Here is a 56,005-nt window from a genome sequence, read left to right as displayed (position 1 = left end):
GAGGTGCTCGGCCTGCTGCGGGAACGTGACGCCGCGGACATCGAGGTCTTCGGCGGCGGCATCATCCCCGAAGCGGACGTCGCACCGCTCAAGGAGCTCGGGGTCGCCGAGATCTTCACCCCGGGGACGCCGACGGGGAAGATCGTGGACTGGCTCCGCACCCGGGTCGACGGCATGGTCCGGTCCTGACCCCGCGCTGGATGCGTCCGGCCTCACGGGTATGGCCGATACCCGTGGGGCCTTCCGGTTCCGCGCAACTGCCGCCGCGCGCGGGGCAGTTCCGCCACGTATAGTCGTGGTCAGCCGCATTCGCCCCCTCGGCCGGAGGTTCCACGTGACCGCGTCGCCCCTCTCAGACCAGGTGCACGCAGGCCAGGCCATGTACCGGCCGTCGACGCTGGCCCTGTACGACCTCGTGGCCTTCAAGATCAACTGCCGGTTCCTCTTCCGGGTCCCGGTGTCCGAAGTGGTCGCCATGTTCGACCGCAACGTCTCCCCGGACCACCTGGACGTCGGCGTGGGCACCGGCTACTTCCTGGACAACTGCCGCACCGCACCGGGGCAGGCCATCACCCTGGCCGATCTGAACGAGCACTCGCTCCGCCACGCCGCCCGGCGCCTGGCCCGCTTCGAGGTCAGGACGGTCCGGGCCAACGCGCTGGAACCGCTCCCCCTTCCCGAGGCGGCCTTCGGCTCGGCGTCGACGAACTTCCTGCTGCACTGCGTGCCCGGCACCATTCGCCAGAAGGCCAAGGTGCTGGACCACGTCGCGGCCTGTGTACGGCCGGGCGGGCGCATCTTCGGCGCCACCGTCCTCACCCAAGGCGTCCCCGTGGGGGCGGCCGCCCGGGCCGCCTTCTCGGCGTGGAACTGGCGCGGCGTCATGCACAACTCCGAGGACAGCCTCGAGGACCTGCGCACGGAGCTGGCCGCCCGCTTCCCCACCCACCAGCTCTCCGTCCACGGCTGCACGGCCCTCTTCGAAGCCGAAGTGCCCTGACGCCCTGGCACCTGACGCCCTGGCGGGCGGTTGCCCTCGGCTGACCGTGCGCGTGCCGCGTACGCCGTGCGGGTGCGGCGGGTGCGGGAGCGGCGGGCATGGCGGGCGGCGGGCGCGGCGGGCACGGGAGCGGTGGGCACGGCGGGTGCGGGCGAGCCGGGTGCGGCGGGTGCGGGTGCGGGCTCACCGGGACCGGCGGGCGCGGACGCACCGGGTGCGGCGGAAGCGGCGGACGCAGACGCGCCGGGCGCGGCGGATGCAGGCGCACCGGAAGCGGCGGGCGCGGGCGCGCCGGGTGTGGGAGCGGTGCGCCCTGGGTGGGCGCATACCGCGGCCCGGCGCCCACCGTTCGGCGTCTCGGATCCGGCCGCCGGACCGGCGACTGCGCGGCGGGGCCGGGGCCGCGCCCGCGTCAGCTGCCGCCCGCTCCCAGTGCCGCGAGCAGCACCAGGATCAGGGTCGCGGCGCCGAGCAGGCCGTGGGCCGCGACGACCGGAACGGGCAGGTGCCGTTCCGCGGGCGTGGTCTCGTCCTGGGCGTTGGCCGGGACGGGTGTGCGCTGGACGGGGATCCAGCGGGCGAACATCGTGAAGCCGAGCAGCGCCACGGCGACGAGGATCGCGAAGGACGCCCACGCCAGGGCCGTACGGTCGGCGGCGAGGTAGACGATCCAGACGACGAGTCCGGCCGCCGCGAGCAGGAAGTGGCCGAAGACGAGGGGCGCCGGGAAGCGGGTCGTGCCGGTCTGCTGCTGCCGCAGTCCGCCGCGGGAGATCCAGCGGGCGAGGAGGACGAAACCGCCGAGGGCGGTGACCACCCAGGCGACGAGAGCGGCGATGTCCATGTCGTTCTCCAGTTGTTCGAGATGCGGGTGTGGTGAGAGCGGTGGCCGGCGGGTGCCGTCAGGAGGGATGCCGGGTGCGGTACCCCTCGGCCTGCACGGACTCCTCCGCCACGCGCACGCCGTAGCGGTAGGCGAGCTTGCCGCCCAGATGGCCGGACAGCGCGAGGACGGCGAGCGAGACGGCGGAGAGGGCCAACTGCCCGTATCCGACGCCTTGTCCCTCCGGGTATCCGCCGCCCTGCCGCCAGGCGAAGCCGGCCGCGTACGCGGCGGTCACGGCGAGGTTCAGGCCCATGTGGACCAGGCCCGTGCGGAAGGCCGGCGTGCCGGTGGGGATGGCGAACAGGTCGAGGAAGCCGACGCAGGCCGCCGCCAGCGCCCCCAGCACGCCGATCGCGATCAGCCAGGCCGAGCCGTGGGCCAGGAAGCCCGGCCGGTGCACGATCCGCGAGGCGATGTCGAAGACCAGGCCGGACACCCAGGCCCCGATCGGCACGGTCACCAGGACCGGATGGAACGGATGCCCGTACGGACCCGCCAAGGCGCCGCTGACCGGCTGCTTCGCCTGACGCAGATTCCTGAGATCGCTGTTCTCCGTCATACGGCACCCGCCCGTGAGCTGCCCTCCGGTAATTTCACCAACGATTGTTGGTCTTATTCGAAGCACGGGTCAAGTGGCGCGTCACTCCCTCGGGTGAGGCTCACCGGCCGGGCGCCCGATGTGCGAGGTCAGTGCTGTTGCGGAAGGATCGGCAGGGGCGGTGTGCCCCCGGTGTGCCCCCTGCGGCAGAGCCGTTTCGGCGTCCGTACCGGAGTGTTCACATGACGAAGCGCGCCTCGGGTTGGCTTTCGGCTTCCACGGAGCCGACGGCACGGCAGGGCCCGGAACGAGGGCTGTCTGCCGGCGACTGGGGTCTTCTGCTCCTCAGGCTGACCTTTGGACTGTTCATGGCCGGACACGGCTCCCAGAAGCTCTTCGGCCTGTTCGGGGGTCCGGGCCTGACGGCCACCGGCAAGGGGTTCGCCGACCTGGGCTACCGCCCGGGGAAGCTGTTCGCGGTGGTCGGCGGCCTGTCCGAGTTCCTCGGCGGCCTCGGCCTGGCCGTCGGTCTGTTCACGCCGCTGGCAGCCGCCGCGCTGATCGGCGTGATGATCAACGCCATGGCGACCGTCACCGGCGCCCATGGCCTGTGGGAGGCGAAGGGTGGCGTGGAGTACAGCGTGGGCATCGCCGTCGTCGCCCTGGCCGTCGCCGCGATCGGTCCGGGCCGGCTGGCCCTCGACCGGTTCTTCCGCTGGGGCAGCGGCGGCTGGCCCGAAGCCGCCTTCGCCCTGGGTGTGGGCGGTGTCGCCGCCGCGGTCACGCTGAGCCTGTGAGCGGCGCCGGGCGGGGGTCCGCGCGGCCCCGGCTCACACCCCGCAGGCGGGATCCGCCTGCGGACTGTCTCCGGTCGCGTCCCCGCCGCGCAGTTCGACGCAGCAGGAACCGGGCCGCGGTGCGAGTACGGCCGTGGTCCGGTCGCTTCCCAGGCCCTGCAGGTAGCCGGCCAGGAAGGCCTGGTTGACGGCGCAGACCAGGTCCGGGGCCTTGGCGGCCAGGGGGTGGAAGGGGCAGTTGCGCAGCCGCAGCAGGGTGGGCGCGGTGCGCTCCGGCTCGAAGCCGAACTCCTCGAGCGTCTCGGCGGCCACGGTCAGTCCGCGCTCGGCACCGAGGCGCCCGGGGCGTACCCGCTCGCGTTCGGTGCCGCCCAGGGTTTCCCCCCGCGCGTACGCCACGCGGAGCGCGGCGTCGCGGGCCGATTCCTCGCCGGTCTCGGTGAGGACGGCCTCGGTGAGGACGTCGGCCAGCATGCCGTAGCGGCGCTCGGGGATGCTCACCGCGATGGCCTCGCCCACCGGCTCGTACACCTTGGGTCTACGGCCCACCTTGCGGATGCCCGCGGATGATTCGTAGCGGGCCTGGAGCAGTCCGGCCGCCACCAGCTTGTCCAGGTGGAAGGCCGCCAGCTTGCGGGAGATACCGAGGCTGTCGGCCACCTCCTCACGCGTCACCGGCCGCCGCTCCTGCCGGATGAGCTCGAACATACGGCGGCGCGTGGCGTCGCCGAGGGCGGCCAAGCTGGTCAGCGAGGTGTGATCCAGTCCCACCGCTCCAGGATAACGTCCATGAAAGTGGGCGAAACGCGTCAGAGGTCGGTCCGCCGGTCCCCTGCCGATCGGGCCGAGGTGAGGGACGGGGTGGTCGCGGAGGCTTCCGTGGGTCGGGTGGGACGTGGGATCCGGTCTGTGACGAAGGCGGAGAGCGCCAGTGCGGAGGACGCCGAGATGACCCCGCCCAGGACCAGGGTGGAGCGGGCGCCGAGGGTGTCCGACACCAGGCCGACCAGGGGGGCGCCGACGGGGGTGCCGCCGAGGAGGACGAGGAAGTACACGGACATGACACGGCCCCGCAGGTGTGGGTGCGCGTGCAGCTGCGTCAGCGCGTTGGCGGTGGTGGTCACGGTCACCGCGGCGAAACCGGTGGCGATCAGCAGGGCCGTGAACGCGGCGTAGCCCGGCATCAGGCCCTGCGCTGCTTCCAGTGTCCCGAAGACGACCGTGGTGGTGACCAGTCGGCGTGCGGTGGGGGGCTTGCCGCGGCCCGCCCCGTGGATCGCGCCGACGAGGCCGCCCAGGGCGTATGCGGCGGAGAGCCAACCGAAGGCGGCGGCGCCCGTGTGGAAGACCGTGACGGCCATGAGCGAGAGGGTGACCTGGAAGTTGAGGCCGAAGGTGCCGACGAAGGCGATGAGACCGATCGGCAGGAGCAGGTCCGGGGTGGAGGCGAGGTGACGGAAGGCGTCGCGCAGCCGGGTACGGCCGGGTCGGGGCCGGCCGTGGTCGCCCGGGTCGTCCGGGTCGTCCGGGTCGTCCGTACGGATGGTGAGCAGGCCACGGAGGACGGCCAGATAGGAGGCCGCGTTCACGAGGAACACCGGGCCCGTGCCGAAGGCGGCGACCGTCAGTCCGGCGAGGGCGGGGCCGATGGTGCGGGCCACGTTGAACTGGGCGGAGTTCAGGCTGACCGCGGTGGCGACGCGCTCCTGGCCGACCAGTTCGCAGATGTAGGCGTTCCTGGCGGGGCTGTCCACGGCGGTGGCCGTGCCGAGGGCGAAGGCCAGCGCGTAGACGGACGGCAGGTTCACCGCCCCGGTGACGGTCAGCAGTCCGAGCAGCAGTGACTGCGCCCCCATGGCGGCCTGGGTCAGGAGCAGGAGCCGCCGCTTGGGGTACCGGTCGGCGAGGACGCCTCCGGCCAGGCCGAACAGGGTCTGCGGGAGGAACTGCAGCGCGGTCACGATGCCGACCGCGCCGCCGCTGTTGCCGGTGATGTGGAGGACGAGCAGGTCCTGCGCGGCACGCTGCATCCAGGTGCCGATGTTGGAGGTCAGCTGACCGAGCAGGTAGCGACGGAAGTTCCGGGCGGTGAGTACGGCCGTCACCGGAGTGCGGGAGCCCGCGCTCATGACGTCCGACGGGCGTACGTGTCGCCGGTGACGGACACCCCGGCATCGTCGACGTGCCGGAAGGCGGGGTGCGGGTGCATGAGGAACGCGTGGTGCGAGATGTTCCAGGCATAGGCACCGGCCATGGCGAAGGCGATGCGGTCACCGACGCGCAGCCGCCTCACCGTGACCCGGCGGGCCAGGACGTCCTTGGGTGTGCACAGCTGTCCGACCAGGGTCACCGGCTCGTCCCGGGCCTCCGGGCGGTCCCAGGGCAGGGGCCATACGTCGTCGGGGATCACCTCGAAGGGCTGGTCGTGCTGTTTCGCGGCGGGGGTGCGCAGATGGTGGGTTCCGCCGCGCAGCACGGCGAACGCCTCCCCGCGGCTGAACTTGATGTCCAGGACCCGGGTGACGTACCAGCCGCAGTACGCGGTGACCGAACGGCCGGGTTCGATCCGCAGGGTGAGGTGCGGGTGGCGGGCCAGGATACGGACCAGGCCCGCGCCGAAGGCCGGCCAGTCGAACCTCTCGTGCGGATGCGCGTAGTCGACGCCCATCCCGCCTCCGGCGTTGACCTCGGTCAGGTCGGTGCCGCGGCGGTGCGCCCAGTCCTCGGCCCAGGTCAGGGCCTCGTCGATCAGGGCCAGTTGGGCCGGCGCCGTAAGGCCGCTGGCCAGGTGCAGGTGCAGGCCGCGCAGTCGGATGCGGGGGTCGGAGGCGATCAGCTCCAGGCAGCCGTCCAGCTGCGCGGGATCCATGCCGAAGGGGCTGGGGTGTCCGCCCATCGCGAGTGCCGCCCGGCCGACGTCGACGGGCAGGTTGACGCGCAGCAGGGCGTCCGCGCTCCGGTCGCCCAGCAGGGTGGTGAGCAGACGTAGTTCGTGTGCGCTCTCGATGTGCAGGCGCTCCACGCCGGCATCCAGCGCGCAGGTCAGCTCGTCCGGGGTCTTGCCGGGTCCTCCGAAAGCGATCGGCGCGTCGGGAACGAGCCCGCGGACGTGGCCCAGTTCGCCGCCGGAGGCCACCTCGAACCCGTCGACGTGTCCGGCCAGGGTCCGCAGGATCCGGGGATCGGAGTTGGCCTTGGCCGCGTACAGCAGCTCGACGCGTTCCGGCAGTGCGGCCCGGATCGCCTGAACGTGCGCGCGCAGGTCCGGCAGGTCGTAGACATAGGCGGGCAGGTCGTCGTCGGTCATCCGGCGGACCTGATCGAGCAGGGCGGGCCTCACCGGATCACCTCGCGGGGGAAGTCGGCGCCGAGCGGGCTGGGCAGGGGGACGTAGGTGGCGTGCCGGTCGGCCTTGCGAGCCCAGCGCAGGAGCAGGTTGGCCTTGGCGGGCAGCGGCACGCCGGACAGCAGGGCGCGCAGGCGGGGCGGTTCCGCGGCGGTGCGGGCGTAGGCGTCGAGGTGGTCGCGGACCAGGCCCCACAGGGCGGGTTCCAGCGTCGGGGCGAGGTCGGCCAGGGCGCCGAGCACTTCGGCCGTGTGGTTGACCAGGAGGCAGTACGCGACCCGGTTCCAGCCGCGTTCGGGGTCGTAGGTGAGGGAGCCCCGGACGTCGTCCGGCAGGCCGTCGAGGGTGGGCCGGTGGTGCGCGGGCAGGAGCTTGGTGCCCTCCAGGTCGCGGAAGAGCATCTGTGCCGGGGTGCCGTCGGGACGCACGCCGACGACGACGTTCTGCAGGTGGGGTTCCAGGACGACGCCGTATTCGAAGTAGGCGGCCAAGACCGGTGGCAGCAGCAGCCGCAGGTAGGCGTCCCACCAGGCCAGGACGTCACCGTCGCCGCGGGCGAGCAGCCGGGAGACGTGGGCCGCGCTGGTCGGGTACTCGTCCGCGACCGCGGCGGCGAGCAGGGGCGTCACCCCGGGCCGCAGGTGGTGGCGCAGGCCGGAGCGGACGATGACGCCGAGGCCCTCCAGGAGGGCGGTGTCGCCGGTGGTGTCGAGGGTGCGGTAGCCGGGCTCGGCCATGAGCGCACATCCCGGGAAGCGGCCGGCCAGCTCGGCGAAGACGGGCTGGAGCAGCCGGTTGAGGGCGACGGCGCCGGGCAGTTCGTAACTGGCGTGCCTGCGGACGCAGTTGGTGAGGCGGACGTTCAGGCTGAACTTCAGGAACGTGTCGCTTTCGGGGTCGTACAGCGTGCGCACCGATGCGGTCGGCGCCAGCTGGGCTCCGCTCGTCCCGGTGTCGACGACATCGCCGGAAGTCATCGCCGCGCGCAGCCGGTCGTGCTCCTCGAGGAGCCGGAACTGCCAGGGGTGCACCGGCAGAATCGCGAATCCCGGGTCGGCCGCCGGGCACAACGCGTCCATCTCGCGCAGCTCGCCCTCCTCGCGCACGAGAGGGCGGCGCACGGCCAGGTAGCGCAGCCGGAAGCGCGCGCCGGTCTCCGGACCGTACGCCAGCCAGTCGGCCGGGTCGCCGGTGCGGGCCTTGGGAGCGGGGTGGAAGCGGTGGCCGAACACCAGGGACTGCTCCGACGCCACATACGGATCGGCGTGCGGCGTGGTGTGCGCCCGCTGTTCCAGCGCGGTGCGGATCGTGTCGCGACTGTCGGCGACCTGGCCCAGGAACTCTTCGTTGGCGACCCCCGTGCGCAGTTCCAGTTCGTCCCGGATGTGACCGGCCAGCTCGCGCCAGCCCACTGTCACCCAGGCGTCGTTGTCGAAACGCTGGACCGAGCCCTGGAAGCGGTGCGCTCCGGTCAGCGAGGCCCGGCGCAGCGGGGCACGCAGCAGCAGGCCCCGGCGCGGCAGCCGCAGCAGGAGGTGGCCGTCGTCGACCGTCACCTGGTGCTCGGGGGCGGACACCTCACGGATCAGGCAGTTGAGCAGCGTGTGGGCGGTGACGGTGTCGGCCGTGTACGACGGTTCGGCGGCCGCCGCGGCGAACGTCGTGTGGGGGACAGTGCCGGTGGTCATACGGTCGCTCCAGTGGGACAGCGGTCGGTGCCGGGGTTCAGCGGCGGTGCGCCAGGGGGTTGGGAACGGATGTCCATTGCGCCTTGCCGGGGTTCTCGGCCAGGCGCATGGCGACGGTCGCCTTCAGCGGCATCGTGGCGCCGAAGAACGCGGCCGCGTCCTCCTGGTCCGGCAGGCCGGCGTACACCCGGCGGCCCACCTCGGCCACCGCGCCCCACAGCGCCCGGGGATCGGCCGCCCGTGTCCGGCTGAGGACGTCGACCAGCTCGCTGAGGACTCCGCTGACGAGGCCGCCGAACAGCTTGGTGTGCAGCGCGCCCACGTCGTCGCCCGCGCGGGTGCCGAGCAGCGGCGGCAGCGTGACACCGCACCGGGCCAGGCGGTGCGGGCTGATCCGCACGCCGTCCAGATCCCGGTACAGCACCCGCACGGGCCGCCCGTCCCGCAGTACGACGAGGGTGTTCTGGCCGTGCGCCTCCAGCGCCACCCCCATGGACAGCAGCGTCAGCGCGGGCGGCAGCACGAGCCCGGCGAAGTCCGCCAGCCAGCGCACCGGGTCACCCGACACCACGGCGGCTCCGGTGGCGTGGACGGCGGTGAGCGGAACCGCGATCTCCCCCGCGTCGAGGTGGCACTCGGCCGACTCCCGGATCATCGCCGCCAGGCTCGCGCAGGGCCGTCCGTCCACCCGCACCGCCGCGCCGCCCAGCTCCCGCAGGATGCGCAGGCTGCCGCCGTACCCGGCCTTGTCGATGAGGGCCGCGACCAGGTCGGACAGCGGGGGCCCGTCGGCGACCTCGGCCGGGGAGATGGTGCGCCGGTAGTTGGTGACCTGGACGTCGAGGGCCGTCTTGATGTGGCAGCCCGGCAGGAGGCCGAGCGGTGCCAGGGTGCGCATCGACAGCAGGGGCCGGGCCGGGATCGTCTCCTCCACGACGGCCAGGTCCGGGTGGCGCGCGAGGACATGGTCCCGCTGCCAGGGGTGCAGCGGCACCAGGATCGTGTCGCCCGCACGCAGCGCCCGCGGCCAGGTGCCGGCGCCCTCCCAACGCCCGGCCGGAACGGGGAGCAGCGCCAAGCGGACCACTGGGTGGTGTTCGGGGGCGTAGGCGAGCACATCGGTGACCGACATGCCGGTGCGCGTCCGGCAGCAGGGATGCTGCGGGTGACCGTCGACCACCGCCTGCTCGGCGTCCGCCGAGTTCTTCGGCGGGACCCTTGCGCCCGGGTTCGCGGCCCGGGCCAGGGCCAGGTTGACCACGCTGTTGTCCAGCTCGGCCGCCAGTCGCCGCGCCGCGGGGGTGCGCAGGCCCAGCTGTGCCAGCAGCTCCACCGGCCCGTGGATCGGCCCCTGCGGCCCGGATACGGCGAAGTCGTCGGGCACCTCGGCGAACGGCCGCGCACCGGACTCGGCCGCCGAGAGCGAGCCGCCCCGCCGCAGTTCGACCACCAGCGCGTCGGACTGCCGGCGGTGCCCGGCAACGCCGGGCAGGGATTCTCGTACGAAGGCGCCCCACAGCCGGGCCAGTACGGTGGCTCGTGCACCCGGGAGCGCGGTCGTGAAGGGCTCCACCAGGTCCGGGCGCGTGCGGCGTAGTTCATCGAGGGGCATGGGGCATCCCAGGTGCTTGGGGGGGCTTGGCGCGCGGTGCGCTCGAATGGCACCGGCCGTGCGACCGAAGCTACGGGAAGGCGATCAAGCGCATTGCCAGAGCACATACAGCGGGGGATCCCGGATTCCTCCGATGAAGCGTTTTTCCTTCCTCGCCCCGCGCCGATTCCGCCGAGAAGACTTTCCTTCATGCGGTCTGGCCCCGGCTCGGCTCCCGGCCGCCACCTGGGGAGCTGAACACCTGCGCGCCCGGCGTTAACCCTCTGCTGACTCCACGCTGTCCCAGTCCTGGATGTCGTCATCGCGCCGCGCCCCGGCGGTTACGCCGTCCGTGGCGGATCACCGGCTCGGGGGAGGTTACGGCGTTTGCGCCACACCCTCGGGCCGGAGTCTGTGAGCCTTTCGGCATGCGTGTCTTGCTGATCGAGGACGACGACCGGGTGGCCGGACCGTTGATGGAGGGGCTGCGCCGTTTCGGGTTCACCGTCGAACACGCCAGAAACGGTGCCGACGGCCTCGCCGCGCCGGAGGCCGCCATGGTCCTGCTGGACCTGGGGCTGCCCGACATGGACGGCATCGACGTCTGCCGGACGCTCCGCTCCCGCTCGTCCGTGCCGATCATCATGATCACGGCCAGGGACGACGAGGTGGACCGGGTGCTCGGTCTGGAGCTCGGCGCGGACGACTACGTCTCGAAGCCGTTCGGCGTGCGGGAGCTCGTCGCCCGGATCCGTGCCGTCACCCGCCGTGCCGTGCCCCCGGTGCTCGACGGCCGGCATGAGGGAACGCGGCTCCCGGAGGACCCGGCACGACCCGGGCCGTCTCACGTCCAGCGGATCGGCCCGCTGACCATCGACCGCCGCACCCGGCAGGTACACCTGCACCAGTCGCCCGTCGCCCTCGCCCCCAAGGAGTTCGACCTGCTCGTGTGCCTCGCGGAGGACCCCGGTGCCGTCTGCTCCCGCCGGCAGATCCTCGACACGGCATGGGAACCGAACTACTTCGGCCCCACCAAGACCCTGGACGTCCACATCGCCGCGCTGCGCCGCAAGCTGGGTGACTCCTCCTGGATCGAGAACATCCGCGGCATCGGCTTCCGGCTGGTCCCCCCGGCACCCGCCGACGTCACGTCCGCCGAGGCGGCGGCGCGCGGCGGAGGGCCCCGGTGACGCGTCGCCTGCTGCTCAGCCATCTGAGCCTCATACTGCTCGTCCTGCTCGCGCTCGAAGTGCCGTTCGGCATCTTCTACGCCCGCAGCGAGCTGTCCCGCTTCTCCCATGCGGCGCAGCAGGGGGCGATGACGCTCGCCGAGGTCTGCGAGGACAAGATGGAGCACGGGCTGACGGCCGACCTGCCCGAACTGGCCCGCGCCTACGGGCGGCGAACCGGCAGCCGCGTGCTCGTCGCCGGCCACCAGGGCATCGTCCTGACCGACACCGCTGCCCGTGCCCCGGTCGGCAAGGACCTGTCCGCCGACCCGGACATCTCCACCGCACTGCGCGATCAGCCCGCCATCAGCACCCGAAGCGACCCGTCCACCGCCGGTAAGGCCCTCTTCGTCACCGTGCCGGGCGGCTCCGACGCCACCGTCCCCTGTGTGGTGCGGACCGTCTATCCCCTCGGGCCGCTGACCGCGAGGGTCCACGCCACCTGGCTGGCGCTCACCGTCGTCGGGCTGGGCGTGCTGGCCGCCGTCGCCCTGATCGGCTTCGTACTCGCCCGCTCGATCACCCGGCCCGTCCAGGCCCTGGAACGCGCCACCGCACAACTCGCCGAGGGCCGGATCACCGATCCGCCGGCCACCGACCACGGGCCGCCGGAACTGCGTCGCCTCGCCGCGTCGTTCACGAGGACCGCGACCCGGCTCCAACATGTGCTCCAGGCTCAGCAGGCATTCGCCTCCGAGGCGTCCCACCAGCTGAAGACTCCCCTGACCGCACTGCGCCTGCGCCTGGAGAACTTCGAGCCGCACCTCGCCCCCTGCGCCCAGGACAGCCTCGACAAGGCACTCGGGGAACTGGAGCGGCTCAGTCGTATGGTGCAGGGGCTGCTCGCGCTCGCCCGGCTGGAGAACTCCGCGATCAGGCCGGAGGCGGTCGATCTCCACGCCGTCGTCGCCGATCGCGCGGCCATCTGGACAGCCTTCGCCGATGAACAGCAAGTCGGCATCGTCGTCTCCGGGACTACGGACGTCAGGGTGTGGGCGGTGCCGGGCGCGCTGGAGCAGATCATCGACAACCTGCTCTCCAACGCACTGCGCGTGTCGCCGCCGGGAACCGCCGTCACGCTGGCGACCGTCACCGCCCGGGCGGAAGACGGCCGATTGCAAGACGGACGGGCGGATGGCGGGCGGGCGGATGGCGGGCGGGCGGAAGGCGGCCGGGCGGAAGGCGGGCGCACGCCGCCTGTGGCCGAGCTTCATGTGATCGACGAAGGACCCGGCATGACCGAGGACCAGCGGCGAAGGGCCTTCGACCGGTTCTGGCGGGCTCCCGATGCCGACCACGACGGAACGGGACTCGGCCTGCCGATGGTCCGGCAGCTCACCCGTGCCGGCGGCGGTGAGGTCACCCTGGAGGCGGCCCCGGGCGGCGGCCTGGACGCCGTGGTCCGGCTGCGGTGCGCCGGGGGCCACCCGCACCGGGAACGCCCGGGCACCTCGGCCGACGGGAACGGCGCGGGCCGGGCCGGGAGCGCGCGTTCGGCGGCCCGGGCAGGTCACGGCGGTTGAGACCGGCGGGGCGAGAGCCACGTACATCTACGGTGAGGGCCACGTCCACCTATGCAGGAGGGCCGCCGGGCGGCAGTCCTGCGAGGCGGCGCACGACGTTCAGACCGTCGGGGGTACCGGGCCAGTGCCGTTCGAGGGCGTCGGGGCCGGCCTGCCGGACGACGGTCCGCAGGACGAGTGCGATGGCGATGGCGTCGTCCGCGTAGCCGAGGACGGGGATGAAGTCGGGGACCAGGTCGATGGGCAGGGCCAGATAGCCGGCCAGGACCCACAGCAGTCGGCGTGCGCGGCGCGGGAGGGTGCGGTCGCGGGCGAGCCGGGAGACGAGGCGCAGTAGATCGGGCAGGAGCCGGACGGCCTCGGTGACCAGGTTGCCCTTGGGGCGGGCGAGCGCGAGGGCGGCCAGCAGCACGAGCCAGCACAGCAGCAGGCCGAGGGCGATCCCGAGGAGGATCTGCCCTACCTCGCTCATCGGATGCACTCCCGTGTGTCGGTGCCCGCTCGGTGCCCGTGGCCGGTCGGCCGTTCGGCGCGCGAGGGCAGTCCGACCTCGAAGACCGCGCCGCCACCCGGGCGCCCACGGCCAGTGTCCCCCCATGGGGCTGAACGACGTCACGCAAGCGGCGGCGGTGCGGCGGTTCCGGCTGCCCCTATGGCCAGGAACCGGTGAGAGCCCAGTAAGAGGGAGGCCCTGGCGGCCTTTGCGCCCTGCCCAGGGCGGCCGGCGCGGGGCACACTGGCGGCGCCGACCGCCCGGAGGAAGCCACGCCCATGGACAACACGCGACAGCCGCGCGCGATGCTGCACCCCCGCCGCAGCCTGGGCACGGTGTTCGCGCTCTCCTTCGCCTGCGTCACCGCCGCCGCCACCCTCCTCGGCGGCTTCCTCAGCTACAACGCGGCGGCACGGATGGTGCGCCTGGACCAGGACGACGTCTTCCGCGGAGTCGTCGGCGACCTCCAGCAGCAGGTCGACCGGCAGCGTCTGTCCCCCCGGGACTACTTCAGCGTCGACCCCGACCACGACGGCCCCCGCGACGACCTCGCCCGCCGTATCCGCACCGACGTCCAGGTCCTCGGCCCAGCGGGCCGCATCGAGGACACGGGCTACCCGGCGCTCCCGGTCCGTGCCGCCGACCGTACGGCCGCCTCGCACGCTACGGCCGGCCACACGATCCGCTACCGGACCGGGATCGACGGGGACCGCTACCGGGTGGCCACCGTCGCACTCGGCGGCGGCCGGGGCGCCGTACAGGTCGCCCAGCAGTACAGCGACACCGAGGACCTGCTGCGTGAGCTGCAGGAACGCACCGTCGAGGTGAGCGCAGCCGTCATCGCCGTGGCCGGTCTGGCGGGCTGGTGGCTGGCGCGCAGGATCGCCGGGCGGCTGGTCCGGCTGACCCGGGTCGCCGAGGACGTGGCCCGCACCGGCCGGCTGGACACGGCGGTTCCCGTCGCCGGGCAGGACGAGGTCGGGCGGCTGGGGCGGGCGTTCGACGGGATGCTGGGCCGGCTGGCCGCGTCCGAGGAGGACCAGCGCCGCCTCGTCCAGGACGCCGGTCACGAACTGCGCACCCCGCTGACCTCGCTGCAGACGAACGTCGCCCTGCTGGACCGGGTCGACCGGTTGTCGCCGCAGGTCAGGGCGGAGCTGATCGCGGACATGAAGAGCGAGACCAGGGAACTGGTCAACCTCGTCAACGAGCTGGTCGAGCTGGCCGCCGGGGACCGGGACGCCGAACAGCCCGTGGAACTGGCTCTGGGCGCCGTCGCCGAGGACGCGGCCGTCCTCGTCCGGCGTCGCACCGGCAGGGAGATACGGGTCGAGTCCGACGGCACCGTCGTACGGGCGCGCCCCGCCGCGATCCAGCGGGCGCTGACCAACCTCATGGAGAACGCGGCCAAGTTCGACCAGCGGGGAACGGAGCCGATCGACGTCGTGGTCGCGGGCACGTGCGTGGAGGTGCGCGACCGCGGGCCGGGCCTCGCCGAGGCCGATCTGCCCCGCGTCTTCGACCGCTTCTACCGCGCCGACTGTGCCCGCAGCCTGCCCGGTTCCGGGCTGGGCCTGGCGATCGTACGGGCCGTCGCCGTCGCCCACGGCGGCACGGCCTTCGCCCGCAACCGCCCGGGCGGCGGCGCGGCCATCGGCTTCACCCTCGCCCCCGCGGCCCGCGTCGAACGCCCGCACGCGGCCCATGCCCACGCAGCGTCCGTACACCCCTGACCGGGTGGCATGGTGGTGGAAGTCGCTGGTGAAGCGCCAGCGTTCGACGGTGCCCAGACGCGCCGACGGCCCACGGTGAGGGGCGGCCGCCGGGCCGACACAGGGGACCCCTTGGGCGATACAGAGGAAACCCCTGTGTTTTTACTGTGAGTTGACTGAATACCGTAAATTCTCGGTTGCCCGGCGCGATATCGCCACCGCCTCCCTTGTTGCATGTCATGTCCGGTGCAACCATCCCGGATTGCGAACACGCGCCACATCGGCGTGAACGTCCTTCCCTCCCCCGTGCCGGGCGATCTCCGGCTGCCCGAAAGGATGTTCCGTGTCCCGATCCAGACGTAGATCCATGGCGGCGACCGCCACCACCGCTCTGCTCTCCGTGGGCGGTCTACTCCTCGCCTCGCACCCGGCGCTGGCCGACGTTTCCAACGGCGGCTTCGAGTCGGGCAGCCTGACCGGCTGGACCTCCACCGGCACCACCGCCGCAGTCAACTCCGGTGCCCACAGCGGTGCGTACGCCGCCCGCGTCGGCGGCACCTCACCCACCAACGGCGACTCCTCGATCGCCCAGACCTTCACCGCGCCGACCGGCGCCAACCAGCTCTCCTTCTGGTACAGCGTCACCTGCCCCGACACCTTGACGTACGACTGGGCGACGGCCACCCTGGCCGACACCACGGCCGGCACGACGACGACCGTGCTGGCCAAGACCTGCACCAACGGCCAGGGCTGGAAGCAGGCCACCGCCTCCGTGACCGCCGGGCACAGCTACACGCTCACCCTCGTCAGCCACGACGACAACTACGCGGGTGACGCCACCTACACGCTTTACGACGACGTGGCATTCACCACTACGACTCCACCGCCCGGTCTGACCCAGGTCAGCACGGACCCGTTCACCAACACTTCCAGTCAGCACGCGACCGAACTCGAACCGGACACCTTCGCGTACGGCAACACGGTCGTCGCCTCCTCCCAGGTCGGCCGGTTCACCGACGGCGGCTCCTCCGACATCGGCTGGAACACCTCCACCGACGGCGGCACCACCTGGCAGCACGGCATGCTGCCCGGCATCACCACCTACCAGGGCGGCACCTGGGCCCGCGTGTCCGACCCGGCCGTGGCCTACGACGCCAAGCACGGCACCTGGATGGTGTCCGGCCTGGTCATCGACTCCAACGTCAACGGCGCGGGCGTCACCGTCAGCCGCTCGTCGAACGGCACGAGCTGGCAGAACCCCGTCATGGCGGTCGGCAACGACGGCCAGGGCTACGACAAGGAATGGATCGTCTGCGACAACACGGCCTCCAGCGCCTCCTACGGCACCTGCTACGTCGAGGTCGACGTCACCTCCTCCGGCAACCGCATCGTCATGAGCCGCTCCACCGACGGCGGCGCCACCTGGTCGAGCCCCGTCTCACCCTCCGGGAACCCCACCGGGCTCGGCGGACAGCCCCTCGTCCAGCCGAACGGCACTGTCGTGGTCCCCTACTCCGCCAACGGCAGCGCCGTCCGGGCCTTCAGCTCGACCAACGGCGGCTCCAGCTGGTCCTCCAGCACGCTGATCGCCAACGTCTCCAGCCATGGCGTGGCCGGCAACCTGCGCGACGGTGAGGGACTGCCGTCCGCCGAGATCGACGGATCCGGCAAGATCTACGTCGCCTGGCAGGACTGCCGCTTCCGCTCCGGCTGCCCGGCCAACGACATCGTCTACTCCACCTCGACCAACGGCACCAGCTGGTCGTCGGTGAGCCGCGTCCCGATCGACGGCACCAGCAGCGGCGTGGACCACTTCATCCCCGGCATCGGCATCGACCCAGCGACCTCGGGCACAACGGCGAAGATCGGCCTCTACTACTACTTCTACCCGAACGCCAACTGCACCGCTTCCACCTGCCAGTTGGAGGCCGGCTACATCTCCTCCGCCAACGGCGGCAGCACCTGGAGCAGCCCGACCACGGTTGCCGGTCCCATGTCCCTGTCGCAGATCGCGTCCACCACTCAGGGGAGCATGGTCGGCGACTACCTCTCCACCTCCGTCATCGCCGGCAAGGCGGTCTCCGCCTTCGCCGTCGGCAAGGCCCCGGCGGGCGGGCAGGCCTTCGACGAGGCCCTCTACACCGCCGGCCCGCTCGCCGTCACCGGAGGCAGCGCACGCTCCACCACCCACGGCGCGGCGACCGTCGCCGCACCACACGGGCCCACCGGACCCGGCCCCCTGCCCGTCCGGCACTGATCCCGCCACTGCCCGCGCCGAGGTGCGTTCCGGTCGGCTTGAGGGACTCCGCTTGTCCTCCGGCGCGGCGGGAACCGGATCGCGGCCGAGGACGTCACAGTGACGTCCGGTGGCACAAGGGAGTGGTCATGATGCTGGAGGACAGCAGACGCGGTCGAGGATCCCGGCCCTCGACCGCGGCCGCCCTGGTCGTCCTCTCCTGGCTTCTGACCGCCTGCGCGGGCAGTGCCGGCGGCTCGGAGGCGGACCCGGCACCGTCGCGTGCTTCCGCCGCTCCGCCTACCGGGACGTCCTCCGCGTCCCCCGGATGCGTCGCGGGCTCCACCACCCTCGCGCACGGCCCCCGGGACGCCTCCGTCCACCACCTGTGCGTGCGATCGGGTACGACGGTGACCGTGATCCTCAAACCCCGGGAACAGGGCCGCTGGCCGCTGCCGCGCAGCAGCAATCCGATGCTGGCGCTGGTGACCTCGTCCGCGACCGACAGCGAGGGCGTCACCCGGGTCACGGTGCGTGCCGCGCGCACCGGGGCGGTGACCGTGACGTGGGGTCCGCAGAGCGCGCCGCTGTTCACGCTGCGGCTGAGTGTGGCGGCGTATCCGGTGCAGTGAGCCGAATACGCGGCGGCCGGTGCGCCCCCAGGCTGGGTGCGCACCGGCCGCCGTATGACGGATGTCCGCCGTGATCAGTCCTTACGGGCCTTGAGGCGCCGTACGTCGAAGGACCAGATGCCGCGTCCGTGGGTGGCGGCGTACAGCTTGCCGTCGGGGCCGAGGCGGAGCTGCATCACGGCCGTGGTGGGCAGGTTGTGGCCCAGGACCAGCCACTTGGTGGCGCCGGCGGGGCGGTAGAAGGTGGCCAGGTCGGTGCCGAGGGCGAGGCCGCCGTTCGGGAGGAGCTTGACCGTGTCGGCCGGGACGTCGGGCAGGTTGGCAGAGATGTCCGTCCAGCTCGCGCCGCCGTCCTTGGACTCGAAGACGTGGCCCACGCCGGCGCCCGGGCCCTCGGTCCACTTGCGGGAGAAGCCGTTGATCGCCACGTACACGTGCTGGGCGTCGGCCGGGTCGATCTCGAAGCCGGAGACGTAGCGGTTCGGGATCGTGCCGTCGACCGGCAGGTTCAGCTGGTGCCAGCCGGTACCGTCGGCGTTGCCGACCGCGATACCGCGGGTGAAGCCCTGGTTGTTGCAGGGGCCGCACCAGCCGACGTAGACCGTGCCACCGGAGGATGCGACGGCCGTGGCCACGTGGCCCTCGCCGAGGTCGAAGGCGTCTCTCCACTCCTTGCCGGAGCGGATCGCGAAGCCCTTGGTGTTGATCCACACGTGCCGGCCGCCGGCGACCCAGGTGCTGGTGTCCTTGGCATCGGCGGCGATCGGCGCGATGAAGCGGGCGCCCGCACCGCCCTGGTCCTTGTCCGGCGGGGCGACCTCGTACTCGGTGGCCTTGGACGGGTCCGTCGACCAGGAACCGTCGTTCACACCGCAGTTCTGCGTCACCCACATGTCCAGGTAGACGTACTCGGCGGCGATGTTGCAGCCGTTGGCGGGGTCGGCGATGGTGTCACCGCCGTCGCCGCCGAAGTTCGAGCCCATCACCTTGTCACGGCCGCGCAGGATCGACTGGCCGTTGTCCTGCAGACCGCCGGTCACCGAGACGCCACCATGGGTGAGGTCCTTACCCACGCCCACCGAGTAGTACTGCAGGGCGTCGAGGGTGCCGTCGTTGAGGGACTGCCAGTCCTTGGCGTGGCCGCCGGAGTCTACGGCGCCGTTCAGCGGGCGGCGGTAGATGCCGCCGTCGTTGCCGACGTAGGCCCAGGTCTTGCCCTGGTAGCTGCCGATCGCGACCGCGTGCTGGTCGGAGTGGGTCGTGGGCGAGCAGTCGCCGGTCTGCTTGGCCGGGTCGATGCTCCAGCAGGGGAAGGGGAAATTCCAGTACGGGCCCGGGGTCGTCCAGCTGTCGCCGCCGTTCTTGGTCTCGAAGACCTCCTCCAGACCGAGGTAGACGTGGTCGGCGTTGGCCGGGTCGACCTGGAGGAACTGGTTGTACCAGGACTGGATGCCCGGCATGTAACCCGCGCCCTGCAGCGCGGATCCGGACGCCTTCAGCTTGGTGTAGTCCGCGATCAGTGTCCACGGCCCGAACGGCGAGCCGCTCTTGGAGACGTACACGCCCTTCAGCCCGCTGTCCGGGTTGGCGGCCATCTGCGCCGGCGACTGGTCGATGGCGTACAGACGCGAGCCGTCGGCCGCCGCCGCGAACGTCACGTTGCCGACGTCGGCGCTGCTGGTGGGCAGGTCACCGAGACCGCTCACCGGCTTCCAGCTGCCGTCGTCCGCCTTCGCGTACAGGCCGTTGTAGGTGTCGCCGCCGCGCCAGCCGACCGCGAGGAGAACCTTGCCCGGGTCCTTCGGATCGACGGCGATGTCGTTGGCGATGTTCTTGTACGGCGCGCTCGGGTCGTCCGCCTTCGAACCGCCCGGCAGATAGTCCGGGTTCGGGGCGAACTCGTGCTTCCACGGTCCGGACAGGGTGGTCGTGGAGTGCGACCACACGCCGGTGCTGGTCGCCGCCCACACCGTGGTGCCCGCGAAGCGCAGCGCGTGGATGACCGTGGACTCCAGCTCGGCACCGCCCACGCGGTCGCCGGGCTCGAACTGCCCGTGGCGCGGGTCCTTCAGGACATACACGCCCGTGCCGACGAAGGACGTCGCGCCGGTGTTGGACTCGCCCGTGGCGTACCAGAGCCGCTGCTGCCCGTCCAGGGCGAGCGTGCCCGTCGACAGGGACGGCAGCTTGTCGGAGATCGGCTTCCAGTGTCCGCCGCCGGTGGTGGAGCGGAAGACGCCGCCGTTGGCGCCGCCCGCGTACACATAGCCCTGGTCGTCGGCGGCGATGCCGGTGATCCGGCCGGCCACCTTGCCCGCACCGCCACTGGAGTTGGAGTTCACATCGCGGTAGCGGGGATCATCGGAGTCGTACGGCTTCTTCGTGACGTGGTCCCAGCCGCCGGCCGTGTGCCGCATGGACCGCAGCTGCTGCCAGGCCGCCCCGTAGGCGCCGGGCGCGACCACGCCGGGCGCGGTGCGGGCCTCGGTGAACTGGGCGGTCGACTCGGCGGAGTTCTCCGCCTCGTCGCCGCCGTCGTCGTCACCGCCCTCTGCGGCGAACGCGGACATTCCCTGGCCCGCGTGCACCGCCTTGATGTGCTCGCGGCCCATGGCGGCCTGGTGGCGCGCCTGCCAGGGTCGGGGTCTTGCGTCGTTCGACGCCGCGAACGACTGGGCGCTTACCAGTCCGAACGCGGCGGCCACGACGGTGCAGGTTATGAACCGTCGCTGGTGCTTCGGGGGCAACATGCCCTCTCCTCCCTGCGCGGGGCCTATCGGGGTGTCCCCCGACACAGAGGGGATCTTGGCGTGGCCACGACAGTCACACAAAGGGCTTACAGGAAAAATGGCGGGTTGTTTACCTTGCGCCTCACATGAACCCGAAGTTGCCCTTGGCGGAGGACCGGGAGTGCCGCGACAAGGCGGCGCCGGTCCCCCGCACGGTGTACATGGCCGGCCGGCTTACCTCACGGGGAGGTTCAGCCGGAGAAGGCGGCGGTGCCGTTCGGGACGCCGAGGCCGGACGGGCCGTCGTACCCGGTGGTGCCGGTGCAGAGGTAGGTGCCGCCGCAGCTGCCGTTGGAGCCGCTGGTGACGTCGTACAGCGCCGAGGTGCGGGCGTACGGGAAGGACGCCGGGTAGGAGCCGGAGGACGGGGCGCCGCCCAGCGCGTAGGTCGCCGCGATCAGCGGGGAGGAGGCGCTGGTGCCGCCGAAGACCATCCAGCCGGTGGCCGAGCGGTAGCTGTCGTAGACCGCGACGCCGGTGTTCGGGTCGGCGACCGCCGAGACGTCCGCCACGGTGCGGTTGCCGCAGCCGGTGTCCTTCTGCCAGCTGGGCTTGGCGTCGTACGTGGAGCAGCCGGAGCCTGCCCCGCTCCAGACCGTGTCGGCCCAGCCGCGGGAGGTGGAGGCGGTCTTCAGGGACGTACCGCCCACCGCCGTCACGTACTTGGAGGCCGCCGGGTACTCGACGCCGTAGCCGTTGTCGCCGGAGGAGACCGTGATGGCGACGCCCGGGTGGCTGAAGTAGCTGGAGTCGTAGGTTGCGTCGCTGGAGGACTCGGAGCCGCCGTAGCTGTTGGAGACGAACTTCGCGCCCAGGCGGACGGCGGTGTTCACGGCCGTGCCGAGGTTGGTCATGCTGGCAGAACTCGCCTCCACCAGCAGGATCTTGCAGTTCGGGCAGACCGCGCTGACCATGTCGAGGTCGAGGGAGATCTCCTCGGCCCAGCCGGAGTCGCCGCGCGGGTAGTGGGTGCCGCCGCTCTGGTCCACCTTCGAGAAGCAGCCGTTGGCGGAGGTGCAGGCGGACAGGCCGTACTGGGAGCGGTAGACGGCGAGGTCGGCCTCGGCGTTCGGGTCTTCGTAGGCGTCGACGATCGCCACGGTCTGGCCCGAACCGCCGCTCGCCGAGGGCAGGTTGTACGCCGACTGGAGCGAGGCGGGGCCGTAGCCGGAGGGCGCGGCGGCCGCGGTCAGCGCGCTCTCGGCGTGCGCCGACATCGGAGTGCCCGCCGTGACCTGCAGTGCGTTGCAGGCCATCTCGCCCTTCTTGGCCGGGGCGGCGCAGGCGTGGGCGACGGTGACGCCGTGGGACGGGGAGGCGGTGGCCTGGGCCGCCTGGCCGACGGGTGCGGCCAGGGCGAGGGCGGCCGTGGCGAGCGTGGCCACGGCAGTGAGGGAAACGGTTCTGCGCAAGGTACGTCCTCCACATGGTGGGTGAACCGCGAAGGGCTGTGGGGGTGCGCGGTACGGCCTCGGCGCGGGGGTGTGCGCCGTGGCCGCGCAGAACGTACGGATGTCGGGGCCACGTCAACAAGACGGCGGTTGAAGCAGGAACGTTCCTTTGCGTTTCCTGGGCCATTCATGTGCCATTGCCGAACAAGCCATGACCGCAAGCGGGCCCGACCATGGCTTGACCGGCCCGGGCCGGACGGCGGCTATGGCGCGGGCTTGGTCAGCAGGAGTTCGGTGTTGTGGTCTGCGGCGGTCCCGATCCGGGTGGCGGGGGTGGCGTAGGGGTCGTTGTAGGCGAGCTCGCGGTAGAGGGCGGCCAGGCCGCGGTCGGAGGTGTCGGTGAAGTCGGTCGCGTACGGTGCCGCGGACTCGATGAGGGTGGTGAACAGCGACAACGTGCCGTCCTGGTTGTCGGCGATCTCGATGATCCGGGCGTGGTGCGGGTAGTCGACGTGGGAGGCGGTGTTGATCTCCCAGAAGGCGCGCTCGGGGACGGCGTGGCCGTGCGGGATGATCTGGTTGGTGTGCGTGTGGCCGTTCACCCAGGCCACGACGTTCGGGTAGCGCTGGAGCAGCGCGACCAGTTCGTCGCCGCTGTGCCGGCCCTCGAAGGGGTGGTACGGGTCGGGCAGCAGGTTGCCCATCGTGCCGCTGGTGTGGTGGCTGAAGACGACGACGAGGCGGCTGCCGGATCCGCCCCGCACCAGGGTGCCGTCGCTGTCGTACCAGTGGCCGCTGTGCGCCTTGAGGACCGACTCCAGCCAGTTCAGTTGCGCGGTGCCGAGTGAACCGTCGGCGAATCCGGCCCGGTTGGTGGTGTCGAGGCTGATACCGAGGACGCCGTCGGCGAGGTCGAAGGTGTAGTAAAGGTGTCCGCTGCCGACCGAGTCCTGGGTGAAGCCGTGGCCGACGGGTCCGGCGCCGGTGTACGCGGGGTTCAGGTGGGCCTTGGCGAACTCGGTGGGCGTGAACGGGTGGCGGCGCTCGTCGGGGGTGACCGTGCGGATGGAGCCGCCGCTGGTCAGCAGCCGGCTCAGCAGGATCACGGCCTCGCCAGGGTCGTGCAGCAGGGCGTCCGCCAGTTTGGCGGCGGTCCCGTCGTCGCAGCCCTCGACCTTGCGCGAGCCCGTGTACAGGTCGCCCAGCAGGCCGAGGTCGGGCAGGCTGCCCTCGATGCTGTCGTCGTGGTTGCCGACCGTGGTGTACCAGGGGACGCTCAGGCCGGGCGCGTCGAAGGGGCGGATCGCACCGGGCAGGAACCCGGGGATCTGCGGCAGCCCCTTGGCCTTGTAGGCGTCCTGGAGGGATGATTCGGGGTTCCAGTACTGCGCGTTGCCGGAGTTCTGCACGCCCTCGTAGCGCGCGAGGGCGCCGCTGTTCGGGGTGATGCGGCCGCCGCTCATGACGGTCAGATACCAGTCGAGTTCGATCCGCTCGTGGTTGTCGGTGTTGTCGCCGGTGGCCATCACCAGGCTGAACGGCAGTCCGGTGTAGGGGCCTTGGCGCACCGCGTTGACCCGCTCGACGAGCGATGAGGCGCCCCGCACGGTCAGCGTCTCCTGAGGCCGGTGCGCGCTGTCGTTGAACCGTGCCAGGTACTCGAAGCGCACCGGCGACTCGGTGTCCGTCAGATGCAGATCGGTGAACTGCACGAAGGAGGCGAGCCCGGTGCGGCGGTCGTCCCGTCCGGAGGCGGCGCCGGCCAGTTCGGCGCGCACCACCAGGGGCCAGCCAGGGCCCGCCACCAGCCGCTTGTACGCCCCGTCGCCGACGGGCGCCGCCGCCTGTTCGAGGGTGGTGCCGTCGATACGCACGGCGCGCGCCGCCGTGGCCGCCAGGGCCTGGTCCTGCGCCAGCGCCCGGCCCGGTGTCAGCACCGGCCACGACGCGGCCGTCGCGGCGGCCGAAGACATCCCGGTCACAAAGCGTCGCCGGCTGATCCCGCTCATGAATCCCCCTGTCCGTGGCGGCACTTGGGTGTCACGGCCGACCGCCGGACACATCCGCCGCGCCACCCTTACTCATGAGTAAGCGCGTGTCCAGGGTGTGGTGGAAAACGCGGGGAAAACAGAAGAGGCGCGTGGTGCGCGGCCCCGGCACCGTCCTTTAGCCCGCGGGAATGAATCACCGGTGCCGCAGGGTGAACCGCGCACGGTGGCTCCGCGTCAACAGCGGGCGTCGGCGCCCGGCCGTTAGCGTCGGCTCCTGTGCCGCTGAGCTATGCATTCGTGAACCTCAAACCCGGAGTGGGGAAGACGACCAGCGCCGTCTGGTTGGCCCACGCGCTGCACGCATCGGGCCTGTCACCGTTGCTTGTGGACAGCGACCCCGCGTCTTCTGCGCTGCGGTGGAGCGAACTGGCCGGCGGTTTCCCGTTCCCCGTGCTCGCCCTCCCGGTGGGCGACGTACACCGGCGGGTGAACGACTTCCTCGACAACCGACGGGCAGTGGTGTTCGACGCCCCGCAGCTGGAGGACCACGCCCAGATCGCCCGGGGCGTCATGCGGTACGCGAGCGAGTGGATCGTGCCCGTGACCCCGGCCCCGATCGAGCTGGACCGCATGGCACCCATCGACCGCGAGATGGATGACCTGCAGTCCCTGCGCTCCCACCCGGCCCGCGCCGCCGTCCTGCTCAACCGCACGAACCGTCCCGACGCCACGCGTACCGGTCCCGATGCCGACGCCCGCGAAGCCCTCACCGAGCGGGGTTTCGACGTGTTGTCCACACACATCCCGCGGCTCGACCTGTACTCCCAGTCCTTCGGCAGTCCCATCGAGGTGAAGGGCACGGCGTACATGGACCTCGCCGAGGAGCTCATCAACCGTCAGGACAGCGTATGAACCAGCGCAAGGACGCCTACCGGGCGGCACTGCGGCCTCGGCCGGACACGACGGCCCCCGCTTCCGCCCCCACCAAAGTCACTCGGCTGGATACCCGCTACGTCAAGGTGACCATCGAACTGGACCTCGCCTTCGCGCGTGACCTCACCGGCTGGGCCGGACAACCGCTGTCCGCACTCGTGCGCGCCGGCGAGGCGGTCCTACGACCGCTGAGGCAGGACCGGTAAGCGGCCCGGCCTGCACACTGGTCTGCCGCGGACCCGCCGACGCCAACGCGCACCTACCCCTCCTGGATCCGCCAACAGGAGCACGGGGCCGTACCCCCCGCTGAACATCTCCACCGTCCACTGGGCGCAATCCGACGCCGCGTACCGGAATCACACCTGGTCAATGACTATTTCTTACACATAGTCAGGTTATCTTTTCAGCGGATCAAGGACCAGGTGCTTCAGCTATGGGGGACGGCGCGATGAGGCGGCACAAGAGACGGGGCACGTCCTACGCGGCGGTGACGGGGACCGTAGTGGCGGCCCTGGCCATCGGCGGCTGCAGCGCGGGCGGCGGCAGTGGGGCCCGTCAAGCCGCCGCTCTCCCCTCGCAGCCGCCTGCCACAGGCGGCGCCACCGCGCCGCGCGCCGCCGATGCCAGGGCATGGCACAAGTGGGGCCTGAAGCCGCTGCCCACTGCCCCGAGACCTCCGGCCGACAAGCCGGTGAAGCTCTCCACCACGGGACGGGTCCCGGTCTTCACCCACATACCGACCTCCCAGAAGGTCGTCTTCATCACCGTCGACGACGGGCAGGAGAAGGACCCCAGGTTCATCGAGATGATGCGGGACCTGAAGATCCCGATCACGATGTTCCTGATGAACGACGCCATCAAGTCGGACTACGGCTACTTCCGGAAGCTGCAGGCGCTGGGCAACCACATCCAGAACCACACCCTGCACCACCCCGTGATGAGCACTCTCCCGCTGGCCCGCCAGAAGGAAGAAGTGTGCGGCGACCAGAAGATCCTCACCAAGGAATACGGCACCGCGCCGCTGCTGTTCCGCCCGCCCTACGGCGCCTATAACGCCGACACCAAGACAGCGGTCGCCGCGTGCGGCCCCCGGGCGATCGTCTGGTGGCGGGAGTCCATGCAGATCCGCAACATGCAGTACCAGGTTCCCGGCAGGAAGCTGCGTCCAGGCGACATCATCCTCGCCCACTTCCGCGGACCCTCGGAGCTCAAGGGCGCCACGATGACGCAGATGTTCGCCAGCCTGCTCCAGCGGATCCAGGAGCAGGGGTTCGCCGTGGCGCGCTTGGAGGACTACATCCAGCCACCGGCCGGGTGACAGCGCCCTTCCCCGGTGCTTCAAGGGTCCGATCCCGCTCGCGCGCGACCAGGGTCTCTGCGTTCACCAGTCGTGCACGGTCCCGTCGCGCAGCCTGTTGACCGGCAAGTAGGCCTGCTGATACGGGAAGTGGCGTGCCGCTTCGAGGTCGAGGTCCACGCCGAGCCCCGGAGTGTCGCTCGGGTGCAGCAGTCCCTCCTCGAACCGGTAGGAGGTTCGGAACACCTCCAAGGTCCGCTCGGAGTGCCGCATGTACTCCTGGATGCCGAAGTTGTGAACGGCGAGGTCGAGATGGAGCGCGGCGGCCATGCCCACCGGGGAGATGTCGGTGGGGCCGTGCATCCCGGACCTGACACCGTAGACGGCCGCGAGGTCGAGCAGCTTCTTCATCGCGGTGACACCGCCGGTGTGGGTCACCGCGGAGCGCACGTAGTCGATCAGCCGCTCGCTCAGCAGCGTGGTGTAGTCGTAGACGGAGTTGAAGACCTCGCCGATCGCCAGCGGTGTCGTCGTGTGCTGCCGGATCAGGCGCAGCGCCGCCTGGTCCTCGGCGGGTGTGGCGTCCTCCAGCCAGAACAGGTCGTACGGCTCAAGGGCCTTGCCCAGCCGGGCGGCCTGGATCGGCGTCATCCGGTGGTGTCCGTCGTGCAGCAGCGGCAGCTCCGGGCCGAACTCCGCCCGGACGGCCTCGAAGACGGTGGGTAGGTGCCGTAGGTACGCGCGCGTGTCCCAGGTCTCGACGGTGGGCCGGGGCCGGTCGCCGATGGTGCGGCGCGCGGGCTCGTAGTCGTAGCGCTCTCCGCCGCCGGCGCTGGAGGCGGCCACGCCGTACACCGAGTCGAAGCCGGGGATCCCGGTTTGTATGCGGATGGCGCGGAAGCCCTGCTCACGGTGTGCGCGTATGGAGTCGAGCAGTTCGGGCACGTCACGGCCGGAGGCGTGTCCGTAGGCGAGGGCGCCGTTGCGGGACGCTCCGCCGAGGAGCTGGTAGAGGGGCATGCCGGCGCACTTGGCCTTGATGTCCCACAGCGCCGTGTCCACGGCCGCGACGGCCGCCATGGTCACGGGGCCGCGCCGCCAGTACGCACCCCGGTAGAGGTACTGCCAGGTGTCCTCGATACGGGAGGCGTCGCTCCCGAGGAGCAGGGGCACGACATGACTGTCCAGGTAGGCCTGGACGGCCAGCTCGCGGCCGTTGAGCGTGGCGTCGCCGAGGCCGACGACGCCGTCCTCGGTGGTGATGCGCAGGGTCACGAAGTTCCGTCCCGGGCTGGTGACGATCACCTCGGCGGACACGATCTGCATGGTGGATCCCCCCTCTTTCCTCTTTCCGTCGGTGCGGTCGGGTCGGGTGGGCACGGTGAGCACGGCGGCGTGCGGCGCGGCTCACCGTGCCGAGTCCGTGTGTCAGCGGCCCCAGGTGCGCCGGGCCAGTTCGGTCTGCACCTCGGCGACGACGCGTTCGACCGGCAGGGTGGCGTCGACGGTCATCCCGGCTTCGTCGTCCTCGAGTGGTTCCAGGTCCTCGAACTGCGACGACACCAGCGCGGCAGGCATGAAGTGCGAGGTCCGGTTCGCCACGCGGGACGCGGCCTCGTCCTGTTCGAGCGTCAGGTGCACGAAGAACGCGTCGGGCCGGGCCACCCGCAGCAACTCGCGGTAGATGCGTCTGAGGGCCGAGCAGGTGATCACCAGCCCTTCCTCCGCGCCCGCCGCACGCATCCGGCCCGCGATGGCGGCCAGCCACGGACTGCGGGTGCGGTCGTCGAGCGCGGTGCGGTTCTCCATCGACTCCACGTTGCACCTGGGATGGAAGCGATCGCCCTCTTCGAACGGCACCCTGAGCGAGTCCGCCAGGTACTGGCCCACGGTGGTCTTGCCGCATCCGCTGACCCCCATGACGACGACGGGGGCACGACGGGCGTGGAACAGGGCGGCCATGGCGTCCTGGAAGCCGGCCCGATGAGCGGAGGGCAGGCCGTTGGCGTTGAACTGCTCCAGGCCGGCCCGCAGTCGGTCGCGTACGCCGGGATCGTGCAGCCGCCCGCTTCGGATCTCGGCGAGCAGGGCTTCCGCGAAGGCCTCGGCGGCCGTGGCCAGCCCCTGGTCGACGGCGTAGGCCAGCCCCATGTGCAGCCACATGGCGATCGGCTCGGGCCGGGTGGGATACCGCTGGACGTTGCCGTCGCCGACGACGGCCCGCGCCGGCGTGACCACTGCCTCCCGGTGAGCGCCTGCCCAGTCCCTGTCGATCCGGTGGTTCAGCGCCATGACGACCGGATGGGCCATGCGCAGGAACAGCTCGTTGCGCGAGCCGGCGAGGAGAGTGCGGTGGAAGGCCGCGTCCACGTCCCGGAAGCGCTGCCGGACGGCCGCGCCTTCCTGCGGTTGCGCGAAGTCCGGGTCCTGGCTCAGGGCGAGCAGGGTACGGGCGTGGGCGGTCAGATCGTGGCAGATCTCCGCGGACCTGCTCAGCGCGGCCAGCCTGGCCGCACGCGGCTCGATCACCTCCCGCAACTCGGTGAGTGAGCGCATCTGGCTGTCGGGGGCCACCTCAAGACGCCAGGCGATCACGTCGGGGTCCAGCAGGTCCCACCGTTCCAACGGCTGAACGGTGGCCCCGATCCGTGGTTGCAGATTGACCAGGCCCTTCTGGTGCAGCGTCTGCAGGACCTCGCGGGCCATGGGCCGGGTGATGTCGAACTCATGCGTGACGGCGTCCACGGTGAGGTGGTGATCGCGGGGCTTGTCGCCTTCCACGATCTGGCAGCCCAGTTGCTCCACCACCTTGGCGGTGGAGCCCCGTGACGCGTCCTCGGGGCCTTCGAGCGGGTCGGCTTCGGGACCAGTCATGGCCAAGACGGTAAATCAGAGCGGCGAGTTGGTCAGCCATCCGAGCGCCGACAAGAGGAGCACGAAAGGCCTTAGGGGCGCACACCGGAGCACGCTGGCGACCACGGCCGCCCCCGCGCGCACCCCATGGCGACCGATGAGACATCAGAAGCCTTTTCTGATCTAGCTCATCTGCGTACCGTGGTCGCTCATTCGAAGAGTTCCGGTGATACCGAGGATCGGCCAGGGCGAGTTGGGCAAGTGCCGTTGCCGGGCCGGTATCGACACGCGGCAGCTGACGCAGGGCTGCCTCGTTCCGCTCCGACGCAGCCGCAGGAGAGCCGTATGCCCGAACAGACCTCGCCCACGCCACCGCCGGAGCGGTTGTCACTGCGCTGGGCGCTCATCCTCTTGGCCGCGGTGGTGGCGGGACTCCTGGCGGGCCTGCTGACGTACGCCCAGTCCCGCAACTGGCCGACCGCTCTCCTGGCAGCCCTCGGGGCGAGCGGCGCGGCCCTCGTCAGCCTTCCGCTGCTGGTCTGAGGCGCGGTCCTCAGGAAGGACCCGCCTACTTCCTCTACACCCGGCGGAGTAGTCACGATGGCTCCCCCCGCAGGATGACCGCCGGTGTGCCATGGGCGATGCTGTCGGCTGTGACAGCTGATCTTCGCCGAGCCGGAGACGAAAAGGGAGACGGGGACGGGGGTGCGCCTCCGGCAGCCGCTCCGCCGTCGCTCCCTGTCGAGCGCGCGCACCGGCCACACCGCTCCCGGCTGCGGCGGTGGCTGCGGCGCGCCGCGCTGAGCTGTGCCGTCCTTCTGGTGGTCGTCACAACGGCGTCGTTCGTCTACAACGGCGTCACAGCCGGGCGCGCCGCGCCGCCGCGGGGGCTCAGGTACGTGCAGGCCGCCGACATCCGCACGCGCTACCAGACCTGGGGTACGGCGGGCCCACCCGTCGTCCTGGTGCACGGCGCCTTCGAATCCGTGGACACCTGGTCGCGCCTTGCCCCGCTGCTCGCCCGCGACCACCGGGTGTACGCACTCGACCTGACCGGCGACGGATACAGCGAGCGCCACGGCCCGTACACCGTCGGCCATTTCACCCGGCAGCTCCTGGGCTTCCTGGATGCCATGCACCTCGGCGGTCCGGGCGAGCGTCCGCTGCTGGTGGGACACTCCAGCGGAGCCGCCGTGGTCACCGAGGCGGCGCTCTTGGCCCCGGGCCGGCTGGGGGGTGTGATGCTCCTCGACGGCGACGCCCTGGACACGGGTGCCGGGCCGCCGCCGGCCTTCAAGTACGTGCTGATCGACCCTTACCGCACCAGCCTGCTGAGGCTCGGACTCGGCATCGACGCGGTGATCCGCAGCGTGTACGACGCCCAGTGCGGGCCTGGCTGTCCGCGCCTGGACGCCGCCGGTCTGGATCAGTGGCGACGCCCGCTCCGGGTGCCGGGCGCGGAGGACGCGCTCTGGAGCATGCTGGCCGCGGGTGTGCCGGGTCTGCCCGCCGACCAGGTGGCCCGGCTCGCCGGGGTGCGCCTGCCCAAATCGGTGGTGTTCGGCGCCCAGGACGACGTGTTCACCCGGCAGACGCCGCAGGAGACCGCCCGGCGCATCGGCGCACCGCCTGCGACGCTCATCCCGGGCGCCCGGCACCTGACGATGATCTCCAGCCCCGAGGCGGTCGCGACGGCCGTGGACAGGCTCACGGCGGTATCGGTCGCGGCGTCTCGGTGACTCCGGCGCTGGTCAGTCGCGGGGGCGGAGACTGGCTTCTTCGAGGTCGAGTTCGTGCTGGATCCGGCGCCGGGTGGCGTTGCTGATCTTGTTCGCTTCGTAGAGGTGATGCAGCTCGGCCGCCTCGATGGCGATGAGTGTCCGGCGGATCTCGCGGTAGGCGTCGGCAGGACGCGCGTCCGGGTCACTGTAGTGGGCGTCTTCCACCTGGTGGATGCGCGCTTCCAGCTGACGACGGGCCTGTTTCAAGGCGGTCTCCGCGGCGGCACCCAGATCGGAGAGCTCATCCAGATCGCCGAGCTGCATCAGCTCTTCGAGCGCGGCGTGGGCAATGTGCCGGCGGGTCCGCGCCTCCTCGCGAGCGGTGTGCTCCGGTTCCAGGGCGATGCCGGAGCGGCGGACGACGGGGGCCAGGGTGAAACCCTGGAAGACGAGAGTGAGCGCGACCGTCCCGGTGGTGAGCGTGAGAATGAGTGCCCGGTGCGGCAGCGGTGCCCCCGTGTGGGTGACCAGGGGGATGGAGAGCGCGGCCGCCAGCGGCATGACGCCCCGGGTGCCCGCCCAGGACAGGACGGCCGGAACGCGCCAGGACAGGCGGTTGTCGCCCATCCTGTGCCGGTGATGGATCAGGGCGGACAGCGGGAAGATCCACAGCAGCCGGATCGCCAGCAGAGTGAAGGCGATCACCGGCACCCACAGCGGCCAGCCGTGCTCGTCGCGCGCGAGATGGCGGACGGCCGAGGGGAGCTCGAGGCCGATCAGGGCGAAGACGACGCTCTCCAGCAGGAAGGTCACGGTGTCGTAGACGGCGTGCACCTGGAGGCGGACGGAGGCGTTGCTGAGCTTGTGGCCGGTGCTGACGAGGACGACCCCGGACACGATGACGGCGGTCACGCCGGAGGTGTGCGACTGCTCCGCGATGACGTACGAAGCGTATGGGGTGACCAATGCGATGACGGTCTCCAGCATGGGGTCCTCGGTCCGTCTGCGGATCAGGGTCACCACCGCGGCGACCGCCGCACCGACGAGGGCTCCTCCGCCTGCGAGGATCAGGAACTGTTCGATGGTCCCGGACACGCTGATGGCGCTGCCGGTGACCGCGGTCACCACGGCGACCTTGTACAGGACCAGCGACGTGGCGTCGTTGAACAGGCTTTCCGCCTGCACCAGGGCCTGCACGCGCGGTGGGAGGGACAGCCGTCGGCCGAGCGCGGTGACGGCCACGGGGTCGGTGCTGGCCAGGACGGAGCCGAGGATGAGCGCGGTCGCGGCGGTGAGCGGAGTGATCGCGGCGGCGACGTACCCGACGGCAAGGGCCGAGGCGAGCACCAGTCCGAAGACCAGTCCGCTCACAGGCCTCCACACGGCGCGCAGGTCGCGGACGGAGATTTCCCCGGCCGAGGCGTAGAGCAGTGGAGGCAGCACCAGCACGTTGATCACTTGAGGCGGCAGACGCACCTCGGGAATCCAGGGCATCAGCCCCACGACCAGACCGGCAATCACGAGGAGTGACGGAGCGGGCAGGCTCCAGCGCCGGGCACCGGTCGCCACCGCTGTGGCCAGGACCACGAGCAGCAGGACAACGATCAGGCCGGTCATGGAGCGTCCCCAGTGGGTCGACGGTCAGTGTTCCTGGGCCGTGGGGAAGGGGATGGGTTCCTGGGTCGTGGGGAAGGGGATGGCACGGGCGCCCTCCCCGATGGTGCCCATGGCCACGTAGCCGGCGGTGTTCACGGCACTCATGATCACCCTTCACAGGTCATCCCGCCCAGGGCAGGCCGAGGTGCCGCGAACCTCGCACCGCAGCCCACCGGCGAGGTGGCACCTGCTCTTCGAAGCTTGCACCACGTTGTCCAAGACCGCCTCCGCGCATTCCTTCGACGGGTAGCGCCGGCCGCCTCGAACGCGGCATACCTCTGAGCCGCCCGACCGGACGGTATCTCCTCGTCCGTCTCCACGCCCCAGGCCGTCGGCGGCGACCGCTGCGCGTGGAATTCGCCACAATTCACTCCCTTAAAGGCGGATGAATGCATAAAAGTAGTTCTTTAAAGCCGGTTGCACTCCTCGGTAACCAGCTCCAGGGATTCACCGACCAATGGCATGGGAGAAGCGTTTGATCACGGTACGTAAGCGACGCACCGGGCTGATGGCTACAGCCGGCGTACTCGGCGGCGTACTCGCACTCACGGCCCTCGGCGGCACCAGCAGCGCTGCCACCAGCGGAAACGACACGGCGAATCACCTGAAATCGCAGACGCAGCCGGGCCAGGCGGGCGCCCAGGACGCTTCCGACGCCCGAATAGAGATCACTCCCGGGCAAGGTGCCTACGGCGTCGGGATCAACGGCCCCGTCAAAGTCACCGTCAGCAACGGAAAGCTCACCAAGGTGACGATGACCGCCGTCGCGACCGGTGCCGAGATTCCGGGCACCCTGGCCGCGGACGGCACGTCCTGGAAGCCGAACGGCGCGCTGGAGCGGGCCACCCGATATCAGGTCGCCGCGGAGGCCGAGGACGCCAAGGGCCGCTCCGTCACCGGGAACGCCACGATCACCACGGTCTCCCCGGCCAACGACTTCATCGGGCATCTCTCCCCCGAGGACGGCTCGACCGTCGGTGTGGGCATGCCCGTGACGGTCGACTTCGACAAGCCGGTCAGCGACAAGGCCGCCGTGGAGTCGAAGATCCGGGTCAGCTCCAGCAGCGGCCAGCGGGTCGTCGGTCACTGGTTCAACGACGACCGTCTGGACTTCCGCCCCGAGAACTACTGGAAGCCCGGCTCCACCGTCACCGTCGAGCTCACCCTCCACGGCATCCAGAAGACGGTCACGTTCAAGATCGGCCGGAGCCAGATCAGTACGGTCGACGCCGGGACGAAGCAGATGACCGTCGTACGGGACGGCAGGACGATCAAGACCATCCCGATCTCGTCCGGCAGCCCCGAGCACCCGACGTACAACGGTCAGATGGTCATCTCCGAGAAGTTCTCGCGGATCCATATGAACGGTGCGAGCGTCGGCCTCATGGGTAAGGACGGCAAGCCCGCGTACGACATCGGCGACGTGCCGCACGCCATGCGCCTGACCGACTCGGGCACCTTCCTCCACGGCAACTACTGGGGTGGCGACTCGGTCTTCGGCAAGGTCAACAGCAGCCACGGTTGCGTGGGCCTGAAGGACGTCAAGGGCGGCGGCGACGGCAATCAGCCCGCTGCGTGGTTCTTCGGCAACTCGATGATCGGTGACGTCGTGATCGTCAAGAACTCCGAGGACAAGACCACGTTGGCCCCGGACAACGGCCTCGGCGACTGGAACATGCCGTGGACCGAGTGGATCTCGGGCAGCGCGACCGGCTGAGACGACCGGATCATCGGGAGAGGGTGACCCGCAGGATGGCGTGACGTGGCACCTCGCTGCCGGGCGAGGGTGTCTGCTCACATACCCGGCCGACGGGCGTGCCGGGGTGAGGGCACGCTCGGTGCCGGAGGGGCTCGACGCGTACGCCGAGTGCCTGGGCGCTCGATCGGGCTTCGGTCATCGTCTCGCCGATCAGCGAGGGTGCCGCGACCCGGGGACGAGCGGAGACGTGGGATCCGATGATCACGTAGATGCCCACGGCGGCTGTCAGCAGCACCGCCATCGCCTGGAGCGGCCGACGGATGCGCCGTCGGCGCACGGGGCGTTCCTTCCGGGGATCCCGGGGAGGCTGTAGCTGGGTGTGCCGAACCCTCGCAGGTGGATCCGGCAGCGGCGAAGTGACCGCCGTGGCACGGCCTGCCAGTACCTCCCCGATGGCGTCGCGCATCACTTCGGCGGTCTGGTACCGGTCCGCACGATCCTTGGCCAGCGCGCGCAGCACCAGGCTGTCGTAGGCGGCAGGCAGCTGCGGGGCGTGGGCGGAGGGAGGCAGCGGTGGTTCCGAGAGGTGCTTCATGGCCACGGCCAGCGGGGTGTCACCGGTGAACGGGGGGCGGCGGGTGAGCAGCTCGTAGAGCAGGCAGCCGGTCGAGTACAGGTCGGTGCGGACGTCGACCTGCTCGCCCCGGGCCTGTTCCGGCGACAGGTACTCGGCCGTGCCCACCACCACCGAGGTGCGGGTGAGGGTCGTACCCGCCCGATCCACCGAGCGGGCGATGCCGAAATCCGTCACCTTCACGGTGCCCTCGTGGGAGAGCATGACGTTCGCCGGTTTGATGTCCCGGTGGACGATGCCGTGGCGGTGGGCGTGATCGAGCGCCTCCAGCACGCCGGCGGTGAGTTCGAGGGCGTGCTCTGGTCCGGTGATCCGTGCCTCGCGCACGAATTGGAGCAGGGTGGCGCCGTTGACGTACTCCATCACGAGGTACGGGACGAGGTGGCCGTCGAGCGTGTCCTCGCCCGCGTCGTAGACGGCGACGACGGACGGGTGGCCCAACAGGGCCGCCGAGACGACCTCGCGGCGAAAACGCGCCCAGTGTTCGGCATCGGCCGCCAGTTCCGGCCGGAGCGTCTTCACGGCGACCGGGCGGAACAGCAGCAGATCGTAGGCCAGCCATACTTCGGCCATCCCCCCGCGGCCCAGAACCTGTTCCAGACGGTAGCGTCCGCCCAGACGACGTGAACGATCCACGGTGCTCCCCCTCGTTGCCGACGTCCGCCGAGGCACCGTAGGGGCGGTTCTTGTGGGATCTCTGTGATCCGGGCCGACCCTGTGGCGCGTCCCGGCAGTGGTCGCCCCCGCGGGGCTTGGGGTGCGGCGGCGGTTCGACCACCAAGTGCCTGCACGCAGCCCTCCTGTCCCGGATCCTCGCCCGGCGTCTGGCCGGACACAGCATCGCCCGTATCGCCCGCGCATCGAACGCCTCCGGCATTCCCTGCCCGGCGGCCGCTGACCGGGCCCGGAACCGGCACCGCAACGGGCAGCGGTGGGTGCTGAACACGGTGCGGGCCATCCTGGCCCATCCCCGTTACACCGGCCGGCGGGTCTGGAACCGCCGGCGCACCGACCACGACCTCGTCGATCCCGCGAACACCACTCTTGGCCACCGCGACGTCATGCGCTGGAACACCACCGGAGCCACGACCGTCCCGCATCTCCAACACCTACGCCCGCGAAGACCATGCCCTGGGGCATCTGCCCGCGAGGAGATCTTGCTCGGCTACGACCCCGCGACCAGCACCCTGACCGCGGACACACCCCAGACGGAGAGGATCACCATCAGCTGACCGAACCGCCGATCGAGGGGAGAAGCCAGGCCGAGACACCGAAACGACGAACACCCGCTCCGGCCGGAGGCTGGAGGCGGGTGCCGATGTCCCCTGCCCTGAAACAGGACGCGGTGGGGCAACTCTGTGTCCGAGGGGGGACTTGAACCCCCACGCCCGATAAAGGGCACTAGCACCTCAAGCTAGCGCGTCTGCCATTCCGCCACCCGGACTAGGTGTCTGCCGCCTTGCCGGGGGTGTTCCCCGCGGCGACATGGATAACAATACCAAGGTTTCGGAGTGCGTTTCACCTGCGTATCCGCCCGGGACGGCGGCCCAGGGGCGAGCCGGGGCCGCCGGATCGCCGGCCTCACGGGCGACGGTATACAGAATGCAAGATTCTGTGTGCAGTCCGTGAGGGTCAGGGCATGAGCTGGTACTCCGGGAAGTTCCCGGGCAGCCGCTCCCCCGCCGGGCCCTGGGTCACGGCGCGCACCAGCAGGTCGCCGCCGACGAAGGCGCCGCGCCAGGAGGCGCCGAACCCGCCGAACAGCTCGTCGCGGTCGCCGCGGGAGCGGGGGACGCCGTGCCCGGTCTTGAAGGCGCGGATCTGCGGGACGAGCCGGTCGTAGGTGGATCGGTCGTCCGTGGCGAGTGTGGCGACCAGCACACCGTTGGACGCGTTCATGGCGGCCAGCAGCTCGGCCTCGGTGTCGGCCAGGACGATCATGTCGACGGGGCCAAAGGGTTCCGCGTGGTGCAGCGGGGAGGACGGCGGCGGGTTGAGGAGGGTGACCGGATGGACGTAGGCGGAGGTGTCCTGGTCCGGCAGGAACCGCGTGCCGTCGGGGTGGCCGCGGTACAGCGGTACGGCGCCCCGGTCCACGGCCTCGGTGACCTGGTCGGTGAGCTCCTTGGCCTTGGCCGCGTTGATCAGCGGGCCCAGGTCCAGCTCGGGCAGCGGGTCGGCCGGGTCGGCGACCGCGAGGGGATGGCCGACGCGAACGGAGCCGACCGCGGGCAGGTAGGCGGCGGCCAGGAACGCGTCGAAGACCTTCTACCCGCCTTCGCCGCCCTCACCCCGGACTACTTCGGCGAGAACTACAACGCCACCACCTACGGCCTGGTCTACAGCGGCAAGCTGATCAGCGGCCTGTTCGGCGGCGGCCTCGGCTCCGTGGTGGTCGGCGCCTGGGGTTACAACGGGGCCTACACGCTGGCCGGCGGCGTATCGATGCTGGCGGCCGCGATCACGCTGCTGCTGCGCCAGCCCGGCCGGGACGAGGCAGGAACGGACGATGTTCCCCCCTCTACGATCTGCTCACCGATCACCGGAGGGGGAACACCGCATGCGCACCACGCCGCCGGACACGGCGACCGAGGATCCCGGACGCCGGGTCACCGCCCTGGAACTCTTCTTCGACCTGGTCTTCGTCTTCACGCTGACCCAGCTCACCGTGCTGCTCGCACACGACCTGTCGTTCGCCACGGCCGGCAGAGTGGCGCTGATCCTCGTCGTCCTGTTCTGGATGTACGGCGCCTACGCCTACCTCACCAACCAGGTACCGCCCGACCGCCCCTCGCGGCGCCTGCTGCTGATGCTCGGCATGGCCGCGTTCCTGGTGTGCGCGCTGGCCATCCCCCGGGTCTTCGACGACACCGGTGTGGTCTTCGGTCTCGGATTCCTGCTCGTGGTGATCGTGCACACCGTCCTGTACACCCGCAGCCACGGCTGGGACTCCATCTGGTACGGCGTCCCCAACGCGCTCGCGGCCCTGTCGGTGACCGCCGCCGGAACGGTCGACGGCCTGGCGGCGGACGTCTTCTGGCTGCTCGCGATCGCCCTGCAGTTCGTCACGCCGCTCGTCGCCGAGCACGGGCCGGGGCGCAGGGACGGCCGCAGTGCGGCGACGCTGCGGGTGCAGCTGGGCGCCCTGGACCCGGCGCACTTCGTGGAGCGGCACGGGCTGCTGCTGATCATCGCCTTCGGCGAGTCCGTGATCTCCATCGGTGTCGGCATCGGCGATCTGCCGCTCACCCCGGGCCTGTTCTGCGGCGCGTTCCTCGCACTGGCCCTGTCGGTCGCGCTGTGGTGGACGTACTTCGTGCGGGACGAGGAGGCGGCGGAGGAGGCGTTCCGGGCGACACCGCCGCCGGCCCGCTGGCGGCTGGCGATGAACGCGTACTACTACGCCTTCCTGCCGATGCTGCTCGGCATCGCCTTCCTCGCGGCCGGCATCAAGAAGACCCTCGGCCATCTGGCCGAACACCCGGGTCCGGGGCCCGCGTTGGCGCTCGCGGGCGGCATTGCCCTGTTCCTGGCGGGCGACGCCGCCTTCCGAACGGCCCTGCGGCTGCGGCCGGTCCGCCACCGGGCGGTCACCGCCCCGCTCGCCCTCGCCACCGCGGCGCCCGGCGTCCTCGTGCCGGTGTACGGCGAACTCCTGCTGCTGGTGGCCGTGTTGGTGGGGATGCTGGCGGTGGAGGCCCGGTCCTGCGCGGCGGTCCGGCCGCTGGAAGAAGCCGCGTGATCAGTACCCGTTGGATCAGTACCCGTTGGATCAGTACCCGTTGGATCAGTACCCGTTGGATCAGGATCCCTCGGATCAGGACCCGTTGGACTCGTGGTAGGAGCGGCGGGTGTGTTCGGTGTGGGCGGCCATCAGCCGGGCGGCCCGTTCCGGGTCGTTATGGACGATCGCGGTGATCAGTTCCCGGTGTTCGACCCACGACTGGCGCCCGCGCCGCCGGGCCACCGGGGTGTAGTACCAGCGGACCCGGCGGTCCACCTGGGCGGCGAGTCCGGCGAGGACCGCGTTGCCCGCCAGTTCCATGATCTTGGCGTGGAAGGCCGCGTTGAGGGCTACGGCACGGTCCACGTCGTCGGCGGCGACGGACTCCTCACCCTCGGCGCACAGTTCCTCGAGCGCGCTGATCCCCGGGGCGTCGGCGTGAACGGCGGCCAGCCGGGCCGCCTCCGACTCCAGCAGGGTGCGTACCGTGAGCAGCTGGTCGGCCTCCTCCCGGGTCGGCTCGTGCACGAACGCGCCCTGCGCGGGCCGCAGATCGACCCAGCCCTCGGTGTTGAGCCGCTGCAGCGCCTCGCGCACCGGCTGCCGGGAGACACCGAGGTGCCCGGCGAGCTCGCTCTCGACCAGGTGCTGGCCGGGCCGCAGTGCGCGCGTGGTGATGAGTTCCAGCAGCGCCTCGTAGACACGCTCGCGCAGCGGTCCGGGCCGTTCGAGCTTGGGCACCGCCCCCTGCGGCAGTCCGGTCGACAACATCACGGTCCCCCTCCTGGGCAGGTCTGGCGCATGGGCGCTGGACGCTCAGTATCAATTGTCTTTTGTCTACAGACTACGGTGCACAAAATCCAGTCCTGTGGCACCGGTCCTGTTGCACCTGCTCCGTCCGCTCACGGGCAGCGTACGACCTGCCCCGCGTACGACAGATTGCCGCCGAAGCCGAACAGCAGCACCGGGGCGCCGGTGCTGAGCGCCCCCTGCTCGACCAGCTTGGAGAAGGCGAGCGGGACACTGGCCGCCGAGGTGTTGCCGGAATCGGTGACATCGCGGGCGACCACGGCGTTGACGGCGCCCAGCCTCTCGGCCAGCGGTTCGATGATGCGCAGGTTGGCCTGGTGCAACACCACCCCGGCGAGATCCTCGGGGGCCACACCGGCCTTCTCGCAGGCGCGGCGGGCGATGGCCGGCAGCTGGGTGGTGGCCCAGCGGTAGACGCTCTGCCCCTCCTGCGCGAACCGCGGCGGGGTGCCCTCGATCCGCACGGCGTGCCCCATCTCCGGCACCGACCCCCACAGCACCGGCCCGATCCCCGGCTCCTGACCCGGCGGGCACGCCTCGACGACGGCGGCCCCGGCCCCGTCGCCGACCAGCACACAGGTGGTGCGGTCGCTCCAGTCGGTGACGTCGGACATCTTGTCGGCGCCGATGACCAGCGCCCTGGTGGCCGCGCCGGCCCGGACCGTGTGGTCCGCGGTGGCCAGCGCGTGCGTGAACCCGGCGCACACCACGTTGACGTCCATCGCGGCCGGCTGCGGGATGCCGAGCCGGGCCGCGACCCGGGCGGCGGTGTTCGGGGACCGGTCGATCGCCGTGGAGGTGGCCACCAGGACCAGGTCGATGTCGCCGGGGGTCAGACCGGCGGCGGCGAGGGCCTTGGCGGCGGCGTGCGCGGCCAGCTCGTCGACCGGCTCGTCGGGTCCGGCGATGTGCCGGGTCCGGATGCCGACCCGGCTGCGGATCCACTCGTCGCTCGTGTCGACCACACCGGCCAGGTCCTCGTTGGTGAGCACCCGGGCGGGCTGGTAGTGACCGATGGCCGCGATGCGCGAGCCGTTCATGGCGGGGTCCCCTCGTTGCCGTGGGTAGCGGGATCAACCAGTCTGATCAGTGACCCACGGGTACGACGGCAGGTGAAGCCACAGGAATCGGGCGTCCGAGTTGTCGGCTTCCCTCAGACCCTCGGACGCCCGAGCACTCACCCCGTGAACAGCTGCGTCGCCTTCCGTACGAGTTCGTACACCCCGTAGGCGAGGGGCGCCCCCACCCACAGCCAGCCGAGGATGATCAGGCCCCGCCGGCTAGGCGGGCTGCTGTCGCTGGGCATCGGCGGCCTCCCTCTGGGCGGGGACGTGGTGGCGGGTGTGGACGGGGCGGACCAGTTCGTTGGCGACGAAGCCGACGACGAGCAGGCCGATCATGATGCCGAGCGACAGCCCGTACAGCGCCGGGCCGTGCTTCCCCGCCTCCTTCTGCCGGTCGGCGATCCAGTTGACGATCAGCGGGCCGAGCACGCCCGCCGTGGACCAGGCGGTGAGCAGCCGGCCGTGGATCGCGCCGACCTGATACGTGCCGAAGAGGTCCTTCAGATAGGCGGGGACGGTCGCGAAGCCGCCGCCGTAGAAGGAGAGGATCACCAGGGCGCACAGCACGAACAGCGGCTTCGCCGAGTCCCCGAACAGTGCGATGAGCAGGTACATCAGGGCGCCGACGCCGAGGTAGCAGCGGTAGACGTTCTTACGGCCGACTCGGTCGGAGGCGGACGACCAGCCGATCCGGCCCGCCATGTTGGCGGCCGACAGCAGCGCGACGAAACCGGCGGCCGCGGAGGCCGACACCGGGGTGGCACCGTCCGCGAAGAAGTCCGTGATCATCGGGGCGGCCTTCTCCAGGATGCCGATGCCGGCGGTCACGTTCGTGCACAGCACGACCCACAGCAACCAGAACTGCGGGGTGCGCACCGCGCTGCGGGCGGAGACCCGCACACCGTCGACGGCGCTCGGGCCGCTCACACCCGCGCTCACACCCGCGCTCACACCCGCGCTCGCGACCGATGCGTCCGTGCGGGGCACGCGCACGAGGAGCACGCCGAGCGTCATGAAGACGGCGTACGACAGACCGTGCACCAGGAACGCGAGCGCGATCCCGGAGTGGCCGGTACCGAAGGAGGCGAGCATCTGCGCCGACCAGGGCGAGGCGATCAGCGCGCCGCCGCCGAAGCCCATGATGGCGATGCCGGTGGCCATGCCGGGCCGGTCCGGGAACCACTTGATCAGCGTGGAGACGGGCGAGATGTAACCGATACCGAGACCGATCCCGCCGACGAAACCGTAGCCGAGGACGATCAGCCAGTACTGCTTCGTCTGGGCGCCGAGCGCGGAGATCAGGAAGCCGGAGGAGAAGCAGACGAGGGCCACGGTCATCGCCCAGCGCGGGCCGTTGCGCTCGACGAGCGTGCCGCCGAACGCGGCCGACAGTCCGAGCATCACGATCGCCAGCTGGAAGGGCAGGGCGCTCTGGGTGCCGTCGAGATGCAGGGCGTTCTCCAGGGGCGGCTTGAACACGCTCCAGGCGTAGGCCTGCCCGATGGACAGATGGACGGAGAGGGCGGCGGGTGGAACGAGCCAGCGGCTCCAGCCCGGAGGTGCGAGAGGGGGGCTGCTCATGCTCGCGGACGGTAGGGCTGGGGGCGGGCGTTGAGAAGTGCGCGGTTGATCGTATGCGGTGAACGGTATCCAGGGGGCGGTCAACGGTCGCCGCACGAGCCTTGCCGCTGCCTCATTCCATACTGTAGACAATATTTCATCGACACCATTTCCTATGCGAGATCTTGCATACGAAATCCGGGATCCCCGACGACGGAGTGCTTCCGTGAAAGTGGCAGCACGGAGTACGTGTGCTCAGCCCGCGCGGCGACTTCACCGCGCACCCCCACGCGACCGACGATTCCGGCGAGGTCGGTCCGGCGGACTACGTCTTCCTCGGCCTGAAAGCCAACGCGTACGCGGCGTGCGGGCCGCTGATCGCACCGCTGCTGCACGAGCGCATGGCGGTGGTGGCCGCGCAGAACGGCATCCCGTGGTGGTACTTCCACCGGCACGGCGGCCCCTACGACGGACACCGCCTCGAGAGTGTCGACCTGGACGGTGCCGTCAGCCGGGTCCTCGCCCCCGAGCGGGCCGTGGCGGCACCCGCAAGGTCATCGAGACCATGATGGCCGAGACGCTCGCGGTCGCCGGGGCCCTCGGCTGCAAGGTCGGTGTCTCCGTCGAACGCCGCCTCGCCGGCGCCGAACACGTCGGCGACCACCGCACCTCCACCCTCCAGGACCTGGAGCGCGGCAAGCCGCTGGAACTGGACGTGCCGCTCGCCGCCGTCGTCGAACTCGCGGAGATCACCGGCGTCGAGGTGCCCCCGCTGCGCACCGTGCACGCCCTCTCGGACCTGCTCGCGCTGAGGAGTGCCGCGTGAGGGAGGAGTGCCGCATAGGGGCGGGCCGCATCCTCACGCTCCCCCGTGCAGGACAATGAGATCGTGGCCCGCGGTAACCGCCGCATCAAGGGCCGTTTCGGCTGCCAGCACGTACAGAACCGGGGCTGATCAAGACATGGGACGAGTCACGGAACGACGCAAGGTCCTCCGCATCCGCGACGGGGCGATCTCCACCCGGCCGGACACGCTCGTCGCCGAGGAACCCCTGGAGATCCGCCTGAACGGCAAGCCGCTCGCCATCACCATGCGCACTCCGGGCGACGACTTCGCGCTGGCGGCGGGGTTCCTGGTGAGCGAGGGTGTACTGGCGACTGCATACGATCTGCAGAACATCGTCTACTGCGCGGGGGCGACCGCAGACGGCTCCAACACCTACAACGTGGTGGACGTGAAGACCGCGCCCGGCGTCGCCCTGCCGGACTTCACCCTGGAGCGGAACGTCTACACGTCCTCCTCATGCGGTCTGTGCGGCAAGGCCAGCCTGGACGCCGTACGGACGACAGCCCGCTTCCCGATCGCCGACACGCCCCGGGTCCGGGTCACCCCGGAGCTGCTGGCGAGCCTCCCCGACCGGCTGCGGGCGGCCCAGCGGGTGTTCGACAGGACCGGGGGCCTGCACGCGGCGGCCCTGTTCACCGAGGACGGCGAGCTGCTGGACATACGGGAGGACGTCGGCCGGCACAACGCGGTGGACAAGCTGGTCGGGCGGGCGCTGCAGAACGGCGAGCTGCCGCTGTCGCGCACGATCCTCCTCGTCTCCGGGCGGGCCTCCTTCGAGCTGGCGCAGAAGGCCGTGATGGCCGGCATCCCGGTGCTGGCGGCGGTGTCGGCGCCGTCGTCGCTGGCGGTGGATCTGGCCGCGGAGACGGGTCTGACCCTGGTGGGCTTCCTGCGGGGCAGCTCGATGAACGTGTACGCGGGCGAGGACCGTATCGCCCTGCGGGAGGCGGCCGCCCAGGGCTGAGGTGTCTCCCCGCGGCACGGCAGCGGGGGTCCGGCCGGCGGGGAGCGCCCCCTGCGCCGCCGGGCCCCGCCTCGGCCGAGGGGCTGCGCCGCTTCGACGAACCCCGTGATCAGGGATGAGCGATGTGCAGCCGTTCGGCGGCGCGGCCGAGGTGCGGAGGTTCGGCCACCGCCATCGGACTCGCGGTCGCCGTGGGCGCGGCGCGGGAGGGTGCCGAGGTGGTGATGGCCTCGCGCCGGCAGGAGAGCGTGGACGCGTTGGAGCGGCTGACGGGAAGCGCCGAGGGGCGTGTGCTGGACGCGACGCCGCTGCCGCTGGTGACGTCTGCCGAGGCGAGTGTCGGACAGGCGCGGAGGTGCAGGGGACACGCGGCTGTGGGGTGCGTACACGGCGGTGAAGTGCGGCGCCGGTCGATCCGGCCGGGCGGGTCGGTGGTGCTGACCACCGGGACGGCGGCACGCCGGCCGTGGCGCCGGCGCCGGTGCGGGTCGATGGGGTCCCGACGGGGCTGGTGCGCACCGAGCTGTGGCGGCAGGTGCCGGAGGCGGCGCGGGAGAGGCTGTTCCGTTCGTCCGCCGAGTCGCTGCCGGTGGGGCGTGGCGGCGAGCCGGCGGATGGGGTGGAGGGGTTCCGAATCTGATGCGTGGGGGGTTGCAGCACCGGTTCGGTGGTGGCCGTGGACGGAGGCGGGGGCGGGACGCTGGTGTGAGGGATCAGGCGGGCGCGAGGCGTACGTCGGCGGCGGCCACGACCGTGCCGAGCCGGGGGAAGTCGAGCCGGACGGACGCCTGGTGCTCGGCGGCGGTGAAGGCGGCCATGGCGTCCTCGCAGAAGACGAGGTCGTAGCCGAGGTCGGCGGCGGCGCGGGCGGTGGACTCGACACCGAGGTTGGTGGCGATGCCGCCGAACACGAGGGTGGTGACGCCGCGTTCGCGCAGCAGCCCGTCCAGGCCGGTGTCCTGGAAGGCGCCGATGGTCCGCTTGACCACTTCCAGGTCGCCGTCCTTGGCGAGGCCGGGCACGAGTGAGCTGCCGGGCGGCTGTTCGGCGACCGAGGGGCGTTCGACCCGGACGAGGACGACGGGTGCCCGGGCGGTGCGGAAGGCGTGCGCCAACTCCTCGGCGGCGGTGAGTACTTCGGTGCCTTTGCGGGGTTCGAGGGGCAGCGCGACGATGCGTTCCATCAGGTCGATGAGGACCAGGGCGGTGCGCTGCGGATCGAGCACGGGAGCTGCGGTCATGACGGAACGTTAGCCGCCGTCAGCCGTCCGTGCCGGAAATCCGGATCAACAGGCCCATGAACTGCTCGCGTTCGGCGGCCGACAGTGGGGCGAGCAGCTCGTCGTTGGCCTCGCGGGCCGCCTTCTCGCAGCGCGCGAGGAGGCGGGCGCCGCCGTCGGTGAGGGTGACGGCGTTTTTGCGCCGGTCCCGGGGGTCGGGGGTGCGGACGACATGGCCGGCGGACTGCAGGTCGTTGAGGACGCCGACCAGGTCCTTGGGGTCGAGGCCCACGCCGCGGCCGAGGTCGGCCTGGGCGACGGGCTGGAGGTCGCGGACGGCGGAGAGGACCACGTGGTGCCACATCTTCAGGCCCTCGGCCGCGAGCGCGTCGGCGACCAGGGCACGACCGTGGGCGGCGGCGCGACCGAGGAGCCAGCTGGGCAGGGAGCGGATCGCGGGCAGGGGTGCTTCGGCCATGCCGGCAGCCTATCCGGCCATCCGTGAAAACGTTGGACCTCCCAACGGATTACCGCTATCGTTGGGGCTCCCAACGAATTCATGGGTACTCCCAACGATCGATCTGCCGGGGTATGCCCGGCCGTGGAGGTGTATGCGATGCGTCGCGTCCGGTACGAATCCGCAGGCGGCCCCCTGTTCCTGGAGGAAGCACCCGTCCCCGAGCCCGGCCCCGGCGAGCTGCTGGTGCGCTGCGCGGCGGTCGGGGTCACCCTGCCCGTGGTCCGCAAGGTCACCGAGGCCGCCGAGCCGATCGCGCTCGGCGGGGAGATCGCCGGCGAGGTGGTGGCGACCGGCGAGGGTGTGACCCGCTTCCGGCCGGGCGAGCGGGTGACCGGGCTCTGCTTCGGGCACGGGTACGCCGACTTCGCCCTGCTGCACGAGGCCATGGCCTCCCCGATCCCGGACGGCGCCGACGCCGTGGACGCGGTCGCGCTGGTGCGTAGCGGCCTGGTGGCGTTCGGGGCATTGGAGGCGGCCCGGCCGGTGCCGGGCGAGGCGGTGCTGGTCACCGCGGCGGCGAGCGGGGTCGGCCACCTGGCCGTCCAGCTGGCGCGAGCGCGGGGTGCGGGGCGGGTGGTGGGGGCCGTGTCCGATCCGGGCAAGGCGGAGTTCGTCGGCTCGCTCGGCGCGGACGACTGTATTCAGTATGGCGACGACAGCTGGGGAGATCCGGTCGACTGTGTACTGGATGCCGTCGGCGGTGACCTGCTCGCCCCCGCCCTCGCCGCCCTGGCCCCGCACGGCCGTCTCGTCTCCTACAGCTCGGGCGGCGGCACCGTTCAGGCGTACGACCTGCTGGTGGGTGCCAAGTCGGTGATCGGGTTCCAGATGGCCCTGATCGCCCGCGGCCGGCCCGACCTGTACGAGCAGTGGCGCCGGGAGCTGTGGCGGCTGTTCGCCGAGGGCGCCCTGAAGCCCGCCGTGCACGCCGAGTTCGCACTGCAGGACGCGGCGAAGGCGCACGAGGTGATCGAGCGGCGTGCCAACCTGGGCAAGGTCGCGCTGCGCCCGTAGCCCCTTCGCGCGCGCTGTGTGCTGCACGCTTCTTGTGGGGCGGACGGGCCCCAACTACCGTCGATGGGGCGCACGTTGGACATGGGATGTCCGGATGTCCAGTTGCCCGGCCGACGAAGGGCAAGGTCGCACCATGCCGTCAGGTCTTCGCGCCCGTCTCAGAGCCGTACTCGCCACCGCCCTCGCCTCGGCGGCACTGCTCCTGGTGCCGCTCGCCATCCCCCACCCGGCACATGCCCAACCCACCGCGAGCTCCCCCGAGTTCGAGCAGCAGGTGCTGTTCAAGGCCTCCCAGGATCCCGGCTACGCCTGCTTCCGCATACCGGCGATCGTGCGGACGACCGACGGCACACTGCTGGCGTTCGCCGAGGGCCGGGTCCTCAACTGCGGGGACGCCGCCGACATCGACATCGTGCTCAAGCGCTCCACCGACGGCGGCCGCACCTGGGGCCCGTTGCAGGTGGTCGACGAGGGCGCCGGTGACACCCACGGCAACCCGGCGCCGATCGTGGACCGCGAGACGGGCCGGGTCTGGCTGGCTCAGACGTACAACACCGGCCGTACCGACAGCGCCAGCTGCTCGATCCCCTGCGACCGCACCCCGCACCTCCAGTACAGCGACGACGACGGCGCGACCTGGTCCGCGCCCCGCGATCTGAGCCCGGAGATCCTGCCCGCCGACTGGAACTCCTGGTACGCGACCGGGCCGGTGCACGGCGTCCAGCTCACCCGGGGCAGGTACGCGGGCCGGCTGGTCTTCGGGGTCAACACCGAGACCTGGGACGGCAGCCGGGTCACCGCCAACCACGCGGCGCTGATCGTGAGCGACGACCACGGCGGCCACTGGCGGATCGGCGCCACGGACACCTGGCCCATCGCCGACGACGGCACCTTCCGGCAGAAGCCGTCCGAACTGACCCTCGCCGAGCGCGGCGACGGCTCCCTCCTGGTCAGCGGCCGGGAGCAGGACGGCACCGACCTGGGCCACCGCACCCAGGCCGTCAGCCGCGACGGCGGGGGCAGCTTCACCGCCCCCTTCCACGACCTGCCCGACCTGTACTCCCCGCAGGTTGAGGGTTCGCTGCTGCGCCTCGGCGACCGCCTGCTGCTCGCCTGCCCCGCCGACCCCGACCGGCGGCGCACGATGATGATCCGCTCCTCCTACGACGGCGGCCGCACCTGGGACAGCGTGGACCGCGGCACGGTCGTCACCACGGACTGGTCGGGCTACTCCGACCTGGTGCGCGCCGACGCCGACGCGGTGGGCCTGATCTACGAGGGCGGTGCGGTGGACGCCCGCGACGAGATCCGCTTCGCCCGCTTCACGCAGGACTGGCTCGCCCCGCGCCGCGGCCCCGACCCGGTCACCGCCGACCTCGCCCCGCACGCCCGCCCGGCCGCGGTGCTCGGCGGCGCGGAGGAGACGGACGGGGTCTTCGGCGGTGCCCTGCGGTTCGACGGCACCGACGACGCCGTACGCCTGCCGTACCGCAGCGGGCTGCCGCTGGGCTCCGAGGACTTCACGGCGTCCCTGTGGTTCCGGTACACGGCGACGTCCGGGGAGCAGCCGCTGCTGTGGATGGGCGGGAGCGGCACCAGTCAGCCGCAGGTGTGGGTGCGCGGCGAGCCGGCGAACCACCGTATACAGGGGCTGATCACGGTGCGGGACGGGGCGGTCGCACCGCAGACCGCATACGTTCGTACGGATATCGCATACAACGACGGCCAGTGGCATCACCTCGTGCTGCGCCGAGGCGACGGCCGGCTGTCGTTGTTCGTCGACGGTATGCAGTCTTCCGTCGCCGACATACCGGGTTCGGTCAGCCGCAACTCCCCCTTCGGCGTACACATCGCTCAGCGCATGGACGGCCGCGCCTTCTTCACCGGAGCCATCGACGAGGTGCACGTCTGGGACCGGGCGCTCACCGACGAGGAGCTGTCGGACCCGAAGGCGCTCAGGTCACCGAAGGACACGGTCCTGTGGCTTCCCCTGGACCACGTGAGCGGCTGACGCGCCGACGGCGCCCGGGACCTCCTCCGGGTCCCGGGCCCGGCGCCTGGCGATGACCGCGCACACCATCAGCTGCATCTGGTGGAACAGCATCAGCGGCAGCACGGCGAGCGAGGCGTGGGCACCGAACAGGACGCCGGCCATGGGCAGCCCGGAGGCGAGGGACTTCTTCGAGCCGGCGAACTGGATGGCGATCCGGTCCTCCCGGCCGAAGCCGAGCGCCTTGCCGCCGTACCAGCTCAGCAGGAGCATCACGGCGAGCAGGACGGCCTCGACGAGGAGCAGCGCGCCGAGCCGTACGGGGCTGACCTGGTGCCAGATGCCCCGGGTCATGCCCTCGCTGAAGGCGGTGTAGACGACCAGCAGGATCGAGCCGCGGTCGACGAGCCCGAGGACCTTCCTGTGCCGGGCGACGAAGGAGCCGATCCAGCGCCGCAGCACCTGCCCGGCGAGGAACGGCACCAGCAGTTGGAGCACGATCTTGAGCAGTGAGTCGGCGGAGAACCCCCCGCCGCTGTTGCCGAGCAGCCCGGCCGCCAGCAGCGGGGTGAGGACGATGCCGACGAGGGAGGAGAAGGAGCCCGCGCAGATCGCGGCGGGTACGTTCCCCCGGGCGATCGAGGTGAACGCGATGGACGACTGGATCGTGGACGGCACCAGCGTCAGGAACAGCAGCCCCTGGTAAAGCGGCTGGGTCAGCAGCACCGGCACCAGCGAGCGCGCCGCGAGGCCGAACACCGGGAAGAGGACGAACGTGCAGGCCAGCACGGTCACATGGAGCCGCCAGTGGCGCAGCCCGTCCAGCGCCTCCCGGGTGGAGAGCCGGGCGCCGTACAGGAAGAACAGGAAGGCGATCGCGGCTGTCGACGCACCCGAGGCCACGTCGGAGGCGGTGCCCCGGGCCGGCAGGAGCGCGGCGAGACCCACGGTCCCGAGCAGCAGGACGATGTAGGGGTCGATCGGCAACCAGCTCGGCCGACGCAGGCGTTCCACAGTGCTCCGTTCCATTCGTTCAGGACCCCATCCGTGCAGGACCCCATCCGTGCAAGACCCCCTTCCATCGTCCTCCGCGGGGCACCGATCGGGAATCCCTTATACGGCTCTGACTGTCATCACGTTTCGCGATAGCGGGGTAGGCTGTCGGGCGTGTACGACCCGGCACACCTGCGCACCTTCCTCGCCGTGGCCCAGACGCTCAGCTTCACGCAGGCCGCGCACCGGCTCGGGCTGCGTCAGTCCACGGTCAGCCAGCATGTGCGCCGGCTGGAGGACGCGACCGGGCGGCAGCTGTTCATCCGGGACACCCATGCGGTGGAGCTGACCGAGGACGGCGAGGCGATGCTGGGCTTCGCCCGGCGGATCCTGCGGGTCCACGAGCAGGCGACGGCGTTCTTCACCGGCACCCGGGTGCGCGGCCGGCTCCGGTTCGGGGCGTCGGAGGACTTCGTGCTCACCCGGCTGCCGGAGATCCTGGAAGGCTTCCGCCACGACCATCCCGAGGTCGACCTGGAGCTGACGGTGGAGCTGTCCGGCACCCTGCACGAGCAGCTGGCCGCCGGGAAGCTGGACCTGGTGCTGGCCAAGCGGCGCCCGGAGGATCCCCGGGGCGAACTGGTCTGGCGTGACGACCTGGTGTGGATCGGCGCCGAGCGGCTGCGCCTGGAGGCGGACCGGCCCGTCCCGCTGATCGTGTACCCCCCGCCCGGCATCACCCGGGACCGTGCGCTGCGGGCGCTGGAGCGCGAGGGCCGCGACTGGCGGATCGTGTGTACCAGCGGCAGCCTCAACGGGCTGATCGCGGCGGCGCGCGCCGGGCTCGGCGTGATGGCCCACTCCCGGCGTCTGATCCCGCCGGGTCTGTTCCGGCTGCCGGACCGCTCGGGCCTGCCCGACCTGGGCAGGGTCGACTTCGTGCTGGTCCACGGCCGCCGCCGGGGCGCCGCGGAGGAGGCCGCGAACGCGCTGGCGGCGGCGATCCTGGCGGGCGGGGAACGGCTGCGGCAGCGCAGCGGCTGAGGCCGTCAGCGGGGCATCGGGTACGTCAGCTGCTTGACCCGGCGCAGGAACGGGGTGGTCTCCACGTGCTGCACCCCCCGCAACTGCCCGAGGGGGCCGCTGAGGTAGGCGTAGAGGCCGGCGGTACTGCGGGCCAGTGCGGTGACGACGAGGTTGGACGGTCCGGCCGTCGCGGAGACCCAGGCGGTCTCCTCGTGCGCGGCCAGGGCCTCACCGGCGGAGTGCAGGGCGGCCGGTGCGACGGTGATCCACAGCGCGGCGACGACGGGACGGCCGAGGATCTCCGACTGGTACTCGACGTCGATGTACACCGCCCCGGAGGCGCGCAGCGCGGCCAGCCGGCGCTTGACCGAGGACTCCGAGCGGCCCGTCGCCCGCACGAGCTCGGGGTAGGCGGCCCGGCCGTCGCGCTCCAGGACGGCCAGCAGGGGTTCGTCCTCGGGCTCGATGCGGGCCGGGCCGGTGCCGGGTGCGGCGGCGGGGCGCAGCGCGGCCCGCTGCTCGGCGGTGAGCAGGGCGAGCTTGGCGATCCAGCCTTCCGCACCGCCGTAGAACCGGTGCAGGAGCTGGTGGGCGCGGATCTCGACCACGCTCGGTGTGCGCGGCAGCTTGCCGAGCAGCAGCTCGTCGTGGTCGCCCGGGGTGCGCGGCCGGGTCAGGCAGAGCACCTCGGTGCCGCCCGAGGCGAGCCCGATCCAGTAGGTGTCGGGGCGCCGGGCGAGGGCCTCGGCGATGGCCGGTGCACTGTCCGGTGTACAGCGGATCCGCAGCATCCACTGGTCCTGGCCGAGCCGGTGGGCGTCCCGCATGGCGACGATCCGCAGGCCTCCTCGCGCGCACAGGCGCCGGTAGCGGCGCGCGATGGTCTGGTCGGAGACGCCGAGCACGGAGGCGATCCGGCTGAAGGGAGCCCGGGCATCGACTTCCAGTGCGGACAGCAGCTGCAGGTCGAGCCGGTCGAACGTGTCGGATTCCATCTCCAGCATGTGCCCTCCTGTCGAATTCCACCGGCCGTACGCCGTGCAGGCTTCTGATCGGCCGTGACAGGGCCATCGTACGGAGCGATCGAATGCCGTCGTACGGATCTGCGGGGAGTGGGAGGACATGCGCAGCTGGGGGACGCTCACGGCCGTGTGCCTGGGCACGTTCATGTTGCTGCTGGACGTGACGATCGTGGTGGTGGCGCTGCCGGACATGGCTGCGTCGCTGCACGCGTCACTGGGTGATCTGCAGTGGGTGGTCGACGGGTACGCGCTCGCGCTGGCGGCGCTGCTGCTGGGTGTGGGCGCCGCCGCCGACATCCTGGGGCGGCGCCGGGTGCATGTGGCGGGCGTGGTGCTGTTCGCGGCCGCCAGTCTGCTGTGCGGGCTGGCCTCGGGGCCGGGGACGCTGGTGGCGGCGCGGGCGCTGCAGGGCATCGGCGGTGCGGCGATGTTCGCGACGACGCTGCCGCTGCTGGGCTCGGTCTACCAGGGCCGGCAGCGGTCGGCGGCGCTCGGCGTGTGGGGTGCGGTCAGCGGTGGGGCCGCGGCGGTCGGGCCGGTGCTCGGCGGGCTGATCGCCGAGGGTCCGGGCTGGCGGTGGATCTTCTTCGTGAACCTGCCGGTGAGCGTGGCGGCGGTGTGGCTGACCCTGCGGGCGGTGCCCGAGTCGCGGGGGCCGCGCGGGATGGGCGTCGACTGGGCCGGTACGGCGGCCTTCGCGGTGTTCGCGGGCGGGGCGACGTACGCGGTGGTGCGCGCCGGCGAGGACGGCTGGACGGCGGCCGCGACGCTGACGTCGTTCGCGGTGGCGGCGCTCGCGCTGCTGGTGTTCGTGCGGGTGGAGCGGCGGGTCGCGCATCCGCTGCTGGATCTGTCGTTGCTGCGCCGGCCGGCGTTCGTCGGGGTGATGCTGGGCGCGTTCGCCTTCAACGGGGTGGCGTTCGGCGGGACCGCGTATCTGTCGATATGGATGCAGACGCTGCTCGGGATGTCGCCGGTGCGCGGCGGGCTGACGCTGCTGCCGATGACGGTGATGTCGATGCTGGTCGCGGTGCTGGTGGGGCGGCTGCTGCACGGGGTGCCGGCCTGGCTGACGGTCGGTGGCGGGCTGCTGCTGATCGCCTCGGGCACGCTGTGCCAGGCGGTACTGGACGCGGGCTCGGACTGGACGGCGCTGGTGCCCGGGTTCGTGCTGGTCGGCGTCGGCACCGGGTTCGTCGCGCCGACCGTGGCCGGGGCCGCGCTGGCCGCGGTGCCGCCGGAGCGGGCCGGGATGGCGGGCGGCGCGGTGAACACGGTCCGCCAGCTCGGGTACGCGCTCGGTGTGGCCGTCTTCGGCACCGTGCTGACCTCCCGGATGACCGGCACGCTGCCGAGCGGCGCGGCCCATGCGCTGGCCGGCGGCCAAGCGGCCACGCTGCGCGGCGGCTTCCCGGAGCACACCCTGCGCGCCGCGTTCGCCTCGGGCCTGAACGGTGCGCTGGTGGTGGCGGGGCTTGCGGGCGTGGTCGCGGGCGCGCTGGTGCTGCTGCTCGTGCGGACGGGCCGGCGCACTCCGCAGAAGGTGTCCGGCGCGGAGCCGGAGAAGGCGGTGCCGGCGCACCGCTGACCCTGTGCGCTGCGGCGAGGGCGGTCCCGGGAGGTGCTCGGGGGCCGCCCTCGCCGTGCATGTCTTCCGGCACGGGTCGCGCCTGATATGCGGCTATCGGGGCTATATACGCCGTAATCAGCGCGTACAGATTCGGTGGAGATTACGGCACCGAAACTTACTGACCCGTCAGTATTGTGTCCGGCCCTTCCCCATGTGCGGGCATTTTCCGGTCGCCGCCCGGGGGAAACGTGAGGTTTGCTAGGTTTCCAACCCCCTCCCGCAGCGTGACGGGGTGGGGTAGCTTTCACCGCGCTGTGCCGAGCATCACGGGCGTGACCAAGCAGCGAGGATCGGGGAGCGAGGTTTGCGCGAGTTCACCAACCCGCCGCTCACGACGGCGCCGCCGGTGGGCGGTCTGGCCGACGTGGTCTTCGAGCATGCCCATACGGACCCCACGCACGTCGCCCTCGGCCGCAAGGACAGCTCCGGGCAGTGGCGGGACGTGACCGCCGCCGAGTTCCGCGACGAGGTCCTGGCCCTCGCCAAGGGCCTGCTGGCGCGCGGCATCCGCTTCGGCGACCGCGTCGCGATCATGTCCCGCACCCGCTACGAGTGGACCCTGTTCGACTTCGCGCTGTGGACGATCGGCGCCCAGGTGGTGCCCGTCTACCCCACCTCCTCGGCCGAGCAGTGCTTCTGGATGCTCTACGACGCCGAGGTCGCCGCGGCGATCGTGGAGCACGAGGACCACGCGATGACCATCGCCACCGTCATCGACCGCCTTCCGCAGCTGCGCCAGCTGTGGCAGCTGGACTCGGGCTGTGTGCAGGAGCTGTACGACGCCGGGGCGCACCTGGACGACGAGCTGGTGCACCGGCACCGGCAGGCGGTCACCCCCGAGTCGGTCGCCACGATCATCTACACCTCGGGCACCACCGGCCGCCCCAAGGGCTGCGTCATCTCGCACGGCAACTTCATGCTCGAGGCGGACACCGTCATCCAGCGCTGGGAGCCGGTGTTCCACTCCAAGAAGGGCGACGAGGCCTCCACGCTGCTGTTCCTGCCGCTCGCGCATGTCTTCGGGCGGATGGTGGAGGTCGCCGCGATCCGCGGTCGGGTCCGCTTCGGGCACCAGCCGCAGCTGCACGCCGCCGCCCTGCTGCCCGATCTGGCCGCGTTCAGGCCGACGTTCATCCTCGCGGTGCCGTACATCTTCGAGAAGGTGTTCAACGCGGCCCGCCGGAAGGCGGAGAAGGAGGGCCGGTCCGGGCCGTTCGAGAAGGCGGTCGACATCGCGGTGAAGTACGCGGAGGCCGTGGAGGCCAAGGCGTGGGGCACCGGGCCCGGCCCGTCGGCGGGGCTGCGCATGCAGCACCAGTTCTTCGACAAGGTCGTGTACGCCAAGATCCGCGCGGCCATGGGCGGCCGTATACGGAATGCGATGTCCGGCGGTTCGGCGATGGACCGCCGGCTGGGGCTGTTCTTCGCGGGCGCGGGCGTGCAGATCTACGAGGGCTACGGCCTGACCGAGTCGACGGCGGCGGCGACCGCCAACCCGCCCGAGCGCACCCGCTACGGCACCGTCGGCCAGGCCATCCCGGGTGTGACCGTGCACATCGCCGACGACGGGGAGATCTGGCTGCACGGCGGCAACGTCTTCCAGGGCTATCTCAACAACCCGAAGGCCACCGACGAGACCCTGCACGACGGCTGGCTGGCCACCGGCGACCTCGGCTCCCTCGACGAGGACGGCTATCTGACCATCACCGGCCGCAAGAAGGAGATCCTGGTGACCTCCGGCGGCAAGAGCGTCTCCCCCGGTGTGCTGGAGGAACGGGTCCGCGAACATCCGCTGGTCAACCAGTGCATCGTCGTCGGCAACGACCGGCCCTACATCGCCGCCCTGGTCACCCTCGACCAGGAGGCCGTCGAGCACTGGCTGCAGATGCGCGGAAAGCCGCGGTTGACCCCGGCCCAGCTGGTACGCGACCCGGACCTGGAGACGGAGGTGCGGCGGGCGGTGGTCGCCGCCAACACCCTCGTCTCCCAGGCCGAGTCGATCCGCACCTTCCGCATACTGGCGCAGCCGTTCACGGAGGAACACGGCCTGCTGACACCGTCGTTGAAGCTGAAGCGCAAGGCGATCGAGAAGGCGTACGACACCGAGGTCGAGGCCCTCTACCGGACCTGACGCCGCGCCACCTCCGCATGGTTCAGCCGATGTCGATGCGGAAGATCTTGTGGGCCCCGTCCACGACGCCTCCGATGTCCGGACAGGAGGGCTGTCCGGGGTAGTGGAAGCGGGCGGCGATGCAGCGGCGCAGTTCGGCGGGGGTCAACTCGCCGGGTGCATCCGCTGGTTGAAGGGGTGCCGGTCGTGGTAGCGCGTCGCGGTGACCGCGCGCAGCCGCGCGGTGAACTCGGCGGCCGGCCAGGCGGCGCGGCCGTCGAGTTCCGGTACCGCCGCGGTCATGCGGCCGGGGGCGGCTCGGGCGGGCGGCGGTCGGCGAGCGCGCACGCCCGTGACCTCCAGCCGGTTCACATGCATGCACCAGGTTCATCGATACGTCCGGCGGCGCGATACAGAGTCGCGGGACGACGGGCTCCGGTCAATGGTCCGGACCGAAAACGCCGGATGCGTTTCCGGCCAATCTCCGCCCCGTTGACCGACTGACCGGTCAGTCGAGACGGATCGCGCGGTCAGGAATGCGTCGCGGCGTGTGATCGTTGACGATGGGAGTACCACCTGTCCGCAACCGAAGGATCAAGAAGCCCGTGAGCAGCAAGGTCCCCCCGATCATCCTGAACAACGGCGTCGAGATGCCCCAGCTGGGCTTCGGCGTCTGGCAGGTGCCGGACGACGAGGCCGAGCGGGCCGTCGCCACGGCACTGGAGGCCGGGTACCGCAGCATCGACACAGCGGCGATCTACGGCAACGAAGAGGGAACCGGCAAGGCCATCGCCGCCTCCGGCGTGCCCCGCGAGGACATCTTCGTCACCACCAAGCTCTGGAACAGCGACCACGGGTACGACTCCACGCTGCGCG

At 71.4% G+C, this 56,005-nt stretch carries 49 protein-coding genes, 1 tRNA gene and 3 pseudogenes (1 of these 53 cut by a window edge); 25 read left to right on the top strand and 28 right to left on the bottom strand.

Going from position 1 to position 56,005, the window contains the following annotated elements:
* Together ACWC0C_RS40310 and ACWC0C_RS40305 are read left to right on the top strand one after the other, a co-directional pair.
* Window positions 1–189: the 3' end of a cobalamin B12-binding domain-containing protein gene (locus ACWC0C_RS40310; RefSeq protein WP_449200622.1), read on the top strand. Its footprint begins 219 nt before the window's first position; 189 of the gene's 408 nt are visible here — the last part of the coding sequence; its start codon lies off the left edge, out of view; the stop codon is at window positions 187–189.
* A 145-nt stretch (window positions 190–334) separates the two neighbouring features.
* A complete protein-coding gene (locus ACWC0C_RS40305; protein ID WP_450869517.1) occupies window positions 335–1,000 on the top strand; it encodes a class I SAM-dependent methyltransferase in 666 nt (221 codons plus the stop codon).
* 412 nt (window positions 1,001–1,412) lie between these two features.
* Here ACWC0C_RS40305 and ACWC0C_RS40300 read toward each other — a convergent pair whose 3' ends face one another.
* Entirely contained in the window at window positions 1,413–1,844 is a 432-nt protein-coding gene (locus ACWC0C_RS40300) for a DUF202 domain-containing protein (protein WP_449200620.1), read from the bottom strand.
* Window positions 1,845–1,902: 58 nt separating this feature from the next.
* Window positions 1,903–2,445 carry a DUF2231 domain-containing protein gene (locus tag ACWC0C_RS40295; protein WP_450869515.1) on the bottom strand — a complete coding sequence of 181 codons (543 nt, stop codon included), beginning with the start codon at window positions 2,443–2,445 and terminating at the stop codon, window positions 1,903–1,905.
* 221 nt (window positions 2,446–2,666) lie between these two features.
* Here ACWC0C_RS40295 and ACWC0C_RS40290 point away from each other — a divergent pair, with 221 nt between their 5' ends.
* The gene (locus ACWC0C_RS40290; protein WP_450869513.1) at window positions 2,667–3,221 is read left to right on the top strand and encodes a DoxX family protein; all 555 of its coding nucleotides are present in this window, start codon (window positions 2,667–2,669) and stop codon (window positions 3,219–3,221) included.
* A gap of 33 nt (window positions 3,222–3,254) precedes the next feature.
* Here ACWC0C_RS40290 and ACWC0C_RS40285 read toward each other — a convergent pair whose 3' ends face one another.
* Genes ACWC0C_RS40285 through ACWC0C_RS40265 form a run of 5 tightly spaced genes read right to left on the bottom strand, consistent with a single transcriptional unit; the run spans window position 3,255 to window position 9,867 of the window.
* The gene (locus tag ACWC0C_RS40285) at window positions 3,255–3,992 is read right to left on the bottom strand and encodes a helix-turn-helix transcriptional regulator (protein WP_450869512.1); all 738 of its coding nucleotides are present in this window, start codon (window positions 3,990–3,992) and stop codon (window positions 3,255–3,257) included.
* A 38-nt stretch (window positions 3,993–4,030) separates the two neighbouring features.
* The gene (locus ACWC0C_RS40280; RefSeq protein WP_450869511.1) at window positions 4,031–5,350 is read right to left on the bottom strand and encodes an MFS transporter; all 1,320 of its coding nucleotides are present in this window, start codon (window positions 5,348–5,350) and stop codon (window positions 4,031–4,033) included.
* Entirely contained in the window at window positions 5,347–6,561 is a 1,215-nt protein-coding gene (locus ACWC0C_RS40275) for a type III PLP-dependent enzyme (protein WP_450869509.1), read from the bottom strand. Before ACWC0C_RS40275 ends, ACWC0C_RS40280 begins: the two co-directional genes overlap by 4 nt.
* Window positions 6,558–8,255, bottom strand: coding sequence for an IucA/IucC family protein (locus ACWC0C_RS40270; protein WP_450869508.1), 1,698 nt, complete (start codon window positions 8,253–8,255; stop codon window positions 6,558–6,560). The genes ACWC0C_RS40275 and ACWC0C_RS40270 overlap by 4 nt, the downstream gene beginning before the upstream one ends.
* A gap of 37 nt (window positions 8,256–8,292) precedes the next feature.
* Window positions 8,293–9,867, bottom strand: a complete 1,575-nt coding sequence (locus tag ACWC0C_RS40265) for an IucA/IucC family protein (RefSeq protein ID WP_450869507.1) — start codon at window positions 9,865–9,867, stop codon at window positions 8,293–8,295.
* A 407-nt stretch (window positions 9,868–10,274) separates the two neighbouring features.
* On the opposite strand from ACWC0C_RS40265, the gene ACWC0C_RS40260 reads away from it, so the two are divergent.
* The gene (locus tag ACWC0C_RS40260) at window positions 10,275–11,036 is read left to right on the top strand and encodes a response regulator transcription factor (protein WP_449200612.1); all 762 of its coding nucleotides are present in this window, start codon (window positions 10,275–10,277) and stop codon (window positions 11,034–11,036) included.
* Entirely contained in the window at window positions 11,033–12,598 is a 1,566-nt protein-coding gene (locus ACWC0C_RS40255; RefSeq protein ID WP_450869506.1) for a sensor histidine kinase, read from the top strand. Before ACWC0C_RS40260 ends, ACWC0C_RS40255 begins: the two co-directional genes overlap by 4 nt.
* 49 nt (window positions 12,599–12,647) lie before the next feature.
* Here ACWC0C_RS40255 and ACWC0C_RS40250 read toward each other — a convergent pair whose 3' ends face one another.
* Window positions 12,648–13,070: a YkvA family protein gene (locus ACWC0C_RS40250; protein ID WP_450869505.1), complete on the bottom strand. Its 423-nt coding sequence runs from the start codon at window positions 13,068–13,070 to the stop codon at window positions 12,648–12,650.
* A 299-nt stretch (window positions 13,071–13,369) separates the two neighbouring features.
* Between ACWC0C_RS40250 and ACWC0C_RS40245 the strand changes: the two genes are divergently transcribed.
* The 3 genes from ACWC0C_RS40245 to ACWC0C_RS40235 all read left to right on the top strand — a co-directional run bounded on the left by ACWC0C_RS40245 (window position 13,370) and on the right by ACWC0C_RS40235 (window position 17,671).
* Entirely contained in the window at window positions 13,370–14,824 is a 1,455-nt protein-coding gene (locus ACWC0C_RS40245) for a sensor histidine kinase (RefSeq protein ID WP_450869504.1), read from the top strand.
* Window positions 14,825–15,146: 322 nt separating this feature from the next.
* Window positions 15,147–17,060 (top strand): hypothetical protein, encoded by a 1,914-nt coding sequence (locus tag ACWC0C_RS40240; RefSeq protein WP_450869502.1) that lies wholly within the window; start codon window positions 15,147–15,149, stop codon window positions 17,058–17,060.
* A 128-nt stretch (window positions 17,061–17,188) separates the two neighbouring features.
* Entirely contained in the window at window positions 17,189–17,671 is a 483-nt protein-coding gene (locus tag ACWC0C_RS40235; RefSeq protein WP_450869501.1) for a hypothetical protein, read from the top strand.
* Between the two features lie 74 nt (window positions 17,672–17,745).
* Here the strand turns inward: ACWC0C_RS40235 and ACWC0C_RS40230 are convergent, their stop codons facing one another.
* The 3 genes from ACWC0C_RS40230 to ACWC0C_RS40220 form a co-directional block, all read right to left on the bottom strand.
* Window positions 17,746–20,421, bottom strand: coding sequence for a WD40/YVTN/BNR-like repeat-containing protein (locus tag ACWC0C_RS40230; protein WP_450869500.1), 2,676 nt, complete (start codon window positions 20,419–20,421; stop codon window positions 17,746–17,748).
* A gap of 230 nt (window positions 20,422–20,651) precedes the next feature.
* The gene (locus ACWC0C_RS40225) at window positions 20,652–21,872 is read right to left on the bottom strand and encodes a S53 family peptidase (protein WP_450869498.1); all 1,221 of its coding nucleotides are present in this window, start codon (window positions 21,870–21,872) and stop codon (window positions 20,652–20,654) included.
* A 242-nt stretch (window positions 21,873–22,114) separates the two neighbouring features.
* Entirely contained in the window at window positions 22,115–23,860 is a 1,746-nt protein-coding gene (locus ACWC0C_RS40220) for a TIGR03767 family metallophosphoesterase (RefSeq protein WP_450869497.1), read from the bottom strand.
* A gap of 258 nt (window positions 23,861–24,118) precedes the next feature.
* Between ACWC0C_RS40220 and ACWC0C_RS40215 the strand changes: the two genes are divergently transcribed.
* The 3 genes from ACWC0C_RS40215 (at window position 24,119) to ACWC0C_RS40205 (ending at window position 26,093) form a co-directional block, all read left to right on the top strand.
* Window positions 24,119–24,754 carry a nucleotide-binding protein gene (locus tag ACWC0C_RS40215; protein ID WP_450869495.1) on the top strand — a complete coding sequence of 212 codons (636 nt, stop codon included), beginning with the start codon at window positions 24,119–24,121 and terminating at the stop codon, window positions 24,752–24,754.
* Complete coding sequence (locus ACWC0C_RS40210; protein ID WP_449200602.1) at window positions 24,751–24,981, top strand: hypothetical protein; 231 nt, start codon at window positions 24,751–24,753, stop codon at window positions 24,979–24,981. Before ACWC0C_RS40215 ends, ACWC0C_RS40210 begins: the two co-directional genes overlap by 4 nt.
* A 242-nt stretch (window positions 24,982–25,223) precedes the next feature.
* The gene (locus ACWC0C_RS40205; protein WP_450869493.1) at window positions 25,224–26,093 is read left to right on the top strand and encodes a polysaccharide deacetylase family protein; all 870 of its coding nucleotides are present in this window, start codon (window positions 25,224–25,226) and stop codon (window positions 26,091–26,093) included.
* Between the two features lie 63 nt (window positions 26,094–26,156).
* Here ACWC0C_RS40205 and manD read toward each other — a convergent pair whose 3' ends face one another.
* Both manD and ACWC0C_RS40195 read right to left on the bottom strand, forming a co-directional pair.
* Window positions 26,157–27,398: a D-mannonate dehydratase ManD gene (gene manD, locus ACWC0C_RS40200; RefSeq protein ID WP_449200600.1), complete on the bottom strand. Its 1,242-nt coding sequence runs from the start codon at window positions 27,396–27,398 to the stop codon at window positions 26,157–26,159.
* A gap of 102 nt (window positions 27,399–27,500) precedes the next feature.
* Window positions 27,501–28,946: a gluconokinase, GntK/IdnK-type gene (locus tag ACWC0C_RS40195; protein WP_450869492.1), complete on the bottom strand. Its 1,446-nt coding sequence runs from the start codon at window positions 28,944–28,946 to the stop codon at window positions 27,501–27,503.
* A gap of 324 nt (window positions 28,947–29,270) precedes the next feature.
* Here ACWC0C_RS40195 and ACWC0C_RS40190 point away from each other — a divergent pair, with 324 nt between their 5' ends.
* Both ACWC0C_RS40190 and ACWC0C_RS40185 read left to right on the top strand, forming a co-directional pair.
* A complete protein-coding gene (locus ACWC0C_RS40190; protein ID WP_450869490.1) occupies window positions 29,271–29,468 on the top strand; it encodes a hypothetical protein in 198 nt (65 codons plus the stop codon).
* A 278-nt stretch (window positions 29,469–29,746) separates the two neighbouring features.
* A complete protein-coding gene (locus ACWC0C_RS40185; protein WP_450869489.1) occupies window positions 29,747–30,664 on the top strand; it encodes an alpha/beta fold hydrolase in 918 nt (305 codons plus the stop codon).
* A gap of 12 nt (window positions 30,665–30,676) precedes the next feature.
* Here ACWC0C_RS40185 and ACWC0C_RS40180 read toward each other — a convergent pair whose 3' ends face one another.
* Window positions 30,677–32,263, bottom strand: a complete 1,587-nt coding sequence (locus tag ACWC0C_RS40180; protein ID WP_450869487.1) for a Na+/H+ antiporter — start codon at window positions 32,261–32,263, stop codon at window positions 30,677–30,679.
* 496 nt (window positions 32,264–32,759) lie between these two features.
* On the opposite strand from ACWC0C_RS40180, the gene ACWC0C_RS40175 reads away from it, so the two are divergent.
* Window positions 32,760–34,019, top strand: coding sequence for a L,D-transpeptidase (locus tag ACWC0C_RS40175; RefSeq protein ID WP_450869485.1), 1,260 nt, complete (start codon window positions 32,760–32,762; stop codon window positions 34,017–34,019).
* Between the two features lie 10 nt (window positions 34,020–34,029).
* Here the strand turns inward: ACWC0C_RS40175 and ACWC0C_RS40170 are convergent, their stop codons facing one another.
* A complete protein-coding gene (locus ACWC0C_RS40170) occupies window positions 34,030–35,496 on the bottom strand; it encodes a protein kinase domain-containing protein (protein ID WP_450869483.1) in 1,467 nt (488 codons plus the stop codon).
* Here ACWC0C_RS40170 and ACWC0C_RS40165 point away from each other — a divergent pair.
* A complete protein-coding gene (locus ACWC0C_RS40165) occupies window positions 35,388–35,867 on the top strand; it encodes a recombinase family protein (RefSeq protein ID WP_450869481.1) in 480 nt (159 codons plus the stop codon). The two genes, ACWC0C_RS40170 and ACWC0C_RS40165, sit on opposite strands and share 109 nt — an antisense overlap.
* Before the next feature lie 127 nt (window positions 35,868–35,994).
* Here the strand turns inward: ACWC0C_RS40165 and ACWC0C_RS40160 are convergent.
* Window positions 35,995–36,079: transfer RNA gene (locus tag ACWC0C_RS40160), tRNA-Leu, on the bottom strand.
* 188 nt (window positions 36,080–36,267) lie between these two features.
* Window positions 36,268–36,903 (bottom strand): annotated as a pseudogene (locus tag ACWC0C_RS40155) (aldehyde dehydrogenase family protein); the annotation flags it as partial.
* A gap of 3 nt (window positions 36,904–36,906) precedes the next feature.
* Here ACWC0C_RS40155 and ACWC0C_RS40150 point away from each other — a divergent pair.
* Together ACWC0C_RS40150 and ACWC0C_RS40145 are read left to right on the top strand one after the other, a co-directional pair.
* Window positions 36,907–37,140: pseudogene (locus ACWC0C_RS40150) on the top strand (MFS transporter); the annotation flags it as partial.
* 55 nt (window positions 37,141–37,195) lie between these two features.
* Complete coding sequence (locus tag ACWC0C_RS40145; RefSeq protein ID WP_450869479.1) at window positions 37,196–38,377, top strand: low temperature requirement protein A; 1,182 nt, start codon at window positions 37,196–37,198, stop codon at window positions 38,375–38,377.
* 75 nt (window positions 38,378–38,452) lie between these two features.
* Here the strand turns inward: ACWC0C_RS40145 and ACWC0C_RS40140 are convergent, their stop codons facing one another.
* From ACWC0C_RS40140 to ACWC0C_RS40125, 4 genes are all read right to left on the bottom strand, one after another.
* Window positions 38,453–39,130, bottom strand: coding sequence for a GntR family transcriptional regulator (locus ACWC0C_RS40140; RefSeq protein WP_450869524.1), 678 nt, complete (start codon window positions 39,128–39,130; stop codon window positions 38,453–38,455).
* Between the two features lie 131 nt (window positions 39,131–39,261).
* The gene (locus ACWC0C_RS40135) at window positions 39,262–40,209 is read right to left on the bottom strand and encodes a beta-ketoacyl-ACP synthase III (RefSeq protein WP_449200591.1); all 948 of its coding nucleotides are present in this window, start codon (window positions 40,207–40,209) and stop codon (window positions 39,262–39,264) included.
* A gap of 137 nt (window positions 40,210–40,346) precedes the next feature.
* On the bottom strand, window positions 40,347–40,475 hold the full coding sequence (locus tag ACWC0C_RS40130; protein WP_449200590.1) for an MFS transporter small subunit: 129 nt from the start codon (window positions 40,473–40,475) through the stop codon (window positions 40,347–40,349).
* Complete coding sequence (locus tag ACWC0C_RS40125) at window positions 40,450–41,814, bottom strand: OFA family MFS transporter (RefSeq protein ID WP_450869478.1); 1,365 nt, start codon at window positions 41,812–41,814, stop codon at window positions 40,450–40,452. Before ACWC0C_RS40125 ends, ACWC0C_RS40130 begins: the two co-directional genes overlap by 26 nt.
* Before the next feature lie 215 nt (window positions 41,815–42,029).
* Between ACWC0C_RS40125 and ACWC0C_RS40120 the strand changes: the two are divergent.
* Window positions 42,030–42,619, top strand: a pseudogene (locus ACWC0C_RS40120) (ketopantoate reductase C-terminal domain-containing protein); the annotation flags it as partial.
* Window positions 42,620–42,755: 136 nt separating this feature from the next.
* The gene (gene fdhD / locus ACWC0C_RS40115; protein WP_449200588.1) at window positions 42,756–43,604 is read left to right on the top strand and encodes a formate dehydrogenase accessory sulfurtransferase FdhD; all 849 of its coding nucleotides are present in this window, start codon (window positions 42,756–42,758) and stop codon (window positions 43,602–43,604) included.
* Window positions 43,605–43,713: 109 nt separating this feature from the next.
* Here the strand turns inward: fdhD and ACWC0C_RS40110 are convergent, their stop codons facing one another.
* From ACWC0C_RS40110 to ACWC0C_RS40100, 3 genes are all read right to left on the bottom strand, one after another.
* Entirely contained in the window at window positions 43,714–44,049 is a 336-nt protein-coding gene (locus ACWC0C_RS40110; RefSeq protein ID WP_450869477.1) for a hypothetical protein, read from the bottom strand.
* 268 nt (window positions 44,050–44,317) lie between these two features.
* Window positions 44,318–44,845: an isochorismatase family protein gene (locus ACWC0C_RS40105; protein WP_449200586.1), complete on the bottom strand. Its 528-nt coding sequence runs from the start codon at window positions 44,843–44,845 to the stop codon at window positions 44,318–44,320.
* 19 nt (window positions 44,846–44,864) lie between these two features.
* Entirely contained in the window at window positions 44,865–45,302 is a 438-nt protein-coding gene (locus ACWC0C_RS40100) for a MarR family winged helix-turn-helix transcriptional regulator (protein ID WP_450869475.1), read from the bottom strand.
* Between the two features lie 138 nt (window positions 45,303–45,440).
* Between ACWC0C_RS40100 and ACWC0C_RS40095 the strand changes: the two genes are divergently transcribed.
* Both ACWC0C_RS40095 and ACWC0C_RS40090 read left to right on the top strand, forming a co-directional pair.
* Entirely contained in the window at window positions 45,441–46,358 is a 918-nt protein-coding gene (locus tag ACWC0C_RS40095) for a quinone oxidoreductase family protein (protein ID WP_450869473.1), read from the top strand.
* A gap of 133 nt (window positions 46,359–46,491) precedes the next feature.
* Window positions 46,492–48,369, top strand: a complete 1,878-nt coding sequence (locus tag ACWC0C_RS40090) for an exo-alpha-sialidase (protein WP_450869471.1) — start codon at window positions 46,492–46,494, stop codon at window positions 48,367–48,369.
* On the opposite strand, the gene ACWC0C_RS40085 is transcribed toward ACWC0C_RS40090, so the two are convergent.
* Window positions 48,319–49,377 (bottom strand): bile acid:sodium symporter family protein, encoded by a 1,059-nt coding sequence (locus ACWC0C_RS40085; RefSeq protein WP_450869470.1) that lies wholly within the window; start codon window positions 49,375–49,377, stop codon window positions 48,319–48,321. The genes ACWC0C_RS40090 and ACWC0C_RS40085 overlap by 51 nt on opposite strands.
* 138 nt (window positions 49,378–49,515) lie before the next feature.
* Between ACWC0C_RS40085 and ACWC0C_RS40080 the strand changes: the two genes are divergently transcribed.
* Entirely contained in the window at window positions 49,516–50,385 is an 870-nt protein-coding gene (locus ACWC0C_RS40080; RefSeq protein WP_449200581.1) for a LysR substrate-binding domain-containing protein, read from the top strand.
* Window positions 50,386–50,390: 5 nt separating this feature from the next.
* On the opposite strand, the gene ACWC0C_RS40075 is transcribed toward ACWC0C_RS40080, so the two are convergent.
* A complete protein-coding gene (locus ACWC0C_RS40075; protein ID WP_450869522.1) occupies window positions 50,391–51,368 on the bottom strand; it encodes an Lrp/AsnC family transcriptional regulator in 978 nt (325 codons plus the stop codon).
* A 121-nt stretch (window positions 51,369–51,489) separates the two neighbouring features.
* Between ACWC0C_RS40075 and ACWC0C_RS40070 the strand changes: the two genes are divergently transcribed.
* Window positions 51,490–52,977, top strand: a complete 1,488-nt coding sequence (locus ACWC0C_RS40070; protein ID WP_450869467.1) for an MFS transporter — start codon at window positions 51,490–51,492, stop codon at window positions 52,975–52,977.
* 346 nt (window positions 52,978–53,323) lie between these two features.
* Window positions 53,324–55,150 carry an AMP-dependent synthetase/ligase gene (locus ACWC0C_RS40065; protein WP_449200579.1) on the top strand — a complete coding sequence of 609 codons (1,827 nt, stop codon included), beginning with the start codon at window positions 53,324–53,326 and terminating at the stop codon, window positions 55,148–55,150.
* Window positions 55,151–55,172: 22 nt separating this feature from the next.
* On the opposite strand, the gene ACWC0C_RS40060 is transcribed toward ACWC0C_RS40065, so the two are convergent.
* Window positions 55,173–55,298: a hypothetical protein gene (locus ACWC0C_RS40060; protein WP_450869465.1), complete on the bottom strand. Its 126-nt coding sequence runs from the start codon at window positions 55,296–55,298 to the stop codon at window positions 55,173–55,175.
* Window positions 55,295–55,507, bottom strand: a complete 213-nt coding sequence (locus tag ACWC0C_RS40055; protein ID WP_450869463.1) for a hypothetical protein — start codon at window positions 55,505–55,507, stop codon at window positions 55,295–55,297. Before ACWC0C_RS40055 ends, ACWC0C_RS40060 begins: the two co-directional genes overlap by 4 nt.
* Before the next feature lie 227 nt (window positions 55,508–55,734).
* Here ACWC0C_RS40055 and ACWC0C_RS40050 point away from each other — a divergent pair.
* Window positions 55,735–56,005, top strand: a 271-nt coding sequence (locus tag ACWC0C_RS40050) for an aldo/keto reductase (RefSeq protein WP_450869461.1), incomplete at its 3' end; no start/stop codon positions are given.

This window comes from Streptomyces sp. NPDC001709 (assembly GCF_053596375.1).
This window is presented reverse-complemented; position numbering and strand designations above follow the sequence as displayed.

Excerpts from the sequence above, each read along its gene's own strand:
- ACWC0C_RS40180 (WP_450869487.1), bottom strand. The coding sequence starts at position 32,263 with ATGACCGGCCTGATCGTTGTCCTGCTGCTCGTGGTCCTGGCCACAGCG.
- ACWC0C_RS40100 (WP_450869475.1), bottom strand. The coding sequence starts at position 45,302 with ATGGCCGAAGCACCCCTGCCCGCGATCCGCTCCCTGCCCAGCTGGCTC.
- ACWC0C_RS40195 (WP_450869492.1), bottom strand. The coding sequence starts at position 28,946 with ATGACTGGTCCCGAAGCCGACCCGCTCGAAGGCCCCGAGGACGCGTCA.
- ACWC0C_RS40055 (WP_450869463.1), bottom strand. The coding sequence starts at position 55,507 with ATGCATGTGAACCGGCTGGAGGTCACGGGCGTGCGCGCTCGCCGACCG.
- ACWC0C_RS40280 (WP_450869511.1), bottom strand. The coding sequence starts at position 5,350 with ATGAGCGCGGGCTCCCGCACTCCGGTGACGGCCGTACTCACCGCCCGG.
- ACWC0C_RS40235 (WP_450869501.1), top strand. The coding sequence starts at position 17,189 with ATGATGCTGGAGGACAGCAGACGCGGTCGAGGATCCCGGCCCTCGACC.
- ACWC0C_RS40070 (WP_450869467.1), top strand. The coding sequence starts at position 51,490 with ATGCGCAGCTGGGGGACGCTCACGGCCGTGTGCCTGGGCACGTTCATG.
- ACWC0C_RS40290 (WP_450869513.1), top strand. The coding sequence starts at position 2,667 with ATGACGAAGCGCGCCTCGGGTTGGCTTTCGGCTTCCACGGAGCCGACG.
- ACWC0C_RS40140 (WP_450869524.1), bottom strand. The coding sequence starts at position 39,130 with ATGTTGTCGACCGGACTGCCGCAGGGGGCGGTGCCCAAGCTCGAACGG.
- ACWC0C_RS40130 (WP_449200590.1), bottom strand. The coding sequence starts at position 40,475 with ATGCCCAGCGACAGCAGCCCGCCTAGCCGGCGGGGCCTGATCATCCTC.
- ACWC0C_RS40250 (WP_450869505.1), bottom strand. The coding sequence starts at position 13,070 with ATGAGCGAGGTAGGGCAGATCCTCCTCGGGATCGCCCTCGGCCTGCTG.
- manD (WP_449200600.1), bottom strand. The coding sequence starts at position 27,398 with ATGCAGATCGTGTCCGCCGAGGTGATCGTCACCAGCCCGGGACGGAAC.
- ACWC0C_RS40125 (WP_450869478.1), bottom strand. The coding sequence starts at position 41,814 with ATGAGCAGCCCCCCTCTCGCACCTCCGGGCTGGAGCCGCTGGCTCGTT.
- ACWC0C_RS40205 (WP_450869493.1), top strand. The coding sequence starts at position 25,224 with ATGAGGCGGCACAAGAGACGGGGCACGTCCTACGCGGCGGTGACGGGG.
- ACWC0C_RS40095 (WP_450869473.1), top strand. The coding sequence starts at position 45,441 with ATGCGTCGCGTCCGGTACGAATCCGCAGGCGGCCCCCTGTTCCTGGAG.
- ACWC0C_RS40090 (WP_450869471.1), top strand. The coding sequence starts at position 46,492 with ATGCCGTCAGGTCTTCGCGCCCGTCTCAGAGCCGTACTCGCCACCGCC.
- fdhD (WP_449200588.1), top strand. The coding sequence starts at position 42,756 with ATGGGACGAGTCACGGAACGACGCAAGGTCCTCCGCATCCGCGACGGG.
- ACWC0C_RS40230 (WP_450869500.1), bottom strand. The coding sequence starts at position 20,421 with ATGTTGCCCCCGAAGCACCAGCGACGGTTCATAACCTGCACCGTCGTG.
- ACWC0C_RS40220 (WP_450869497.1), bottom strand. The coding sequence starts at position 23,860 with ATGAGCGGGATCAGCCGGCGACGCTTTGTGACCGGGATGTCTTCGGCC.
- ACWC0C_RS40085 (WP_450869470.1), bottom strand. The coding sequence starts at position 49,377 with ATGGAACGGAGCACTGTGGAACGCCTGCGTCGGCCGAGCTGGTTGCCG.
- ACWC0C_RS40190 (WP_450869490.1), top strand. The coding sequence starts at position 29,271 with ATGCCCGAACAGACCTCGCCCACGCCACCGCCGGAGCGGTTGTCACTG.
- ACWC0C_RS40135 (WP_449200591.1), bottom strand. The coding sequence starts at position 40,209 with ATGAACGGCTCGCGCATCGCGGCCATCGGTCACTACCAGCCCGCCCGG.
- ACWC0C_RS40210 (WP_449200602.1), top strand. The coding sequence starts at position 24,751 with ATGAACCAGCGCAAGGACGCCTACCGGGCGGCACTGCGGCCTCGGCCG.
- ACWC0C_RS40145 (WP_450869479.1), top strand. The coding sequence starts at position 37,196 with ATGCGCACCACGCCGCCGGACACGGCGACCGAGGATCCCGGACGCCGG.
- ACWC0C_RS40260 (WP_449200612.1), top strand. The coding sequence starts at position 10,275 with ATGCGTGTCTTGCTGATCGAGGACGACGACCGGGTGGCCGGACCGTTG.
- ACWC0C_RS40175 (WP_450869485.1), top strand. The coding sequence starts at position 32,760 with ATGGCATGGGAGAAGCGTTTGATCACGGTACGTAAGCGACGCACCGGG.
- ACWC0C_RS40265 (WP_450869507.1), bottom strand. The coding sequence starts at position 9,867 with ATGCCCCTCGATGAACTACGCCGCACGCGCCCGGACCTGGTGGAGCCC.
- ACWC0C_RS40295 (WP_450869515.1), bottom strand. The coding sequence starts at position 2,445 with ATGACGGAGAACAGCGATCTCAGGAATCTGCGTCAGGCGAAGCAGCCG.
- ACWC0C_RS40270 (WP_450869508.1), bottom strand. The coding sequence starts at position 8,255 with ATGACCACCGGCACTGTCCCCCACACGACGTTCGCCGCGGCGGCCGCC.
- ACWC0C_RS40170 (WP_450869483.1), bottom strand. The coding sequence starts at position 35,496 with ATGCGCGGGCGATACGGGCGATGCTGTGTCCGGCCAGACGCCGGGCGA.
- ACWC0C_RS40300 (WP_449200620.1), bottom strand. The coding sequence starts at position 1,844 with ATGGACATCGCCGCTCTCGTCGCCTGGGTGGTCACCGCCCTCGGCGGT.
- ACWC0C_RS40105 (WP_449200586.1), bottom strand. The coding sequence starts at position 44,845 with ATGACCGCAGCTCCCGTGCTCGATCCGCAGCGCACCGCCCTGGTCCTC.
- ACWC0C_RS40245 (WP_450869504.1), top strand. The coding sequence starts at position 13,370 with ATGGACAACACGCGACAGCCGCGCGCGATGCTGCACCCCCGCCGCAGC.